This window comes from Photorhabdus heterorhabditis, assembly GCF_001280945.1.
Taxonomy (GTDB): Bacteria; Pseudomonadota; Gammaproteobacteria; order Enterobacterales; family Enterobacteriaceae; genus Photorhabdus; species Photorhabdus heterorhabditis.
This window is the reverse complement of sequence record NZ_LJCS01000003.1, coordinates 1-57,671: the sequence shown is the minus strand read 5'-3', so window position 1 is coordinate 57,671 and position 57,671 is coordinate 1. Positions and strand designations below refer to the sequence as shown.

Below are 57,671 nucleotides of genomic sequence, written 5' to 3'. Positions count from 1 at the left end.
GCACAAGCTGTTACGCAGATGGATCAGGTTACTCAGCAGAATGCCGCATTGGTTGAACAGTCTGCTGCGGCGGCAGCGGCACTTGAAGATCAAGCGGATATTCTGGTGAAAACCGTAGCGCAATTTGAATTACCAAATAATTCAGAAAATAAGCTTGAAAATGAACTTTCACCTACGCTGAGGTCTGCGGATAGCGAAGGGGCAGTCAGTCAGACTCGCTGAGGCCAGATGAAATCAAATTTAATTGCTTCAGCTACAAGCTTGCCGTCTCCACCGCTGAACCACATGATTCAGCGCTATACCATGTCAGATGTGCATTTTGAGCGCATCTGTCAGTTTATATATCAACGTGCTGGTATTGTGCTTGCTGCACATAAACGGGAGATGGTTTACAACCGTTTAATTCGGCGTTTACGTACTCTTGGTATCCGTGATTTTGGTCAATACCTGTTCATTCTTGAAAATGATATTGATAGTGATGAATGGCAGGAGTTTATCAATGCATTGACGACTAACCTGACGGCTTTTTTCAGAGAAGCTCATCATTTCCCTCTGTTATCTAAGCATGCGAGTAAGAAAAATGGATCGTACCGGGTGTGGAGTGCGGCAGCATCTACAGGGGAAGAGCCGTACTCAATTGCAATGACACTGAGTGATGTATTGGGGCATCGTTTTCATCGGGTAAAGATTATTGCCAGTGATATTGATACCAATGTACTGGAGAAAGCGCGTAAAGGTGTTTATCGTCTGGATGAATTGCGTCAGCTGACAGATCAACAGAGGAAACGCTACTTTTTTAAAGGTACTGGTGCTTATGAAGGTTATGCCCGTGTCCGGCCTCAGATTGCTGACATGGTAACATTCCAACACCTCAATTTGTTGGATGCTAGTTGGCCGCTCGAAGGTAAGTTTGATGCTATATTTTGTCGTAACGTAATGATTTATTTTGATAAAAAGACGCAGGAACGGATACTACGTCATTTTGTTACTTTATTAAAACCCGATGGATTGCTCTTTGCCGGGCATTCCGAGAATGTCACTCAAATCAGCCGGGAATTCTACTTGCAAGGACAGACCGTTTACGGTGTAGCCCAGGCAAGGAGAGGTCATGAATAAAATTAGTGTTCTTTGTGTCGATGATTCAGCGCTTATGCGGCAAATCATGCGAGAGATCATCAATAGTCATCCGGATATGGAAGTAGTGGCTTGTGCGCCAGATCCATTGGTGGCTCGAGATCTCATTAAAAAACATAACCCACAGGTATTAACGCTGGATGTTGAAATGCCACGCATGGATGGCATTGATTTTCTTGAAAAATTAATGCGCTTACGACCGATGCCTGTGGTTATGATTTCTTCTCTAACAGCTAAAGGTTCTGAAATCACATTAAGAGCATTGGAACTTGGCGCTGTTGATTTTGTAACCAAACCTCAATTGGGTATTCGTGAAGGGATGCTGGCTTACAGTGAACTTATTGCAGAAAAAGTGCGGACAGCAGCCCAGGCTAAATTATCTACGCAAATAACCACACCGGTAGATTTTGCTCCTTTGAGTTTTAAGCCTCTGTTATCCAGTGAAAAACTGATTGCAGTCGGGGCTTCTACTGGGGGAACGGAAGCAATAAAGAGTTTGTTGCAACCATTGCCTGTAACCAGCCCAGCACTGCTAATTACTCAACATATGCCACCTGGTTTTACCCGCTCTTTTGCTGAACGGCTGAATAAACTTAGCCAAATTACAGTAAAAGAAGCCGAAAACGGCGAGCGAATTTTGCCAGGCCATGCGTACATTGCTCCGGGTGATCGCCATATGGAACTATGCCGCAATGGTGCTGATTATCAGGTTTTGATAACTGATGCACCGGCGGTTAATCGTCATCGTCCGTCTGTGGATGTATTGTTCCGATCAGTCGCTAAATTTGCTGGAAGGAATGCTGTTGGTGTACTACTGACAGGAATGGGCAGTGATGGCGCAGCGGGATTGCTGGAAATGAAGCAAGCCGGAGCGTACACGTTAGCCCAGGATGAAGCAAGTTGTGTTGTATTTGGTATGCCCAGAGCGGCAATACAAATGGGGGCTGTGGATGAGGTTATGGATATACTCAAAATGAGCAAGAGAATGCTGGCAAAAATAAGCTCGGGGCAGGCTGTTCGTATTTAACGGCAGTTGGATAAATTTAATTTTTTAAGCAGCTCTGTGCTGACTAGTAAATAATTTCAAGGAGTTTTTATGGCGAATAAGGATCTTAGATTTCTGGTGGTTGATGATTTTTCAACCATGCGGCGCATTGTTCGTAACCTGCTGAAAGAGCTGGGTTTCAACAATGTAGAAGAAGCTCAGGATGGAGCAGAAGCTCTGACTAAGATTCGTTCATCCCAATTTGATTTCATTATCTCTGACTGGAATATGCCTAATATGGATGGTCTGGAGTTGTTAAAAATCATTCGTGAAGATGCACAATTATCCAAAATACCCGTTTTGATGGTGACAGCAGAAGCGAAGAAAGAAAACATTATTGCAGCTGCGCAGGCCGGGGCTAGTGGTTATGTTGTTAAACCTTTTACAGCTGCCACTCTGGAAGAGAAGCTTAATAAAATTTTCGAAAAATTGGGCCTCTAAGGAGACATAATGAGTGTAAATCCAGTCATGCCGAGGGATGAGACCATTACTGCCAGTGAGATTATCAGCCGTATCGGCCAACTTACGCGGATGTTGCGTGATAGTTTACGTGAGCTAGGGTTGGATCAAACTATCGCTCAGGCGGCTGAGGCGATACCTGATGCGAGAGAACGCCTGGACTATGTTGTTCAGATGACTGCGCAGGCAGCCGAAAGAGCGCTGAATTGTGTTGAGGCGGCGCAACCTCGTCAGAATGAGTTGGAATCATCGGCAATATCACTGACAAAACGCTGGGATGAATGGTTTGCAAATCCAGTTGAAATGCCTGTGGCGCGCTCATTGGTTGTGGATACCCGAAATTACCTCAATACAGTACCTGATCATACTGCTTTTACTAACGCTCAACTGATGGAGATCATGATGGCACAAGATTTTCAAGATCTTACTGGTCAGGTTATCAAGCGGATGATGGATGTTATTCAGGAAATAGAAAAACAGCTGGTGATGGTATTGATGGAAAACATGCCGGCTGATCAGATGGTGAAAACCAAGAAAGAGACCGATAGTTTGCTAAATGGCCCGCAAGTGAATCAAAATGGCGTGGGTGTTATTGCTAATCAGGCTCAGGTTGATGATCTACTGGATAGCTTAGGTTTCTGAATAAAAGTGGCGGGCTAAGCCTGCCACTCAGAATTAAAAATTTTTCGGAAATATGATTGGTGGTATTGAGCGACATTAATCTTATTCTCCCTGATGGGATAAAATAGAACGGTTGGGGTTATCTTTTGGCAATTGTTGCTAAAGGTGAAACAATTTATGGCCGCCGTTTCACTTCTGCCTGGCAGCCAGACTAGTAAAACAAGAGAGTAGCGATAATATGTATAAATGAATTGTTGATTTTGTAAATATCCATCAGTTTTTGCCATCCTCAGAAGGAAATGTGGATTCAATCTTTCATGCTACTCTGGTACTCAGCATAGATCAAAATCGGGTCTGATTGGACCCGGAATAAAACGGTCAGGCTATTGTGATCAAATGCTCAAATTCGGCAGAAAAATAAGTAACAGTGGGGTAGGTACCCATCACTGTGTGTTTGCGAGATCGATAGGAATAATTGGCATGGTGCGAAAGTGGTAGAGTTGTTTATCAATGTTAAACAAGGGAGCTGTCAAAGCCGTTGTTATTTAAAATAAGAAGTAGTAATTAAAATTAAAATAATTGCATGAATTAATCGTTTTTCCATAGTATGAAGAGGATTAATAGTATCGAGAGGGCTAAAAGGACAGATGTATTTGATGTTATTATTTATAGAAATAATTTGCACACAACATAGGGATAAATTCATTCAGATCAACCTTGCTGAAATTATATTTTCTATTATTATTTTTTTAGTTTACTACTATAAGTAATTGATAAAATATTCAAATGGTTAAGCAATATATTTTTATATGTAGATATGCTATTAACTGCACTATAATATCAACGATATTAGACTTGTAAATTTAGTAGAATCAGGTAGTTAAATATATCAGTGCTTTTGTGATCATTCACTCATTACGATTAGTTTTTTTATGATAAAACATAAGAGATAATAAATTAATTTTTTGTAAAGTATCAGTGTTGGTGCTATATGGATTCATGAATTTAATGGGATGTATTTGGCAATAAGTGGGGTTATTATTGAGGTTTATCACAAAATATAAAGATTTGTAATAAGTATAAAATCATTGAATTTAAGCTTGATTGATGTAATGCTATTTTAGGTCTATTTCTCAGTTAAATGTAAAAATACCTAATGAAGAATCTGTTGCGGAAGTATAACTTTAAAATCGCTTAACAGAGTGAGAAATTATTCCAGCGTCTTATCATTGCAGGATTCAAAAGTATAGGCAAAAACCTGTTTTTTAATCGTATCGTAATCATGGAAATGCCGATGTTTATTGGTTTTGTCCTTAGCAAATGGCTATTGTTCATCGGTTGGAGCTTTTTAAATGGTATCACATTGTGATCAGGACAATGCTCAAAATTCGGGGAATATCGTGACAGTCAGAGCTATTCATGGTCATGGAGAGAATTTTGCCTACCATTCCAGATATGTAAATGTTATTAAAAATCGTGACCGTATACTTCTATCTTTTGTAATCTGTGTGAAGGTATTACCCCGCTTTCACTTCTTTATCGGGATCTATAGTCTCTCAGGTAATCATGAATGGGACTATCCCGTATTCGCTTTTTTATCAGGCAATAAGCGCAATAACGACAATTACCACGTTAACTATTTGTGAGGAAAAAGAGAGTGATAGACGTACAGATCAATGAAGTACCTCTTAAGGAACACAGCCCTTCAATGGATAATTGTTTAGATGAGCAAAAGTTACTTTATGACATGCTGCTGTCACGGGAATTTGATAATCGTAGTGCGTTAGTTACCCGACAGGGCAGAGCTTGGTTTCATGTGTCGGCTGCTGGACATGAAGGACTGGCAGTGTTGCCACAGCTTATGGAAAAGAATGATGTGCTGGTTCCTTACTATCGTGATCGGGCATTAGTATTAGCGCGTGGTATGTCTATTGTTGAAATGACAAGGGAACTGATGGGAAAGGCCACTTCTCACTCAGCTGGCCGGACCATGTCGAATCATTTTTGCTCCAAAGAGCATAATATTTTCTCGGTAGTCAGTTTGACGGGAACCCAATGTATTCCTGCGGCTGGCGCTGCCTGGGCAAGCGCGTTGGATAATAAAAATGGACTTGTCGTGTGTGGTGTCGGTGATGCGGCAACCCGGCAGGGAGAATTTTATGAAGCGGTTAGCTTTGCGGTTGAAAGGCGTTTGCCCGTCGTCTTTGTGGTTTCTGATAATAAATTGGGTATTAGTACCTCAACGGAGAAGATGGCTCCGTATCGATTGGGAATATTTGACGAGTGTTTGATTCGCCGTGTTGATGCCCGCAGGCCGGAAACCGTATTTCCTGTTGCACAGGAGGTATTCAATAAGGCGCGATTTGAGCGAACACCTTGCATCTTGGTTTGTCGAGTGGACCGGTTAGATTCTCACTCCAACTCAGATTCTCACAAACTGTACCGTACCCAAGATGAGCTGGAAGCATTACAGGACCCTATTGAAAATTATGTTGCCTATTTAAAGGAAAAAGGGGCGATTACTGAACAGGTCCTGACTGAACAAAAAGAGCGCATTAAAGCTGATGTCGTGGAGATATTTGAGCGTGTTTATCACGAGGCAGAGCCTGATCCTGCAAGTGTCAGTACCTATTTGTGTAATCGTGAAAGCGCTCCTGTTGTACATATTGAAATGGAAGCCGAAGAGACACAGTTTAAAGCGGTGAATCAGGTCTTGGACGAGGCGTTGAGCCAGCATCCAAATGTGCTGTTATTTGGTGAGGATATTGAAGATCCTAAAGGGGGGGTTTTTGGTTTCACCCGCGGCTTATCCACCCGTTATCCTGATCGCGTTTTTAATGCTCCCCTTTCTGAAGCCACGATTATTGGCTCGTCTGTTGGATTGTCCGCCTGTGGTTGGCGTCCGATTGTTGAACTGCAATTTATCGACTTTGTTGGGCTAGGACTCAATCAGTTACAGTCACAACTTGGCACTTTAAGTTGGAGAACCGTGGGAAAATGGCGCTGTCCGGTAGTGATATATGCTCCTTATGGTGCTTATCTCCCTGGAGGTGGTATATGGCACAGCCAAAGCTCGGACGGTATCTTAGCGCATATTCCCGGTATTAATGTGCTTGTTCCAACAACACCCGCTGATACAGTCGCGTTATTCCGTACCGCATTAAGTCTGGATATGCCGAGTCTGATCTTGATCCCTAAACACCTGATGAGAGAGCGTCATGAGCGCCGGTTGGTGACTCCAGTGTCGCTTGGGCAGGCAAATATTGTCAGGGCTGGTAAGCATATTACACTGGTTGCTTGGGGAAATACTGTTCAGCTTGCGACGATGGCTGCTCTTCAGGCGGAAAAAAACAATATTGACATTGAAGTGATTGAGTTACGTAGTCTGGTACCTTGGGATAAACAACGGATTGCCGCATCTTTGCGCAAAACCGGGCGGCTTATCGTTGTGCAGGAGGATACCCGGACGGCCAGTGTTGGAGCATCCATTATTGCTGATATTTTGGATGAGAATGACAATTTCTTCTCTTTGCTGGCACCTCCGCGCTTGGTGACGCGTGAAGATATTCATATTCCTTTTAATCCTTGTTTAGAAAAAGCTGTCTTACCCAGCACGGATGACATTTTGGCTTCCGTTTATGCGGTAATGGGCTAAGGAGAATTTATGGCACAGTTGTTTATTCCTCCGATGGGAGAAGGAACCACGGAAGTTGTCGTCATCCAGTTACTTAAGCAGGTGGGAGATTATGTCAAGCGTGATGAACCTGTTTATGAAATGGAGACGGATAAGGCTGCTTTTACCATTGAATCTGATGTTGAGGGGATACTGGAAAAATGGTTAGCGGCGGAAAATGATATTATCCCCGTTGGATCGGCTATTGCAGTCATTAGAGTCGCCGGCGAATTGGCGGAGCCTTCCCCTGTCAGTGAAGAGTTAGCGCCTCAGCTGGAGAACGTGGAGACAGTGGTGGTGGCTCCTGAAGCTGAGGTATCAGCTCCTCCAGCGCGTATTCCGCCTAAAACCCGTCAATACGCACAAGAACATCACATTGAGCCACAAATTCTTAGCCAACTGGCGGAAAAACATGGGACATTATTACCCGTCCATATTGATGATTATCTTCAACAGCACCGTGAAGCCAAACCGTCAGAAAAGGGCAAGGTAGAAAATGGCAATGTGGGTTTTCTGTCAAGAGATCAGCAGCGCCTTAATCGTGCAATACGGTTAAATAGTGCGACTGTACAGCCTTGTTGGGCAGCTAAACCATTACCGATGGAGCTTGTTGATAGTGCCGTTCGTCATTTGACGGAAACCTCTGGACAACAAGAGTGGATAACGCCATTTCAGGTAATCACTTATGCAGTTGCTCAGGCACTGAAAAAATTCCCGATGTTGCGCTCAAGACCGCTTGATCAAGAACGTTATCACACTTATGCGGATATCAACCTGGGTATTGCTTTTCTGAACGAAAAAGGTGATTTGAGTTCGTTAAAAGTACCGGGAACGCAGACAATGGGCTTTTTCGAGTTTAGACAGCATCTAAATAGTGTCCTTGATCCAGATGCTGAAAAACTGCCCGTTGATATTGATGTTCCTATGATGATTTCATATACCGGCAACGATGGTGCTACCTTTGCTGTACCTGTTATTGTGCCGCCATCTCAGTCAACATTGTTCATCGGTGCGCCTCATAACAAAGAAATGAGCTTGGTTCTGGCATTTAATCACTATTTGCTTAATGGGGTAGAGGCGTCTGCATTTATTACAGAGGTTATTACTCAGGTTCGTGCTCTGACTGGATCACAATCGGTAGCCCATCAAATGGCAGGTAAATCCGTCAAATCGGTCTCTGGTCAGTTACGCACACTTTTGGCTGATTTTCTAAATTGGGATGAAGATTTTACTGAATCAATGATGCAACGTACCTGGGCTGATTTGGGTATTGATTCGCTTAAAGCGGTAAAACTTGCGGAACTGATGTCACGGGATTTTCGTCGAAAATTATCTCCAACCCTGTTCTGGCGCTATAGTTCGCCGCATCGATTAATTGAGTATCTTGACATTTCCAGCACTGAAATGACGGAGAAGAAAAAGCATTCCTTAGATGACTTTACTAATGCAGTGCGTGACCTTGATGGTGAAGCTGCATTAAGGTTGCAGAACCTCATAGAAGGAGGGAAGCAGCATGGATAATCTGTATCACATATATCATTCACTCAGTCCAGATGAACAACAGATGGCTAAATCTGTCTTGTTGGAACATCTGAACGCCATTGCTCCATCAATAAGTGATGCGGGTGATACGAAGCAGATGCCTATTGCTATTGTAGGCATGGCTTTCCGGCTCCCTGGAGCAGAAGATTCTCCTGAACAAATGTGGGAGATCTTAAAATCTGGTCGCAGTGTGATAAAAGAGATTCCCGAGGAACGGCTTGCATCTGGGAAACCTTACGCTGTTCCGGTGCCCCAAAAAGCATTGAAAGCAGGGTTACTTGATAGTATTGATGGCTTTGATGCGCCATTCTTTGGTATTTTTCCGCGGGTAGCGGCTATGATGGACCCGCAACAGAGAATGCTATTGGAGCTGACCTGGCAGGCAATTGAAGATAGCGGGGCTAATCCGCTTGACTACTCAGGATCAAAAACGGGTGTTTTTATTGGTTCGTGCAGTAATGACTATCGTGAACTCGCTGCGGCTGATATGACGATGGCAAATGCTTATGTCACGACGGGAACACTGAATTGCCTTCTGGCAAACAGATTGTCATTTTATTACAACTTCGTTGGCCCGAGTTTACAAATTGATACCGCGTGTTCAAGCGGGTTAACTGCATTGACTCAAGCTGTAAATTCATTGCGTTCTGGAGAATGTCAACAGGCGGTAGTTGGCAGTATTAATCTATTGAGCAACACATTTAACATGGCTGCTTATTATCGAGCGGGAATGTTATCTAAAGATGGATGTTGTCGGGTTTTTGATGCAGATGCTAATGGTTTTGTCCGTGGTGAAGGGGCTGTGTGCCTATTTCTGAAAACGCACAAACAGGCATTAGAGGATCGGGACCCGATTTATGGCTATGTTCGGGCATCGTCGATAAATCATGGTGGGCGAGCCAACTCACTGACTTCACCTAACCCTGAGCAGCAAATCGCATTAGTCAATGATTGTTTGCAACAGGCTGGAGTCTCTGCGGAGCAAATTAGTTACATGGAAGCCCATGGAACGGGGACTTCGCTGGGTGATCCTATAGAATTTAACGCGCTTAACGAAGTCTTTAACCATGATAAATCAGGAAAAACCCGGCAGCCTTGTTATATTGGTTCAGTAAAAGCCAATATAGGACATTTAGAGGGAGCGGCGGGATTAGCTGGCATCGTTAAAGTCTTATTGATGTTGCAGCATAAATCTATTGTACCTAGTGCAGCGTTTCAGCATTTGAATCCTGAAATTGATAACACGGATACGCGCTTACAATTGGCTACGGAAGTACATTCCTGGCAGGTGGGGGTAGGGCAAAAACGTTTTGCTGGGTTAAGTTCCTTTGGATTGGGTGGAAGTAATGCTCATGTTATTTTGGAGGAAGCTCCGACTAAAACACAGCAATCGGTTAAAGCCAGTTCGGAGAAATATTACTATCCTATTGCTGCTAATAGCCCGGCATCATTACAAAAAATGGTTGTCATGCTGGGAGATTTTATTGAAAACGAGGCAAATATCGATTTACAAGCGGTGAGCTGGACATTGCAATTTGGTAGGGCAGCTTTACCTCATCGGGCATTGTTTGTTGCGACATCAAGACAAGATCTCCTGAGCCAGTTACGTGATTTTGTTTCATCTGTTTCAGCCAATGAAGAACAATGGCTCCATATGGCGGAAGACGATTCTCGATTTTTATGGTTACAGGGTCGGGATATAGATTGGCGTACCTGCTGGCCTTCTGGGCAGAAACCGTTACGCATTAGATTGCCTAAATATGCTTTTGAACATCGGCGTTACTGGTTACCTAACCATGAGTCTGTGATTGCAAAACCGTAATCGGTGCCGGTTTTTTCCACACAAATTCCCTGTTGTACAACAGGGAATTTTCGGTTTGGTGATAAATATTTTTTAAATCCAGTACCTGGTAGTTCCTGGAGAAATCCTCTCAGTTGGTTACTGATACACCAAGCTTTATGGGAGAATTAATAAGAAAGTCTTATTTATGTCAACGTGATTAAAAGACGAACGTGTATCCTTCCAACGCCTTTGCAGTCATGGGTAAGCCTTGCTTAAGCAGCATCTCTAGGGGGGTGAATGTTTCATCAGTCAGTTCTAATTCTTGTGCCTGATAGGCTAATGCCTGCATTGCTTTAAGGCTTTCCTGATCACGTTTTTGCTTATAGGCCATCAGATCAGCAAATAGAATCTGACGGTGACGACCTGTCTTGTGGAAAGGTAACAACCTGATGATTTGCCAAATCGTTTTGTTGATTAATAAATTGGGTCTCAAGAGAAACGATCTCTTTTATTGACTACTAATGCACTTCTGAGGTGGGAAATAAAATCTTATTCTCTCTTTTAAATGCCAAATACACTCCTTCTTTAGTCATATCATATGATATACCTTTTATCTTTCAAGCTGCTGCTTTGTTGGCTGTGTTCACTTACCCCAGCCACATCGTTATCTATGCTTCTGGGGATGCGTTCACTTACCGCTGCTCTGCAACTTGAAATCTATTGGGTATATATTTTTGAAATGGTTATTTTTAGTGAGAATTAATGTCAACTTAATTAACGCCATTATTGTCATGGCTTAATAATGTAATTAGCCTAAATTTTGCCAGATATTATTTTAAACTGAAGTTATCTTCCACAAAGATATTTAAAATAAGTATTTTACAGTGATTGTTATCACAAAGTGAGTTTTTGTAAAATACTACTATAGAATTACATATTTCTATTTGATATATTGTTAAGAACCAGTTAATTTCTTTATCAAGATAATTTTTTGAAGATTAAAGTTTTACTGGGAAATATTATTTTATTTGATAGAGGGATAGTTACTTTAAAATAAAATTTTATTTGTAGAGATAAAAGGAAGGTAATATGGAATTTATTAAAAATAGATTTTGTCACTGGAATGGTGAGCATCTCGTTGTAGATACAATGGCTAGAAGTCATAAAATGGTTAACAGTATGGGAACGGGCGAGGGATTAGTTTCGTTTGATGGCTTTGGTGCTGATCTAATTCGTTTCAGCAAAGATGAAGGGATGCAGAATCATACTCACGTAGGGCATCATATCTTATTTGTACTCGCAGGAACGGGTTATGTTATTTATGCTGGTGAAAAGCATGAAATAGAACCTGGAGTTTGTTATTTTGTGAATGGAGAAATAGATCACGCGATTAAGGCAACCAGCGATTTGGTCATGGTTGTTGTTGGTAATAATCATTGTGCGGTTGATTCACAAAATAGGACGACGCTGGTGCCATATAGAGAGGGAACCCCAGAGGAATTAAAGGTTTAACTTGGGATAAATTAAATATGTGCTAGTGCTTGATGGGTTATGAGAATGCTATGATATTCATGAAGATAATTATATACCCTATGGATTTCAAGATGGATCGCGACGGCAAGGGAGTGAATCCCCGGGAGCATAGATAACTATGTCATAGATAATTCTGTGACCGGGGTGAGCGAGTGCAGCCAACAAAGAGGCAACTTGAAAGATAACGGGTATAAATCAGGATAAGTTATTGGGGTGATAAAAGGATGATATGAGATTTTTTCGATTAATATAATATGAGCATCTCATGAAGGGGATCAGGTACTAGCCTATGAAACATTAGATTTACTGGAAATAAAATGGAGAAATATATTAGAGATAATAATCATATCTAAAGTGATATCAGGATTTCTTGGGTATCCTATTGGCTTCGTTTTATAAGGAATTAAGCCGTTATCAAAAATTTCTTGATAAGATTTACCTAAACTATTAACTAACGTTTCAATGTTAATCGGCATTATTTATATAACCTATTTTTTCAATTAAGAAAATTCATTTTCAGTTTAGGTTTGTAAACTGTGGATTAATGAATTGGCTCTCAAAAAAATCCTCTCTTTATATTAGTTACCAACGTACTTCTGAGGTGGGTAAAAATGCGGTTGACTTAACTCGTTCTAACTTGTTCTATTTGAGTGGGAGTGTTTCGGCCCCCATATGTGGCACTGATTTTTTGGTGTATCTCTGCTGGAATAATAGTAGCAGCAACCTCCTTCATCTCTGATCCAGCGAAAACGCACTCGAGTCGGGGCTTTATCAAATCGCTCAGCAATCTCGCTAAGATGATACCAATTTAAATAATCCTCTTCGCCTTCATTAACCGAGTTAATAAATCTGGCCCGACAAGGGCAGGTACTCACACTATCCAGTGTGCGTCCCATGTTAAACATATCTGAGACATCAGCGACAATCATATGAGTACCGGGGTGTTTACACAGGTCACCCTACCACCGATGAGCAGATAATATCCTATTGCCATCTCTTCACCTCTGATTAATATTTGGTTAAGAAACAGTAAATTTCCATAGAAAATGTTGCAGGGAACTTCATTTGTCTTTGCTGAATTGCCTCAGATATCGAACTTGATCCTACAAATACCCCGTCAAATTTCTCATTGTTCCAGCCATCGAATTTTTTCTCTTTTGTCATGCTAGCAGCCATTTGATTCCATATTTTCTGACCGACCGCGTTTTGAAAGTTAACAAGGAAAGCCGTGGCTGAAGATAGCGATCTTGAGAAGACAGAAGAACCCACGCCCCATAAACGGGAAAAAGCCCGGAAAGAGGGGCAGATTGCGCGTTCCAGAGAGCTGAGTTCTATATTGATGCTGACCAGTGGCCTGAGTTTGCTCTGGTTAAGCGGTCAGTCAATTGCGCATGAATTGTCGTTGATGGTGTTTGAAGGTTTTAATTTCGACCACAGCATGGTCAGCAATGATAAACAGATGGTTCAGCAGATTGGCAGATTGCTTCGGCAAGCTGTTTGGGCTTTATTGCCGGTTTTTGCCGGATTAGTGTTAGTGGCATTAAGTGCCCCGGCGCTATTGGGTGGGTTAGTGTTCAGTACCAAATCCATCAAATTTGATCCGAAAAAATTGAATCCGATTTCAGGTCTGAAACGTATTTTCTCAATGAATGCGTTAGCTGAATTATTCAAGGCGCTGCTTAAAGCTGGGTTTGTCGGTATTGGTGCTGCTTTATTTCTTTGGATGAACTGGCCTTCCATGTTGCGGTTAATCGCGCAACCACCGTTATTGGCGCTGGATGATGCTATGCAAATGCTGGTGTTTGCCGGTTATGTGGTCGTCTTCATGTTAATACCGATGGTGGCTTTCGATGTTGTTTACCAGATATACAGCCATTTGAAAAAGCTGAGAATGACTCGTCAGGAAATAAAGGATGAATTTAAAGAGCAAGAAGGGGACCCACACGTTAAGGCGCGTATCCGTCAACAACAACGGGCGGCTGCTCGTCAACGTATGATGGCGGATGTTCCGAAAGCGGATGTTATCGTCACTAACCCAACTCACTACGCTGTCGCGCTGCAATATGACGAAAAACAGATGAGTGCGCCAAAAGTATTGGCGAAGGGCGCAGGAATAATTGCATTACGTATTAAAGAAATGGGTACAGAAAACCGCATTCCACTCCTTGAAGCGCCGCCACTTGCCAGGGCGCTTTATCGTCATAGTGAAGTAGGGGGACATATTCCCGCAACACTTTACGCGGCAGTGGCGGAAGTTCTTGCCTGGGTCTACCAATTGAAACGTTGGAAACGGGAAGGCGGCTTGAAGCCGAAGAAACCTGAAAATCTGCCAGTGCCGCCAGCACTGGATTTTGCTGGAGAAAATAATCGTCATGGCTAATCTGGCCTCTATATTTCGTTTACCGGGCAATATGAAAGGCTCGCAATGGCAAATTCTTGCCGGGCCGGTATTGATCCTCATGATCTTGTCAATGATGGTATTGCCGTTGCCACCATTCATGCTTGATTTGTTGTTTACTTTTAACATAGCCCTGTCAATCATGGTGTTGCTGGTGGCTATGTTTACCCGGCGTACTCTGGATTTTGCCGCGTTTCCGACAATATTGTTGTTTTCAACTTTACTGCGTTTGTCTCTTAATGTGGCTTCAACGCGTATCATTTTATTGGAAGGGCATACCGGCTCTGCGGCTGCGGGGCGCGTTGTAGAGGCATTCGGTCACTTTCTGGTTGGCGGTAATTTCGCTATCGGTATCGTGGTATTTGTCATCTTGGTATTGATTAACTTCATGGTGATTACCAAAGGTGCGGGGCGTATTGCTGAGGTTGGCGCGCGTTTTGTGTTGGATGGTATGCCAGGTAAACAGATGGCGATTGATGCTGATCTGAATGCCGGATTGATCGGTGAGGAAGAAGCGAAGAAACGCCGTGCTGAGGTAACACAGGAATCTGATTTTTATGGCTCTATGGATGGTGCCAGTAAATTTGTGCGCGGTGATGCGATTGCCGGCTTAATGATTCTGGTTATCAACGTCGTTGGTGGCTTAATTGTTGGTGTGGCCCAACACGGCATGAGTATGGCTGATGCGGGAGAAGCTTATACCTTGTTAACCATTGGTGATGGCTTAGTTGCACAGTTACCCGCCTTAATTATTTCGACCGCTGCTGGTGTGATTGTTACCCGTGTGGCAACCGATCAGGATGTTGGTCAGCAGATGATAACTCAGCTGTTCAATAACCCGCGGGTGATGATGTTGAGTGCCGGTGTTCTCGGATTGCTGGGTATGGTTCCGGGGATGCCAAATTTTGTTTTCCTGTTATTTACTGCGGCGTTGGCAGGTATTGGTTGGTATTTATATCGCCGTGCGGACAGCCCGACGATAAATATAGAAAAACCAAAAGCAGAAGAGCAACAACAGACATCTGAAGCTTCATGGTCCGATGTTCAGCTTGAAGATCCTTTGGGTATGGAAGTGGGCTATCGTCTGATTCCGATGGTTGATTTTCGCCAGAATGGGGAATTACTGGGGAGAATCAGCGGAATTCGTAAGAAATTCGCTCAGGAGATGGGATATTTACCCCCCGTAGTTCATATCCGGGATAACCTTGAACTGGCGCCAGCGGGCTATCGCATTTTAATGAAAGGGGTAGAAATTGGTCGAGGCGAAGCGCATCCGGGGCGTTGGCTGGCAATAAACCCCGGTGGTGCAGTAGGTGAATTGCAAGGCGATATCACTAAAGATCCGGCTTTTGGGCTGTCTGCGGTTTGGATTGATGACAGTCTCAGAGAACAGGCTCAGGTTCAGGGTTACACCGTGGTGGCTGCCAGTACGGTTGTTGCTACCCATATGAATCATCTATTGACTCAATATGCCAATGAATTGTTTGGTCGTCAGGAAGCCCAGCAGTTGTTTGAGCGAGTCAGTCAGGAGATGCCAAAACTCACTGAGGACTTTATTCCCGATATTGTCAGTCTGACAACCTTACATAAAGTTTTACAAAATCTCTTGTCTGAGCAAGTGCCGATCCGCGATATGCGGACAATTATTGAAACTCTGGCTGAACATGCCCCGGGACAAACTGATCCTTATGAGTTGACTTCTGTAGTCAGAATCGCGCTTGGTCGGGCGATAGCTCAACAGTGGTTCCCAGGAGCGCAGGAAATTCAGGTCATTGGATTAGACGTGGGCCTTGAGCGCTTGTTAATTCAGGCGTTACAAAATGGTGGCGGTCTGGAGCCTGGATTGGCGGATAAGTTGCAACAGCAGGCGACTGAAGCCTTGCAACGTCAGGAAATGCTAGGTGCGCCTCCGGTACTGTTGGTTAATCATGCATTACGTCCACTGTTATCGCGTTTCTTGCGAAGGACTTTACCTCAATTAGTGGTTTTATCTAATCTTGAAATCAGTGATAACCGTCAAATTCGTATGACAGCGACGATTGGTGGTAACGGATAGTTGTCGCAATAGAATAGTGGGCCATTTTCCTAAAAATGGCCTGATATTAATTATCTGACAGCATAATCCTTATTTCCAACGATAAAAGTATTTCGGGATATTCCTCAATAACGGCAAGTTTTACTGATGTTATTATCCTATTCAGCATGAACCAATATTTTGAACTTTCCTCTAATTTCCTATTCTTCTTTCTTGTTTATATTAACTTCAATTAACATCGGCTAAATATACATAAAACTGTCAGTCGGGGTTTGGAAAGTCACAAATTATACAAAAATAGTTAATCTTATAAGTAATAAGAACACTCCATTGTTATTTTTATGAACTAAACTGTTATTTATGCGAATTGAAAGAAATCGTCTTTTTAATGGTTAAATATGTTTCTTATGAAAGAGTGTTATTTAATTCGAGGAGTGTATATGAGTACCAAAAATGATTTTAAAGCCTTTTCTATTAATAATAATGCAAACGTAGTGAGTCAGGAGAAATATGAAGAGGAACAAAGTTTAAAAATGGGGTTTCCCCCAGATAATGTTACCACTCATGTATTAAATAAAGTATTACGTCAGTCGTCAACGATAGCATCTGTTGTGGCTAATTTTATGTCCATACAGAGTGGGAATGATGTAAAAGATAATGGGGATATGGAAATTCTTAATAAGGTTTTTACAGATTCATTGAAGAATCATACGAAGGAACAATTTCCTTCTCAATTATCGTTTAATGGTTATCAGAAGTTTCCTGGTGGATTGATACTTCAATGGGGCAGACATCCATTTAAAGTATTAACTGAAAATACGGTAGTTCTACCGACTTCTTTTCACCATAGTTGTCTGGCTATTATTATGATCGATACTGGAAGTGCTTGTTTACCGATGGCTGCAACACCTAACGGAACATTGAATAGTTTTAAGGCTTGGGTGAGTGGGCGGGCTAATGATTATCTTGGAAAGGAATGGGTTTTTACTCCTGATTATCCGCCAAATGCTATAAATGGACAATATCTTGCAATAGGTTTTTGAATAGTATTCTTAAAGTAAATCATCGAGAGTTGAAATCAACCACAGCTGACAATGTTATTATTTACTTATAATATCAGACAGGTTAATTATATGATTAAAAAATTTCTAATGTATGACTAGGATTCTCTTTAGCGGGTATTTATGTTTAATTGCTTGTATTAATGGGGGAGTTGTGGAGTGTCCTCTGCCAGGTGAAGATCACACTATTTCACTTGGCATTATTGGTAATACATATTCACATGGTTTTTATTTCCTATAGCTTTATGATTTTACTTATTCCTGTCAAAAAATAAAATTACCCTTAATTCCAGTCTTGAGCAGGAATTAATTGAAATTAAAGGGTTGCAGTAAGTTATCGGGAGCTTAATGGGTGCTTTTTCTGTTTGTACATGGATGGTATATGTTTTTGCGGAAAGATTGCATTTAGTTGATTGTTTTTATTTAATGTTTGTGCATTCACATAATAAGTGAGAATGATTTTACCTATACGATAAGTGAACTTTATTTATTTGAAAATAATTCATTGGGTGTTTTATTCTGAAATATCTTATGTGGGACGATTATTAAATTTATTTATAACGCGCCCTGTTATATCTGAAAGTTCTATGCTCCCTGGGAAATATTGGAAAATTAATGGGGATTTAAGATTATTATTTAATTATATATTTGTATTGAAATAGTGAATAGTAAAAACAGCTATATTTCCATCAGTTAATGATTTTATAAATAACTTTACATAATATCGCTACACTTTTTTCACTGTTGACTTATCTCCCTAGGAGGGCGAAGTAGAGGATATAAATTGATTCACTTTTTCCAATCGTTGCTACGTATATTGCTAACGTATGATTTCAGATAATAGTCTCAGGTGAATAACAAGTAAAAGAACGTACAGCACACAACGTTTTAACCATCAGAGCAACGCAATTGCCATGATATCGCCTCAGCATCGTCAGACAGAGGGAAAGGTTTTTACCTGTTCGTGTAATAACGAAAATCTGCTTTTTGCAAGTGATTTTTTCCAGAAATGAGACATTATTTTGTGACGCACATCACAAAATAAAACAAAAAAATAAAATTAATTTGAAATCATTACTATTGATTATTAAATGATTAATATTAATCTATTTTTTATACGATTTGTCACATCATAATAACCTGCGTCTATTTTTTGCACTAAAATATAACGCCTTGTTTTTGCTGCTATCTTAGCCTAATCCCTGTTTTTAATTGCCTAAGTGATAATCAACCACAAACATTGATCGCTAAGTGAAATTTAGGGTTAATACCGCTTCAAATTTGTGGAATTAAGCAACAATGAAAAGCAGTATTTTAGTATTAACGGTTTTTTGTAGCGCAGTTTCAGGCAGTCAAGCCGCCGACATCGCAGATCAACAACTTATTCATCAACAGGCCCGCCAGCAAGCCCTTGAGGCGCAATTAGCCCCGCCGCCTGCGGAGGTTCACCTGTCGGTACCGGAAACGGGAGCGTCATCCGTCTTTCCGGTGGAAACCCCGTGTTTTCCTATTACCCACGTCAGACTGGCAGGCACCGAAAATTTCCCGCACTGGTTACCGTTCCGGCGTGTCGCTCAACAGGGCGAAAACCATTGCCTGGGCGATAAAGGCATTAGCCGGTTAATAACCCAATTGCAGGATCAGCTCATTAATCACGGCTATGTCACCAGCCGGGTTCTGGTTTCTCCCTAGGATCTGCATACCCAAACGCTAAAACTGGTGATGGTACCGGGAAAAATCCGGCATATCCGCTATACCCCTGACAGCGGGAAATATATCCAGCGGATAACTCCCTTTCCCGCGCGTGAAGGAAAATTACTGGATTTACGGGATATTGAGCAGGGACTGGAAAATTTGCAACGTTTCCCGACCGTGCAGGCGGATATGAACATTGTTCCGGCAGAACAGCCGGGGGAAAGCGATATTATGCTGGACTGGCGTCAGTCCCGGCACTGGCGGATCGCCACGTATCTGGATGATACCGGCTCGAAAAGCACCGGGCGTTATCAGGGCGGACTCACCTTTTTTCTGGATAACCCCTTGGCGCTCAGCGACCTGTTCTATTTCTCCGGTGGGCGCGATATTCATTCATCTGCCGGGAAAGGCAGCCAAAACGACACGCTCTATTACTCTTTGCCCTTCGGCTACTGGATGGCGAGTGTGACAGCCAGTCATTACGATTATACCCAGACGATAGCCGGGCTGAATCAAGCGATCCAATACCGGGGCAAAAGCCAAAACCTGGCGGTCCAGCTTAGCCGGGTGCTGCATCGTAACGCTGATCAGAAAACCCTGCTTAACGGTGAAATTTATCGTCGGGCGTCGCGCAATTTTATTGATAACACTGAAATTGATGTTCAGCGCCGGGAAACCGCGGGCTGGAAGCTGGGGCTGTCCCATCATCACTTTATCGGCAGCGCGACGCTGGATACCCGGGTGACTTACCAACAGGGCATGCGCTGGTTTGGCGCACAACCGGCACCGGAAGAGTACCGCAATGAAGGAACCGCTTTGCCTAAAATCACCCAGTTCTCAGCGACGCTTGCCGGGCCGTTCACGCTGTTTTCTCAGCCTTTTTCTTATCAGACCCAATATTTGCGTCAGATAAGCGCCAGCTCATTGACGCCCCAGGATCGATTTTCAATCGGTGGCCGCTGGACGGTGCGCGGCTTTGATGGCGAGTTGACCTTATCCGCTGATCGGGGTTGGTACAGCCGCAACGAACTGGACTGGCAAACCCCGCTGAAAGGGCAGTCGCTGTATCTGGCAATGGATTACGGCGAAGTGGGCGGCCGGGGCAGCGACGCGCTGCTCGGAAAACACCTGGCAGGGAGCGCCCTGGGCTGGCGCGGCAGCCTGAAAGGGGTGAGCTACGACCTGTTTGTCGGCGTCCCGTTGTCCAAACCCGCCGGCTTCCAAACCTCCCCCGTCACAGCCGGATTTAACCTGTATTGGCAGTATTAATTCAAATAGCAAAACTGCCAGTGGGTAGTGTTGTGTGGAGTAAACGTTATGAATAAGCAGTTATATCGTATTATCTTTAACCAATCTCGCCAAATGTGGATGGTGGTGGCCGAGATAGCGCGGGCCAGACGGGGAAGAACCGGACACCGCCGAAGGCGGCCATCAGCTCAGCGGCTTTGCCGGCTCACCGCGTTACACTTCAGTGTGTTGCTGGCCTTGGGCGGGATTTCGCTCACCGCACAGGCGGCGATTGTGGCGGATGGACAGGCGCCGGGGCGCCAGCAACCGACCATCGTTCGCAGCGCCAACGGCACGCCGCAGGTCAATATCCAGACCCCGGGAGCCGACGGCGTTTCCCACAATACCTATCGCCAGTTTGATGTGGATAAACAGGGAGTTATCCTCAATAACAGCCATCAGGCCACCCAGACGCAACTCGGCGGCATGGTGGCCGGTAATCCGTGGTTAGCCAAAGGGGACGCCAGCGTTATTCTTAACGAAGTCAACAGTCGTGACCCCAGTCGTCTCAATGGCTGGATTGAAGTCGCCGGGCATAAAGCTGAGGTGATTATTGCCAACCCGGCGGGCATCACCTGTAACGGTTGTGGGTTCATTAACTCACATCGCACCACGCTCACTACCGGACAAGCCCTGATGGAGCGAGGCCGGCTGAAAGGGTTTGATGTTAATCAGGGGGAAGTGCGGATTGACGGGCACGGCATGGACAGCACACAGCAAAGTTACACCGATATTATCGCCCGCTCCGTCGCCATCAACGCCAAATTACATGCGCAAGACCTGAAAGTGACCACCGGGCGCAATATTGTGGATGCGGCGCATCAGCAAATGGAGAAAAAATCGATTGACGATGAAAAGCACCCGGCGTTTGCGTTGGATGTGGCGGCGCTGGGCGGCATGTATGCCCATAAAATCAGGCTGATAGGCACCGAAACGGGGGTGGGCGTGCATAATGCCGGTAATATCGGCGCGTCTGCCGGGGAGGTCCATATCACCGCCGATGGCTGGATAGAGAACCGCGGCACCCTCAGTAGCCGGGATACGTTACAATTAACTTCGTCTGCCGATATCACTAACACCGGCAAATTGCTGTCACAATCGGCGGTGAATTTACATACCAGGGGAGCACTGCGCAATCAGGGCCGGGTGGAAGCCCGCGGCGATATCACCGCCAACGCGGGCACAATACACAGCAGCCATGACAGCATATGGGCTGCGGGGCTGGATGATAACGGCAACACTACCCGACCCGGCTCATTGACCCTGACCGCGCAGCACATTCAGGCCAATGGCAAAAATCTGGCCACTGATACGCTGGCTGTCCACAGCCAACAGATTGACCTGAGCGACAGCCAGACCGCAGCCGGTCAGATTCAACTCACCGCCGGTCAATCGGGCATCAGTACCGCTCACGCTACCGTCAGCGCCGACCGTTTGACGGCGAAAACACCGGGCCAGTTTAACAACGACGGCGGCCAGTTAGTGGCGCGGGAAATCCACCTCACGACGCTGGATTTATCCAATCAGCAGGGAAAAATTAACCAGACCGGCAGCGGTGAACTGACGCTCCATACCCGCACCCTGAATAACCATAAGGGGACCGTGTTCAATCAGGGGACATTGACCCTCACCACTGACCGGCTTAATAACCGTCAGGGCACGATTGCCAGTCAGGGCGAGGATCTGCATCTCACCGCGCATCAGGCCGATAACAACCGGGGGACGGTGCAACTGGCCGGTCAGGGGCGATTATCGCTCAACACCCAACGGTGGCTGGGAGATAAGGGCAAACTACTGACCAATGGTGCCCTGACGATACAGGCCGGTGAACTGCAACTCAACCAGGCTGAAACTCAGGCCGGGCAGATAACCCTCAACGCCGACACCCTGAACCATCAAGGCGGCGTGATGCAACAACGGGGCAAAGATACCCTGTCCCTCACCACCCGGAGGCTGGATAACCAGCACGGCACCCTTGCGGGCAACGGCAACCTGAACCTGAAAGCAACGACCGTCGATAATCGTCACGGAAACATCGTGGCCGCCGAAAAAGGCTCGCTGACACTGGCAGTCAAAGACACGCTGGACAATCAGTCGGGCCGGGTGTTAAGCGGCGGGCAGTTAACCCTGCGCACCGGCGACATCGATAACACCGGCGGGATAATCGCGGCGGACGGCAATACCACGCTGACCAGCACCGCGCTTAATAATACTCAGGGCCAGATAGCCGGCAATGGCGGGCTGGACATTCACAGCCGACAACTCACTAACCGCAACGGGACTTTACAATCCGCAGATGCCCTGACTCTGGATACTGACGGACAGTTGCTGGATAACCAGCAGGGCCATATTCTCGGTGAGGGCAAGACGACCATCACCAGCGGCCCGCTGGACAATCGCCACGGTCATCTTCAAGGCGGACAGGTGGTTATCGACACTCGACAGGCGCAGACCGATAACCGGGACGGCAAGTTGTTATCCACCGACACGTTAACCCTGAACACTCATCAGCTCGATAATCGTCACGGGCAGGTGCAGGCGGTGGGCGACACCGCGTTGAATGTTAAGACCGAAACCGATAACACTGGCGGCCTTATCCGTGGCGGTCAGCAGTTGACCCTGAACACCGCTCACCTGATTAACCGGGAAACAAAGCAGACGGATAACGGGTTGGAAGCACAAAACCTGACGGTCAACGCCCAACAGGTGGACAATACCCAGGGCGCTTTACGGGCAGCCAACCATCTGCAAGCGAACATCCGCCAGACCTTGAATAATATCCAGGGGCTGGTCTCTGCGGGCAAACAGCTCACTCTCAAAAGCGAGGCTCAGCAACCGCATCTGGTGATTAACAACCGGCAAGGTACCTTGATTGCCGGGGAACAGGCCACGATTAACGCACACTCTCTGAGCGGTGACGGCCAACTGTTATCACAGGGCGATATGGCGGTCACCTTAACTGAGGATTTTCACCATACCGGCAACACCGCGGCTAATGGCAATCTGACGCTGAAAACGACCGGCAATCTTATCAATGACCGCCAGATAAAAGCCGGTCAGGCGCTGCATCTTGACGCACACCATCTCACCAATAACGCCTCCGGTGAAATCAGCGCTAAACAAACGCAAATCCAGGCTCACGATACGCTGAACAATACCGGGCTGATTGACGGCGGCTTAACCCATCTCACGGCCAACACTTTGAACAACACCGGCACCGGGCGCATTTACGGTGACCAGCTGGCCCTCCAGGCGGGGACCCTGAATAACACCGCTCAGGACGGCAAAGCCGCCGTGATTGCGGCGCGTGACCGGCTGGATATCGGCACCGGAACACTGAACAACAGTGACCATGCCCAGATTTACAGCGTGGGCGACATGCACATCGGCGGCCAGTTGGATAACACCCTGACGGCCACCGGTCAAGCCCGTGAGCTCAATAACCACGCGGCGACGATTGAAGCCGGGCGCCACTTGAAGATTAATGCCGACCAGATTAACAACACCAACGCCGTGTTGGTCACTCAGGTCGTCGAAACGGAAAAGTCTCAGCATCACGATGCAGTACTAAGCGGCCAGACCACTCGCTATGACTGGTCACAGGTGGACACTTCCCACCACAATAAATACAAAGTGCACGATGCCATCATGCCGGATGGCAGCCGCAGTAATGACTTTTACGAATATCAGTACACCCGGACCGTCAAGGAAACTCAGGTTAAACAGAGTGACCCCGGTAAAATTCTGGCCGGGGGCAATATCACGCTCAACAGTGCGCAGGTCACTAATCACGACAGCCAGATTGTCGCTGGCGGCACGCTCGGTGGTGAAATTGGCGAACTGCACAATATCGCTACTCAGGGAGAACGGATTACCACCGATACGGGCAGTCAGACCCACTGGTATGCTAAAAAAACCAAAAAGAAAAAGTTCGGGTTCGGTGGCACCAAAACCTCGCAGGGGAAAAGCCGCAGCAATTATGACCCGGCCCCCGTAATAGAAACCATCGACCTGAAAACCCTGGCCTGGCAGGCGCATACCCGTCCACAGGGCACCGATATCACGATTACAGACCGACAGACCGGTCAGATACATTCTGCCCCCACGACGGTCACACCGGTGAACGGTATCAAAAATCAGCCACTGGTATTGCCCCCGGAGACCGTCAAAGGGCAAACAGTCGATCCGGTGATACGCGTGGTGACGCCCGATACGCGTTTGCCGAATAACAGCCTGTATACCGTGCAACCGGGCAGTGACAGCCACTATCTGGTGGAGACCGACCCGAAATTTACCCAGTACAAACAGTGGCTGGGCTCGGACTATATGCGGCAACAATTAACGCATGACCCGGCGCTGGTCCACAAACGGTTAGGAGATGGGTTTTATGAACAACGTTTGGTGCGGGAGCAGATTACCCAGCTGACCGGCCAGCGCTATCTGCCGGGCTACAATAACGATGAAGCCCAGTTTAAAGCGCTGATGGATGCCGGGGTGGCTTTCGGCAGGGAACAGCAGCTCACCCCCGGCGTCGCCCTGAGTCCGGCGCAGATGGCGTTGCTGACCTCGGACATTATCTGGCTGACCAACCAGACGGTCACGCTGCCGGACGGCACTACCGAGGTGGTGACGGTGCCGCAGGTGTACGCCCGGGTGAAATCCGGTGACCTGCGCGGTGACGGCGCCCTCCTCGCCGGCAATACCGTGGCGCTTAACAGTCAGGGCGATATCACCAACCGCGGCACGGTCAGCGGGCGTGATGTCACTCAACTGACGGCCAACAACCTGACCAACCACGGCTTTATTCGCGGCGGCAAAGTGGATTTAACGGCCCAACAAACGCTCACCAATCGCGGCGGCCAGATTCAGGGGGATGACCGGGTGACGCTGAAAGGCCGCGATATCACCAGCGCCTCGACCGTACGCGGGGATGAAGCTAACCGCTGGCTGGACCGTCCGGCGGGCATCTATGTGCAGAACGATAACGGTACCTTATCGCTGAGCGCTATCAACAATGTGCAATTAACCGCCAGTGACGTCAAGAATGCCGGTAAAGACGGCCACACCGAGATAACCGCAGGCCATGACCTGACGCTGGACACCTTAAGTACGCGCCGCACAGAGCAGGGGAATTGGGGGAAAGATAACACTCGCCATCTGACCCAACAACAGGATATTGGCAGCCAGATAACCGGCACCGGTGAGGTGACCCTGCAAGCCGGGCATGACGTGAACGCCACTGCCGCCCATGTCAACGCCGGTCAACACCTGACGGCGCAGGCCGGAAATACCCTGACGCTGACCACCGGTACAGCCTCATCCGACTTAGTGGAGCACAGCAAGCAAACCAGCAAAGGCTGGCTGTCGAAATCGTCAGTGGAAACCCACGATGAAGTGCATGACCGGCAGGTACTCAGTACCACATTCAGTGGCGATAAAGTGAATCTCCAGGCCGGAAAAAACCTCAATATCCGCGGCAGTAATGTTGCGGGCACGCAAGATGTCAGCCTGAACGCCGGTCATCAGCTCACTGTTACCACCGCTGCGGAAGCGCACGATGAAACCCATTTGCGGCAGGAGAAAAAATCCGGCCTGATGGGGACCGGCGGCATTGGTTTTACCGTTGGTAAAGCCAGCCAGAAAGTTACCACCGACAGTGACCGCCAGCTTAGCAAAGGCAGCACAGTTGGCAGCAGTCAGGGCAACGTCACCCTCAATGCCGGTGAACAGCTCCGGGTTCACGGCAGTGAGGTGATTGCCGGTAAAGACCTGACGCTGACCGGTCAACAGGTCGATATCACCAGTGCGGAAAACCGCAATCACACCACGACAAAAACCGAACAGAAACAGAGCGGCTTAACCGTGGCGCTAAGTGGTACCGCCGGGGGTGCCGTCAACAGCGCGGTGCAAACCGCCAGAGCCGCCCGCAATGAAAGTGACCCTCGAGTGAAAGCCCTGCAAAACACTAAAGCTGCCCTCAGTGGAGTGCAAGCGGTGCAGGCAGGCCGACTGGCGGAGGCTCAGGGCAGTGACGAAAAAGGCAATAATAATCTGGCCGGGATTAGCCTGTCCTACGGTCGCCAGTCTTCCCGTTCAGAACAGCAGCACCGCCAGACCACTCAACAGGGCAGCCATCTCGCTGCCGGGGATAACCTCAATATAACCGCCAAAGGGGATGGCAAAGGCGCATCAGGCCAGAATGGCGATATTCGTATTCAGGGCAGCCAGCTACAGGCGGGTAAAGACCTGCAACTCAATGCCAGCCGGGATATTCAGCTCTCCTCCAGCCAGAACACCGAACAGACTGCCGGCAAAAACAGCAGCCACGGCAGCTCTCTGGGCGTGGGCCTGACTGCGGGACCGGGAGGCACCGGTCTGAACGTCTCGGCCAATGTCAGTCGGGGCAACGGCCGTGAAAACGGCAACGGCGTCAGTCACACTAACACCACGTTACAGGCGGGACAGACCGTCGGGCTGAACAGTGGCCGGGACACCACGCTAAAAGGGGCACAAGTCAGCGGCGAGCAGATTACCGCCGACGTGAAACGTCATTTGACATTAAGCAGCGAGCAGAACAGCCAGCGTTATGACAGCAAACAACAGAATGCCAGCGCGGGCGTCAGTGCCACCTCAGTCCCCCTCACCAACGGCACAGCGAGCCTCAATGCCAGCCGCAATAAACTGCACAGCAACTATGACAGCGTGCAGGAGCAGACCGGGCTGTTTGCCGGCAAAGGCGGCTATCAGGTTAACGTCGGTGACCATACCCAACTGGACGGCGCGGTGATAGCGAGTCAAGCCGACAAAGCCAAAAACACCCTGAACACCGGGACGCTGGGCTTCAAGGACATTCAAAATCAAGCGGACTTTACTGTCGAGCAGCAGAGTGCGGGCGTCAGCCTTGGTAAACCGACCGCCGGTCAGGTCCTGAATAATCTGGCGGTCAATGCGCTGAGCGGTTCCAATAACCAGGGCCATGACAGCAGTACCACGCACGCTGCGGTCAGTGACGGCAATCTGATTATCCGGGACAAGGCGCACCAGACGCAGGATATCGCGAACTTAAGTCGCGATACCGATAACGCCGCCAATGTCCTGAGTCCGATATTTGATAAGGAAAAAGAACAGCAACGGCTGAAACAGGCGCAACTGATGGGCGAGCTCAGCGCCCAGATGACCGAAATAGTCGGGACAGAAGGGAAAATTATCGCCACCAACGCGGCGAAAGCGAAACTGGACCATCTCAGTGAACAGGATATTGAAGCTGCCAAAGCCACCCTGGCGAAAACGGGTCACGCCGACCCGAGCATGGAAGACATTAAAAGCCAAATCTACACCGCCGCCTATCATCAGGCGCTGAATGACTCGGGTTTTGGGACTGGCGGCACCTATCAGAAAGCGTTACAGGCGGCGACCGCCGCCATTCAGGGACTGGCGGGGAACAATCTGGGTCAGGCGCTGGCTGGGGGGGCTTCACCGTATCTGGCCGGGGTGATTAAGGAGATGACCACCGACCCGCAAACCCATCAGGTGGATATCGCCACCAACACGCTGGCCCACGCGATTTTAGGCGCGGTGGCGGCGGAAGTGAGCGGTAACAATGCCCTGTCAGGGGCCGCGGGGGCGGCGTCGGGGGAGCTGGCCGCGCAGGTCCTGATAAAACAGCTTTACGGCGACGAGGCCAACGTCAGTGAATTAACGGAGGCGCAGAAACAGACCATCAGCACCCTCTCCACCCTGGCCGCGGGATTAGCCGGCGGCATTGCCGGTGACTCCACCGCCAGCGCCGTTACCGGGGCGCAAGCCGGGAAGAACGCAGCGGATAATAATGCCCTAGCTGTACCAATGCCACTCCCACCGATAGCGGGTTCAAACACAGGTGAAGCCGTGGATAAAGCAAATCAGACAATAGCTTCAGCTTTGGACAAAAAACTGAAGGAAATGGGAGAATCTATAGATAAAGCCACCCAATGTTCTTTTGGCCGGGTATGTTCGTCAGATTATGTCGATAATGAAAGCCAACCAAATGTGGAGAAGAATCTGACAAATGAAGAGAAGAAGGAGTATGGTGGTACAGGAAATCAACAGCCACCTGAAGATAATCAGAATAAGAATGGACAGAATGAACATAAACCATCAAATATCAAAATGGCTGATGACAAGTATTTAAAACAGAATGGAATTGATGCCCATGAGCTTAAATCTGATGTTGTTGGTAAGAAAAATATATCGAAATATGATATTTATGTGAATAAAGAAACTGGTGAACTATGGGTTTTCAGAAAAGGGGGTACTGGAGAAGGTGTCCCAACTGGTGAATTCATTAAATGAAGGTTATAACGAATGAGTAAATCAACTGTAGGTGTGTATTTTTTGATTTCTGGAGATAAGTTAAATCCTAGGGATGTAACTGAAAAATTAGCTATTCAACCAACAAAATGTTGGGTGAAAGGTGATCCTATACTAGGGAAAAAACGTCTTAGAATAGATAGTTGTTGGCTTTTGAGTACAGGAGATGAAGAGTCTCTTGATATTGGTGAACAGCTAGGAAAAATATTCGCATTACTACAGGACAAAAAAAAAGTTTTAGTAAAATTAGCTAATGAATATGAGCTTGATTATCAGTTTAATATAGTAATTAAAATAGAAGAAGGAATTAAACCAGCAATGAGTTTGGATAAAATGATGATTAAAGAGCTTGACGAATTAAATGCGGGGCTAGACATTGATCTGTATATATATAGTTAAAATTAAATGGGTTGTTGTGGACAATAATGCCCTAGCGAGTGTACTGGCGGCGGCAGAAGCGAATAAAAAAGGCACAGTTGAGAAATGGCAACAGGACAAGCAAACCGAAATCCAGAAAGCCTGTAGTGGTAACACGCCACTTTCTTGCCAGACTATGGTTGCCGCAGAAGGGAGTGTATTAGCTTTACCATGGTTATCGGGAGCTTCTGCAACAACGGGCCTGATTGGTGCCGTAGCCAATACCGGTATCCAATATCTTGCTAATGGCAATGTCGACCCCAATGATGCTATTTTTGCGTACTGGACGGGCGCATTCACGGCTAATACTGGTTTGTGGGGCACAATAGCCTGGAATGCAGGTATGGGGGCAGCTTCAAGTTATGTCAAAGGGGATGATCCGCTAAAAGGGGGAATTATTAGTGGGATTGGCGCATCAGTAGGTTATGGTGTGGGCAAGTATGCTACCTCTGGTACAAATGCTATAGGTAAATGGATAACTGGTGGCTGGGACCCGAAATTTAATCCCAACTTACTTAAGTACTCAGAAGTAAAAGGCCAGTTAGGGATCTCGAAAGAGATGTCACCAAGTAAGATCCCTGGTGTTGTTGGCAATGTAGGTTCATCTGTAGCAACTGAAATTACTAATGATCAGATTAGTAAAGGGGTAAAAAAATTGGATGAGGATAAGAAGAAATGAGACTGAGTAAACTAAGTTTTTTTCTCCTTTTTCTACACTTATTCAGTTCAATTATTGTTGGTATGATCCTAACAGGATTAATTTTAAAACTAATTATTGCCTTAATCTTCTTTTTCTTATCTGGAGATTTTGATTTTACTCAAGAAGATTTCTTACTTTGTTTAAAAGTAGGAGCTATGGGAGGGACTATTGGTGGTATAGGATGTTGTTTTATATATTATCGCGAATATAACTCACGTAAATAGTGGAGCTAATCCTACCCCCTTGAATCGAGATTGTAATTTTTGTTGTGGAGAATAATGCCCTTAGCATGGGAAGTCTGTTTGGTTCCGAAGGCGCTAAACATTTTGAAAGCGCGGGGTCGCTGGCTCAAAAGATGGCCCAATCTCGGGCAACACCCGAAGAAATCAACGCAGCCTTAACTCACTACCTAAAAGGGCAAGTCCCTGATGGTCAGGACCCGGCAAAAGGTCTAATTATTGCGTGGGGTAACTTCTTTGGCGTTCCATTGGATGTCGTGTTGTCAAATGAGAAGATGACTCCACAGAAGGCGGCGGAAATTGTTGCCGGTGGCATACCTACCAGTGAAGCGAAGCTGATACAGTTTGCAGCAGCTAAAATGTATTTGTCTTTGAATAAATATCAAGAGGTGTCATCTGGCTTAGAAAAAACATCAAGAAACTTTAATAAAGATAGTGCTATAACAGATAGTGAATCGGGAGGATACTCATCCTATGATAAATTCAGAAAATCTAATACTGAATGGAATTGGCCACCTAAATTAGGATTTGCTGAACCCCCGAAAGAAGATGTTTTAGCTGTAGGTACTAGACTGGATAGATATGGCAGTGCAAATGGGGCGTTTTTGTCTCCCAAAGGAGTTCCTTATGAAAATCGAGCACTGGCTCCTGGTTCTAAAGCAGGAAAATACCATGAATATGAAGTAATTAAACCACTTCCAATACTGCAAGGCAAAATTGCTCCAGCGTTTGATCAGCCCAGAGGAGGAGTTCAGATACTGCCGAATTTCCCTGAGAGAGTAAATGTTGATTGGCTTATAAAAAATGGATATGTAAAGGAAGTAAAGAATGCTAACTATAAATGAAATACAGGAAAAAGTGAGTCTTTAGGTGCTAAGATTAATGCACCTAAATCAATGTTGATAGTTTATTCAGAGCCTGTTGGTGATGGTTCTGGATATATAGTTATTGATAATAATCAATATCATATTATTTACTCTGAAAGAGAATATGAAATATTTAGGCAAACAACTGAAGATTTAAATGAGCTGCTATATTGGATAATGGAAAGTGTAGCTAGCCAAATGGCATCTGAATATGAATTAAAGAATAGGAATGATGAAAGTAAAGATTTTCGTAGAGCTTATTTTAAAAAAGAGCTAGAAATATTAGGTGTATTAGATAAAAAGTGGGTATTAAGAGCCAAGAAAAAAATTGAGGAAATATTAGAAAGATCGCCGTACATAGACAATAGTGGCGGATAATAATTTAAAATTCATAAATGATGATATTATGTCTGTATAGCTGATGTTAAAAAATTTTCGGAATAGCTTGAAAATAGATAAAATCATGCCGGGAAATAATAAGTGACAGGCTAAATAGTCGAATGTTGGATAAAAGAATGATAAAGGAAAGATAAAAAATAATACACCAAATGGGATGACGGAAAAAGAAAATTCAGTAATATCTGATGCCCCACACAATTCAAAAGGATGAGAGTTAAATATGTATAAAAATATGTTAAAACCCGTAACATCAAGAAAAATAACAAACGGACCTCAACTAAAAGGAAATGAGAGCACATATGACACGTCAATATTAAAAGGCAGCCCTGTGGGAAGATATGATATTGGGAATTCCGCACCACTACCCGCTCAAGCAGAAGTTTTTCAAAAAGTTGTTGACGAAAAAATATCAAGCTTCAAAACAAAGGGAAATCCAATATCAATTGTTGTCTGGCACAATAGCCGGACAGGGCTTACCCATATCATGGATGGTCAGCATCGATTTATTGCTGCATGTATACTTGGAGTACCCGTTAATTTGACATGGAAAAAGTTCGGCATACCGCCTAATCAGATAGACTGGAGTGGTACAAAATTCTCAGATGGAATACCAGCCAAAACCAGAATATTTGGAAAGTAATCGATTAAGTTAATTTATACCCAATGGATTTCAAGATGCATCGCGACGGCAAGGGAGCGAATCCCCGGGAACATAGAGAACTATGTGACCGGGGTGAGTGAGTGTAGCCAACAAAGAGGCAACTTGAAAGATAACAGGTATAATCTGTATTAGGCGCGATTTGCGCTGACACGGAGTCTTGAAAAATTGAGAGTTGCCGATTTTGGTATAGATTTTCAATCTTAAACAAAACGCGAGGTAACTCTCATTAAAAAAATCAGTTTTAATTGTTGTTTTTAGTCTGATTTAATATTGTGAAAAATTAAAGAGATAATTTATATGGATGTTAATAAATTTTTAAATATATTAACTCTCCCCCTTCTTTATTTTATAGTCTCTTCCCAATTATGAATTATTTAATGTGGATCATTATGATTCTGGTGTTATTTAAGTGTGTCCGTTATTTTCTTGATTATTAAAGTAAAATGTTCTCATTGTGTCGCAATGAAATAATTTTGTATAAATATGTAACATTTATACGTATCATTGATTATTATGTTTGTTCTAATAAGATTTTTAGTTGATTAATCTAAATATAATTAAATTAATGGTTATTGCGATACTGGTGGAATATTATCTAAATGATGTTTTTTTATGTGAGATTTTTAAAAAAAAGTAATTTAAATCTTATTAAATGGCTGGCAAAAATTCACTTTTCTATAATGCTTAAATATAACTGATTGTGTCGTGCGAAAAACGAATAGTGTAGTCAAGTTAAATTAAATATTAAATAAGTGTTATTGGGAGCGTGTCTTTCGAGGGCAGCATTAACTATACCCAATAGATTTCAAGATGGATCGCGACGGCAAGGGAGCGAATCCCCGGGAGCATAGAGAACACTGTGACCGGGGTGAGTGAGTGCAGCCAACAAAGAGGCAACTTGAAAGATAACAGGTATATACCAAGGTCTGACTTTATTAATGGGGGAATATTATGTCCACTGAACTGCCGCTATATCAAGAAGATATTGTCGTGATACATGTTGCCACACCCAGTGATTTGGCGAAATTTGCCGATCAATCACTCTTCTGGAATGAAAAAACCTATGAACAGATGAAAACTGCGGAAGTGTTGTTTACACCCGCAGGAGAAACTCCACCTGGTCTGGGCGTTAAACATGTCGCTACACCCGATAATTTGGCGAAGTTTGTCGATGAAGAAGGTTACTGGAATGAGAAAACCTACAAACAGATGGAAGCTGTGAGGGTGTTGTTTATACCAGCAGAAAAAATACGTGGTGTGGGGATTAAACATGTTGCCACGCCCGACGATTTGGCGAAGTTTGCCGATAAAGAACTTTTCTGGCGTAAGAAAGACTACGAACAGCTAAAAGCCGCAGAGGTGTTGTTTGTACCCAGAGAAGGAATGCCCGTTTAGGGTGCTAAACATATCGCCACGCTAGACGATTCGGCAAAATTTACCGATAAAGAGGCCAATTAGAATGAAGAGAAACATTAAGAGGGGGATAAAGCCAAAATATTGTTTATCTCGAAAATAAAAGAATAGAACGGCGTGTAACAACGTTAATTTATTTGTCATTCTGCATTGGAGGTATTAATGGCTCACAACAAGACATCTACTATATCCAGCGAGAATAATTTGTTGGATAAAGAGGAAGTTAAATCCTGGTTTAAATTATATTCCATGCCGAAAAGTGAAAATTATACTCAATTGGTGCAAATAGCGGCGGAAGGTCGGCGTTTAGCTGGGCTGGACCCAGGTCAGATCGATAATAGTCCAGGGGCAGGATTTAACCGGGATCTGGATGAGGTGAATTTACTCTTAGTGAATCCCGGTGATGGGGTGCGTATCGGAGAAGACCGTGAAATTGCTGTCAATATTGATAAGAACAGTGGCTTACAGTTTATTAATGGCGAATTGGGGTTACGCCCCGACTTTAAATTGTCGCTGGAATTATTTGAGAGTTTTACGGAGGAACAACAAAGAGAACTTTATCGTTGGCTGATTCATGCTGGGGAGATGGCAGCGAGTAACGTGCAGTTGCCCGCGTTTGATTTGCCGGCTAACGGTAACAATAAAAACCTTGGCGCTGTTGTCAGTGTCAGCGGTGATGGGAAAACTATCGCGCTTAGTGGGGCAGAAGGAAAGGAACCTGTATATCTATTTTCTTATACCGATAACGGTTGGCGGCAGCAATTTGCTGATTACGTCAGTGGTTATGGCGGCAGAGCACTAAGCCTGAATCGAAACGGTAATGTTCTCGCGGTGGGCATTGATAACCGGAGCAGTGATGGTGGGCATGGTTCAGTGTTCGTTTATCACAGATCGGCAAATGGTGTGTGGGAGAAATCGGCCAAACTTTGGCTGAGTGAGGCGAACGTTCAGCAGCATTTCGGTTGTTCTGTGAGCTTGAGCGCAGATGGCACCCTATTAGCAGTAGGTGCTTATGGCTGGGGATCGGGTTCACTGGCTAATTGTGGTGCAGTGTATCTTTATCAGTATGACGGAAAGAAATGGTCACAGCTTGGTGAGCGTCTGACCTTAGCTTCTCCGGCACAGGGCGATATGTTTGGCGTCAAACTGAGCTTGAGTGCAGATGGTTCAACCTTAGCAGTGGCGGCAACGGGGCGTAACGGTAATAACGGTGAAGTGACGCTATTTCATCGTTACGGGACATACTGGCAGCCGCGACCGCCACTCCATTCGCTTACTTCTCCTTCACTCGACAGCAGTGACAGCTTTGGGACTAGTCTCAGCTTGAACGATAGCGGCGATATTTTGGCGGTGGGGTGTCCGGGAGAGAAGGGCAATGTTGGTTCGATCTATGTGTACCAGCGTTACCGTAATGCATGGCAATCCATGGGGATAGTGAGAGAAGCGGTGACTGCCGGGGAAAGGTTTGGCAGCGAACTGTCTTTAAGTGGCGACGGTCAGATACTGGTGGTGTCAACACCTGTTGGTAAAGATAACACAGGTGTGCAAACCGGTGCAGGATGGTGGTTTAGCTATCAGGATGAACAATGGATTATGCAGGGCAGATTACTGGCAGTGGATGGGGAATTAAACCATAAATTTGGTGCCGGCATTTGTCTTAGCGGTGACGGCAATACGTTAGCGATTGGCGCCAGTGGCTGGAAGAGTGGAGAAGGGAAAGTTTACCTTTACGACTAGCTAAATGAGGAAAAAACGATGGAAAAAGAGATAACAGATGAAACGGTTAGCCAGCTTAGTGCTCACTTCGCCCCTGGCAAGATCCCGACTGAGGCGGCATTTTATTCACTGATTGATTGGGCCATGTTGTGGCGACAGCTTTTTGGTTGGCGGGATAGTGATCAAACTTATCATCCGGGAGTTGGGTTGCAGGTTATCGACAACCGTTTGGCGGTTAAGATTGGTGATGGCATCTCGTTGGAACCGAAAGGGCTTGCGTTAAAGCTACAGCTCGATGGGGGATTGATGTTAGATAAATCCGGGGTGCTGTCGGTGGATGGGACTGTAGCGGTTTCGGCCCAAGCTTTTAAATTGCTTCCTGAGGAGACGCAGAAACAAATTGCCAAGTTGTTATTGAATGCGGGCACTAAGTATTCTCAATAACCGGGTGGCGGGTTTAAATTTCCCTGAACAGAAACTGGGGGCAATGACTGTCTAATTACGGCTTTTGAGGAAATATGATGACTGATAAAGAAATTAGTACCGTTGACTCATTGAAAGCGAGTTTTAAGTCCGGTGTTCCGCCCGCACCTGAAGCCTTTTTCCATTTGATTGATGAGGCATATAAGGCATATGAAATCATTGATGGCGGTAAGGGTGATGGCCCAGCCGCAGGGCTGAAACGAGATGATAAAGGAAAACTGGCTCTCAACACTCACCTTTCTGGTGGGTTAAACCTTGAACAGGGGGCTTTGGCCCTATCACTGAAGCCAGAAGGTGGATTCTCTTTTGATGGAGGAAGGCGCCTGAAATTGGATGCTGATCGGCAGGTTAAGTTTGCGGATTTTTTCAGTTTATCGCGCTGGGAGCGGATGGAGATCACGCAGTTGTTGGGTTTTAAACGTACCATGATGGCGCGTATGGTTTCTCCTTCCCCTAAAGCGAATGAACATTTTGGCACTTCTATTAGCCTGAACGCGGCGGGAAACTGCTTAGCGGTTGGGATGGATAATAAAGTCTGTGTGTATACGGGCCGGAAGGGTGAGTGGAATATAAACGCTCCCGCTGTGTTTGAGGATGATCAAGATAAATCTCGTAGTTCCTGGGACGTCAGTTTGAATGCGGTAGGAGATTGCCTGGCGGTGGGATACTTGGTGGAAGACTTTTTTAAGGATAAAAAAGTGAAGGCTTGTGTGTATACGCGCACGAATGGCGTCTGGGATACCAAAAATCCCATTGTGTTTCCGCTGGAAGATCAACGTGGATACTCTGGTGGTCACAATGTCAGCCTGAGCGCCACAGGAGATTGTCTGGCGGTGGCGGGCGACTCTTGGTCCTACATATATACACGCACGAATGGAATTTGGGATACAGAAACCCCCTTTAAGTTGATGAGCTCGTTTATTAAGGTTTGTCTGAGTGCCTCGGGAAATTGTCTGGCGGGATATAGTGTTGATTATTCTCATAATCCAATAAACGTGGTTTATGTGTATACACGCACGGATGGGGTTTGGGATAAAGAAAACCCCATTAAGTTCATGGCCGCTAAAGATCGTTCATCCAATTTTAATCGGATTTTTAGCCTAAATGCAGAGGGAGATCTTCTGGCGGTGGGGGTAGATTATGATATCCCTACTAAGGGGAAGGTTTATCTGTATACGCGCACGAATGGGATCTGGGATACAGAATATCCCATTAAGTTTTCAGCTCCTGCAAGTGACGTAACGTATTTTGGCAGCGCTATCAAACTGAATGATGTGGGAAATCGTCTGGTCGTAGGGGCGGCTTCCCGGGTGTATGTGTATACCTGTCTAAATAATAAGTGGAATATGGAAACACCTGTCGAGATTTTGGCCCCCTCAGGCAATTCAGACAATTTAAAGGGTTTTGGTAAATCTGTCAGTTTGAATAGGTGGGAGACGAGTTTAGCGGTTGGTGCAATTTCAGCCGAGGTTGGTTCTGTGTCTGAAGCTGGTGCAGTCTATGTCTTTGAGAATGTCAAATAGAAGACAGAGGACAGAAAACAGAAAACAGATGACGGTGACCGTTTAATACGGCTTTTGAGGAAATATGATGACTGATAAAGAAATTAGTACCGTTGACTCATTGAAAGCGAGTTTTGAGTCCGGTGTTCCGCCCGCACCTGAAGCCTTTTTCCATTTGATTGATGAGGCATATAAGGCATATGAAATCATTGATGGCGGTAAGGGTGATGGCCCAGCCGCAGGGCTGAAACGAGATGATAAAGGAAAACTGGCTCTCAACACTCACCTTTCTGGCGGGTTAAACCTTGAACAGGGGGCTTTGGCCCTATCACTGAAGCCAGAAGGTGGATTCTCTTTTGATGGAGGAAGGCGTCTGAAATTAGATGCTGATCGGCAGGTTAAGTTTGCGGATTTTTTCAGTTTATCGCGGTGGGAGCGGATAGAGATCACGCAGTTGTTGGGTGTTAAACGTGCCATGATGGCGCGTATGGTTTCTCCTTCCCCTAAAGCGAATGAACGCTTTGGCACTTCTATTAGCCTGAACGCGGCGGGAGACTACTTAGCGGTTGGGATGGATAATAAAGTCTGTGTATATACGGGCCGGAAGGGTGAGTGGAATATAAGTGCTCCTACGGTGTTTGAGAATGATCAAGATAAATCTCGTAGTTCCTGGGATGTCAGTTTGAATGCGGTAGGAGATTGCCTGGCGGTGGGATACTTGGTGGAATACTACATGGATGTTAAAAAAGTGAAGGCTTATGTATATACGCGCACGAATGGCGTCTGGGATACCAAAAATCCCATTGTGTTTCCGCTGGAAGATCAACGTGGATACTCTATTAGTGCGAATGTCTGCTTGAGCGCCGCAGGAGACAGTCTGGTGGTGGGCGGTGCCTCTATGTCCTATATATATACACGTACGAACGGGATTTGGGATACAGAAAACTCCATTCAGTTACCTTATTTTACCACGGTTTGTCTGAGTGCTTCGGGGAACTGTCTGGCGGGGTATATTTCCAAAGCGGTTTCTGTGTATACACGTACGAATGGGATCTGGGATACAGGAAACTATGTTAGCTTCATTGCCTCTAAAGATAACTCATCCAGTTTTAATCGGATTTTTAGCCTAAATGCAGCGGGAGATCGTCTGGCGGTGGGGGTGGATTATGATGTCCCTACTGAGGGGAAGGTTTATCTGTATACGCGCACGAATGGGATTTGGGATACGGAAAATCCTATTAAGTTTTCGGCTCCTGCAAGTGACGTAACGTATTTTGGCAGCGCTATCAAACTGAATGATGTGGGAAACCGTCTGGTCGTAGGGGCGGCTTCCCGGGTGTATGTGTACACCTGCCTAAATAATAAGTGGAATATGGAAACACCTATCGAGATTTTGGACCCCTCAGGCAATTCAGACAATTTAAATGGTTTTGGTAAGGCTATCAGTTTGAATAGGTGGGAGACGTGTTTGGCGGTTGGTGCCGTTTCAGCCAAGGTTGGTTCTGTGTCTGAAGCTGGTGCAGTCTATGTCTTTGAGAATGTCAAATGATGACCGTATAGAAGACAGAGAACAGATGACAGAAGACAGATGATGGCGACTGTCTAATACGGCTTTTGAGGAAATATGATGACTGATAAAGAAATTAGTACCGTTGACTCATTGAAAGCGAGTTTTAAATCTGGTGTGCGGCTCATGCCGGAAGCCTTTTCCCATTTGATTGATGAAGCCTATAAAGCATATGAAATCATTGATGGCGCTCAAGGTGATGGCCCAACTGCGGGGCTGAAACGAGATGACAAAGGAAAACTGACCCTCAACACCCAGCATTCTGGTGGGTTAAACCCTAATCAGGGGGCTTTAGCGCTATCATTGAAACCAGAAGGGGGACTCTCGTTTGATGGGGGAGGATATCTGAAATTGGATGCCGCTCGGCAGATTCAGTTTGCGGATTTTTTCAGTTTATCGCGGGGAGCGCGGATGGAGATCACGCAGTTGCTGGGTTTGAAACGTACTCTGATAACGCGCATTGTTTCTCCTTCCCTCAAAGAGGGTGAATACTTTGGCACTTCTGTTAGCCTGAATGCGGCGGGAGACTGCTTAGCGGTTGGGATGAACAATAAAGTCTGTGTGTATACGCGTCGAAAGAGTGGTGAGTGGAATACAAGCAAGCCTATTGTACTTGAGGCTTATGCGACAGAATATTATCTCTCTTCATGGGATGTCAGTCTGGATGCGGAGGGAGATTGCTTGGCGTTGGGAAACAGGTCGCCCTCTGTGGTTCGTGTATATACGCGCACGAATGGCGTCTGGGATACAAAAAATCCAATTGTGTTTCCGCGGGTTGCCCAATACTTTGGTATGAATGTCAGCTTGAGCGCCGCAGGAGACTATCTGGTGGCTGGGGGAACATACTACTCTCAGTTCCTTATATTTATGCGCAGGAATGGGATCTGGGATACAGAAAACCCCATTCAGCTTCCGATTCCTACGGGTTCTTATGATTTTGGCGGGATGGCCCGCCTGAGTGCCTCGGGAAATTGTCTGGCGGTGTATGGTTATTCAAGCACGATTTATGTGTATACACGTACGGATGGGATCTGGGATGGAGAAAACCCCATTAGGTTTAGGGCCCCTGAAGGTGAATTACGTGGTTTTACTAGGGTTTTTAGCCTGAATGCAGAGGGAGATCGTCTGGCTGTGGGGGGAGAAACGGATTATTATAAACCTACTGATGGGAAGGTTTATCTGTATACGTGCACGAATGGGATCTGGGATAGAGAAAATCCCATTAAGTTTTCGGCTCCTTCAAGTGACGTAACGTATTTTGGCCGCGCTATCGAACTGAATGATGCGGGAGATCGTTTGGCAGTGGGGGCGGTTTCCCGGGTGTATGTGTATACCTGTTTGAATAATAAGTGGAATATAGAAACACCTATCGAGATTTTGGACCCTTCAGGCAATTCAGACAATTTAGATAGTTTTGGCGGGGCTGTCGGCCTGAATAAGGCGGGGACGAGTTTGGCGGTTGGTGTAATTTCAATGAGGGTTGGCTCTGCGTCTGAAGCCAGTGCAGTTTATATCTTTGAGAATGTCAAATGATGTCCATACAGAAGACAGTGACTGTCTAATACGGCTTTTGAGGAAAATATGATGACTGATAAAGAAATCAATATCGTTGACTCAATGAAAGCGAATTTTAAATCTGGTGTGCGGCTTATGCCGGAAGCCTTTTCCCATTTGATTGATGAAGCCTATAAAGCATATGAAATCATTGATGGCGTTCAGGGTAATGGCCCAACCGCAGGACTGAAACGAGATGACAAAGGAAAACTGACCTTCAACACCCAGCATTCTGGCGGGTTAAATTCTAATCAGGGGGCTTTAGCGCTATCACTGAAACCAGAAGGGGGACTCTCGTTTGATGGGGGAGGATATCTGAAATTGGATGCCGCTCGGCAGATTCAGTTTGCGGATTTTTTCAGTTTATCGCGGGGCGCACGGATGGAGATCACGCAGGTGTTGGGTTTGAAACGTACTATGATAACGCGCATTGTTTCTCCTTTCCCCATAGAGGATGAGCACTTTGGTCACTCGGTTAGCCTGAACGCGGCGGGAGACTGTTTAGCGGTTGGGTCGACTCATAAAGTCTGTGTGTATACGCGCCGGAAGAGTGGTGAGTGGAATATAAGCAAGCCGATAGTGTTTGAGGATACTGAACCTGGATATGAATATGATAGAGCTTCATGGCGTGTCGGTCTGGATGCGGCGGGAGATACCCTGGCGTTGGGAGAGATATGGCGCGAAGTGGTTCATGTATATACACGCACGAAGGGCGTTTGGGATACAAAGCATCTCACTGTGTTTCCGCGGATTGCTGAAAGTTTTGGTGCGAATGTCAGCTTGAACGCGGCGGGAGACTGTCTGGTGGCTGGGGGTTACACCTCTCCGTTCCGTCTGTTTATGCGCAGGAATGGGATTTGGGATATAAAAAACCCCATTCTGTTTCCGGCCCCTTCGGATGCTTATGAGTTTGGCGTGGTTGCCCACCTGAGTGCTTCGGGAAACCGTCTGGCGGTGTGTGATCGCATTTCCGTGATTTATGTGTATACACGCACAAATGGGATCTGGGATACAGAAAATCCCATTAAGTTCAGTCACCCTGAAGGTGGATCATCTAGTTTTAGCGGGGCTTTTAGCCTGAATGCAGGGGGAAATCACTTGGCGGCGGGTACGGATTTTTATAAATCCCTGGATGGGGAGGTTTATCTGTATACGCTAACGGATGGGATCTGGGATAGAGAAAATCCTATTAAGTTTTCGGCCCCTGCAAGTGGCGTATATTTTGGTGGTTCTCTCGAACTGAATGATGCGGGAGATCGTCTGGCAGTGGGAGCGGTTTCCCGGGTGTATGTGTATACCTGTCTGAATGGTAAGTGGAATATGGAAACACCGATGGAGATTTTGAACCCTTCAGGCAATTCAGACAATTTAAATGGTTTTGGTGGACCTGTTGGCCTGAATAAAGCGGGAACGAGTTTGGTTGTTGGGGCAACGTCAGAAAGTATCGATTCTAAATCCAAAGCCGGTGCGGTTTATATCTTTGAAAATATCAATTAATACCCATACAGAAAACAGATGACGGTGACTGTCTAATACGGCTGGCTTTTGAGGAAAATGTGATGACTGATAAAGAAATTAATACCGTTGACTCATTGAAAGCGAGTTTTAAGTCTGGCGTTCGCCTCATGCCTGAAGCTTTTTTCCATTTGATTGATGAAGCATATAAGGCATATGAAATCATTGATGGCGTTCAGGGTGATGGCCCGACAGCAGGGTTGAAACGAGATGACAAAGGAAAACTGACCCTCAACACCCAGCATTCTGGCGGGTTAAATTCTAATCAAGGCGCCTTGGCGCTATCACTGAAACCAGAAGGGGGACTCTCTTTTGATGGGGGAGGGTATCTGAAATTGGATGCCGATCGGCAAGTTCAGTTTGCGGATTTTTTCAGTTTATCGCGGTGGGAGCGGATGGAGATCACGCAGGTGTTGGGTTTGAAACGTACTATGGTAACGCGAATTGTTTCTCCCTTCCCCAAAGAGAATGAGAATTTTGGTAGCTCTGTTAGCCTGAACGCGGCGGGAGACTGCCTAGCGGTTGGGATGATTAATAGAGTCTATGTATATACGCGCCGGAAGAGTGGTGAGTGGAATATAAGCAAGCCGATTGTGCTTGAAGCTTATGAAGATGAATATCATAGATCTTCATGGGATGTCTCTCTGGATGCGTCTGGCGATACCCTGGCGTTGGGAAACATGTTGCCGTATCCCACTTATAACCGAGGGCGGGTTTGTGTGTATATGCGCAGGAAGGGCGTCTGGGATACAAAACATCCCGTTGTGTTTCCGACTGGAAGTGAATACTTTGGTGTGAATGTCAGCTTGAGCGCCGCAGGAGACTGTCTGGTGGGTGGGGCCAGACACTACTCTCCGTTCCGTATATTTATGCGTCGGAATGGGATCTGGGATATAGAAAACCCCATTAGGCTTCCGCTCCCTCCGAATTTTTATGAGTTTGGCTGGATTGCCCATCTGAGTGCTGCGGGAAACTGTCTGGCGACGCATGATTTCGATCCAAAAAGCACGATTTATGTGTATACACGTATAAACGGGGTCTGGGATACAGAAAACCCCATTAAGTTCAGTCACCCTGAAGGTGAATCATCTGGTTTCAGCAGAGTTTTTAGTCTGAATGCAGAGGGAGATCGTCTGGTGGTGGGTACAGAGTTTTATAAATCCACAGATGGGGAGGTTTATCTGTATACGCGCACGAATGGGAGCTGGGATAGAGAAAATCCCATTAAGTTTTCGGCCCCGGCAAGTGGCGTATATTTTGGTAGCTCTCTCGAACTGAATGATGCGGGAGATCGTCTGGCAGTGGGAGCGTCTTACAGGGTGTATGTATATACCTGTCTGAATAATCAGTGGAATATGGAAACACCGATGGAGATTTTGAACCCTTCAAACAATTTAAATGGTTTTGGTGGACCTGTTGGCCTGAATAAGGCGGGGACGAGTTTGGCTGTTGGTGCAACGATAGAGAGTGTCGATTCTCAGTCCAAAGCCGGTGCGGTTTATGTTTTTGAGAATGTTAAAATAATATCATAGTCACTAAGCTGAACATCATCCTCGGCACTTCGCCCACAAACGTGGGCTATTACAGCGTAGCAGCGCCTTATTTTTCGCGATCCATCTTGAAATCTATAGGGTATACCCTTGAGCCTGATACGTAAGCCGCTGAAATTTCCGTCAGACTCAGCGAATTCAATATTGTTTGAAAAGATAGTCGATAATTTCCTGTTCAAATTCTAAGGCATCACGTCGTTCTGCAAGGTAGCTTTTTAGTACAGCCAGTGAGCGTAGATTTTCGCGCAGTTGGATTTCGTTTTCTATATTTTGTCGCAATTTTTTGCAATGCTCGAGAAGGTTATTCTCTATTGCTTTCGATGTATTGCCTCCCAGAGTGCGCCAAATCATGCCCGGTAACGAATCAGATTTTTTTAGCTGATTAAGCTCATTGGCTAATATGTCTATACGTGCTTTGAGCAATTTATTGATGTCGGATATATCCCGACTGTTAAAACTGAAAGTTGGATCAATGTACTTGTGGTACATGTTTATTATCGTCCAGACATCATTATCTTTCTTGGCTTGTGATAACTGTACCATCAATTGGTTTTTTTTCTTTTTCTCATCTAAATCCTGTTCACGATCTGGATGCAGTACCTTGGCTATTTTTCTATACATTTGGCTCAATTCCTGCGATTTAAACAAAGAATCCAGTTTTTTCTGGTCTTCTGCATCATATTCATCGTAGAAACGTTCTGATTCCCGTTGAAAATGCTGTTCTATGGTGGCACGCATTTTTTCAGGGCTTTTCATCATCTCAAGTAATTCTTCATCAGATATTTCTTCATTAAAATCAAAATATTCATCCAGCGTCTGCCGGATATCAGCCATCTGTTCTGGTGTTGGAACTTCCTCTTCTTTCAACGCATTAAGATCGGAAAAGTGATCGGTCAACTTATTGAGATCAAGGTTTTCGTTAAAGGGGTAAATACATAACTCAGCAAGCTCTTCTTCTATCCAGAAAAATAATTCTCTGCGTTGGTTTTTTCCCAGCGATTTTTTATCGGCAAATGAAAGCAACCGGGCCGCTTTATCATATCTGGACTGCATATATTGATGCTCTATCGGTAAGACTTCCTGTTGAAAACGCATAAACAATTCGTCTTGTTGCTGTTGTAACTTGGCGATCTTCAACTGGTATTTTTCGATGGACGTCCAGTAAGCTTTGAATTGTTGCTGAGGCGTTTTTGGTATCTGTTGTCCGCTCGATTTTCTTTTTTTTAGTTTCTTGTGCATCAATATGTTATTCCCAAGATAGAGCAATGAAATGAAGGATGTTCTCGCTGTTAATTTTGATAATTACCCGTTGTTGCTTATTCCTATATTGCAGTATATTTTTGCAACATGCAAAACGTTATCGTTGCGCAATTGTTATGTTGGCTTACAAACGGTGATTTTTGCTAATCCGTTCTTCCCTGATTACAACAACTATTTCACCGTATATTTCGTTTGAATTATTCATGCTTGAGGACTCCGTGAGTAGCTACGAAGTTTGGGTTGAACAGGAAGGTGATGCTTACAAATACTATCAAAGCAATAAAAAACGGCACTACCGCAATAGGCGGTAATGCACTGAATCAAACCTGAACTTTGTGGCCGGAAAGCATGCTGTGACGGGCAGCTTGGCCGTCTGAACCGTAAAGAGAGGGGCTATGATGACTTTTTAGGAAAGCAATGGCTTTACTATTTAAATCAAGATGCTGGGTTAACAATGAACTGTTATGCATGTTTAAATCACGAACCCGGATAATTGCTTTGCCAATCTGCTGCCATAATGTGGCAAGTATAGGTTGCTTATCATAAGGTGCAATGACGTTTAGCGTTTTGCCTAAATTAAGACGCTGTTGTTCTGAATGGCTAAGCGCGGACAACAGGAAATTTTTTCGTTCTGTTACCCGGTGCAAATCTCGTGCTTCAATAAAACCCTCGCACAGAATACGTTGCTCTTCCGTCATTATTTGGGTCAGCGAGGTTAAATGAATCACTTGCTGTTCGAGTAATTGTTGCAGTTCTTCCATAACAAGTTTAACTATTTCTTATAATGCTGAAAATTCTCGGCGGCTTCTTTGAGCAGAGCATCTGCGATTTTACCGCTGTTCATTTTTAAGGTTCCTTGAGCAAGAGCTTCTTTCAACTTTTGCACCTTTTGGATATTAATATCCTGGCTGCTTGGTTGAACCAGTTTTGTTTGTGCTTCGCTCAGTTTTACTTGTGCATCACTGCTTTGTAAAGTAACGCCGGAGGTTTTGCGGGTGCCTTGGGCGCTTTCATTAGTCGGTCGCTGTTGAACAGCGGCGATAGCTAATAAGGGTTGAGTGCGTTCGATACTCATAATTATTATCCTTTATGGCCAGGCATAGGTTTACCTATGGATCGGAGCAGGTTACATGCCATTGGCATACCTGCAAATCGTGCTCTGCTGGTTATATCGGCACAGTAAAAGAAAACTTTAGTAACTTATAACATGATTTTTACACTGCCGTTTTCTAATGCCTGGCCGGTTATAACGTGCCCTGAATTCATTCGAACTCTGACTTTATCAGAAGTAGCGGCATTATTAATAGCTTTCCCTTCGTTCCGTATCTGAAAGCCATCTCCTTGTACGATGACCACTACGTTTTGACCTGACCGCACTGCCCACGGGCGGCGTAACATGTTGCGCGTGAGAACCTGCCCAACCGGGATGTTGCGCACAGCAACGCTGTTTTTTATTTCATTTTTGTTAAAAATCAGATCATGGGGTAGTTTTTCCAGTAATCCGCTTCTGACCTGAATATCTTTCTCAGATAAAACATCATTACGTGAGAGGGCGCGACGGGTAACCAGATAGTTTCCTGTGACACTGACAGCGACTTGAATAAATTTGCGTTGTTGATGACAGACGACCGGTAAAGAGATATTTCCCCAGTTTTGACCACCAATCGGTGGCTGAATTTCTGGCAATTCACATTGAGGCCATTGCGGTTCCGGCGTTCTGATTTCAACAGAAACGTTATGGTGATTACCCCGGTGTATCTGTTGGAAATAATGCGTTATAGCCTGAGGTAAAGGATTGCCCCATGCCATCGGCATAATAAAGAAAAATGCGAACAGCCCGATAATCTTTATAGCTTGCATCTTCTCGCTCTCATTATTTCTGTCGATAAAGTCAATAAATCTGCTATCGCTTAATGGCGCACAGTGTATCTGTATTGAACGTCAGTTAATGGGATAAATAGCAATTCAATTAGCGTCTATTCATCCGATAGGCTTTTCCTTCTGCGTTTATTCTGTTTACTGCGAATTTCGCGATCGCGAAAGGCGCTATACCCAAAGATTTCAAGATGGATCGCGACGGCAAGGGAGCGAATCCCGGGAGCATAGAGAACTATGTGACTGGGGTGAGTGAGTGCAGCCAACAAAGCAGCAACTTGAAGGATGAAGGGGATATTAAGATTCACAACACAGGTAAGTCACATCAGAGGGAGGAATATGCTCGATAAATTAGATGCAGCCTTTCATTTTCAGCAGGAAGCCTTGTCATTGCGAGCACGGCGGCAGGAAATATTGTCCGCTAATATCGCCAATGCGGATACGCCTGGCTATCAGGCACGGGATATTGATTTCGCCGCACAACTGAAAAAAACCATTGCGCACGGTCGGGTCACCGGGAACGGGATCGGGCTGACGCTGACATCCGATCGGCATATTCCCATTCAGCCTCAGAAGAGAATGGAGATGGATTTGCTGTATCGCGTGCCTTATCAACCAGCAATGGATGGCAACACGGTAGATATGGATATGGAACGCAGTAATTTTATGGATAACAGCCTGAAATATCAGGCCGAGCTGACGGCGACCAGCTCTCAGGTTAAAAGCATGATGTCAGTTTTACAGCAAGGATAAAGGCCATGTCTTTACTCAGTGTTTTTGATATTGCCGGTTCGGCATTATCCGCTCAATCCCAAAGGTTAAATGTCAGTGCCAGTAATATGGCGAATGCCGATAGTGTTTCGGGGCCTGATGGTCAGCCATATCGGGCTAAACAGGTTGTTTTTCGTGTTGCTGCACCGGCGGGACAAGAAACGGGTGGTGTCAGAGTCAGTGAAATTGTTGATGATCCAACCCCTTTCCGCCTTGAGTATCAGCCGGGGCACCCGTTGGCCGATGAAAAGGGTTATGTACGAATGCCAAACGTTGATGTAGTCGGAGAAATGATTAACACCATTTCGGCTTCCCGTAGTTATCAAGCTAACGTTGAAGTGCTTAATACGACTAAATCGATAATGCTGAAAACATTAACGTTAGGTCAGTAACAGGAGCAACTCATGGCAATTACCAGTTCAATAAACGGATTTCAGGATAACACTACGGTCAGGGAGTTAGCCCAGAGCAGCAAGACAAACAAGAAGAACAGTCAAGAGCTGAATAGCAATTTTATGCAATTGCTGCTCGCGCAAGTAAAAAACCAAGACCCCACTAACCCGATGCAGAACAATGAGCTAACGTCCCATTTAGCGCAGATCAACATGCTAGAGGGGATCGAAAAGCTGAATACCACAGTCGGGTCTATTGTTGGTCAGATGAATAATAGTCAGTCTTTACAGGCATCGGCTCTGATTGGACGGGACATTATGATCCCAGGGAATACCATTCTGGTTGGTCCAAACGAACAAAATGGCGGCATCAGTACGACATCATTTGGTATTGAGCTGGAAAGACCGGCAGATAGTGTGAAAGTCACCATTACTGATAAGCAAGGCGTAGTTGTACGCCAAATTGATATCGGTCCGTTAGGAGCGGGTGTTCATAGTTTCCCTTGGGACGGTATAAAAGAAGATGGTGCTAAAGCTGAGGCTGGCGCTTATACAATCACCATTGAAGCTAGCGATAAAGGTGAGCTGCGAGTATCTCAGCCACTCAGGTCCGCGACTGTTAAGGGTATTACGCGTGACGCGGACGGCGCCAGGTTGGATTTAGGATGGAAGAACGGTGCCGTCACTATGGATCAGATACGTCAGATTCTTTAACAAACAAGCATTTTAACGGAGAGTAATATGGCTTTTTCACAGGCAGTTAGTGGCTTGAATGCAGCAGCAGGTAATTTGGATGTTATCGGTAATAATATCGCTAACGCCGCGACATATGGCTTTAAATCAAGTACAGCTGCTTTCTCTGACATTTTTGCCGGTTCTCAGGTCGGTCTGGGGGTACAAATGTCGGGTATTAACCAGAACTTTCAAGATGGTACGCCGACGACGACTACCCGAGTACTTGATATGGCGATCACTAAGGACGGTTTTTTCCGGGTGCAAGGCAGTGATGGCACAATCCGCTATTCCCGTAACGGTGAGTTTAAATTAGATGAGAACCGCAACATTATTAATATGCAAGGCATGAAGTTGACCGGTTATCCGGCAGTGAGTATCAATGGGGGATCACCAGAAATTCAGAAAGGTGCTAACCCAGAACCGATCACAATATCTAAGGGAATGCTGGCGGCTAAAGCGACAACTAAGGTTACGATGACAACGAACCTTAATTCGATGCATAACAAAAAGACAGATACTTTCTCACCAGAAAATAATGATTCTTATAACTATGCTAACACTATTACCACCTTTGATAGCCTAGGTAACCAGCATAATGTCAGGGTTTTCTTCGTAAAAACAAACGATAACGAATGGCAGGTTCATGCTCAGGATAGTGCGGTTGAGGGCGCTAAAGCAGCTTCGTTGGGAACGTTGAAATTTGATAGCAATGGCACGCTCATTGGAGACAATAATCAGTTTACATTTAATGTTCCCTCTCTGAATGGTTCTAATGCCGCTGATATCACTATCGATTTTAATGGCAGTAAACAGCAGAGCATTGATGCTGATAGCATATCGGTACTCAAACCAGACGGTTATGCCGCAGGTGAATTCATTGGCTACAGTATTGAGAAAGATGGCCGTGTTATCGGCAACTATTCCAATAAGCAATCCCAGGTATTAGGCCAGATTGTTCTAACCAACTTTGCTAACCCGGAAGGACTGGCAGCACAGGGTGACAACGTATGGGTAGAAACTGGCGCTTCAGGTAGTCCGATTGTCGGTATTGCGGGATCAGGCGGTTTTGGCGAATTGCTCAGTAAGACGCTGGAATCATCTAACGTTGATATGAGCAAAGAGTTGGTCAATATGATCGTGGCTCAACGTAACTATCAATCCAATGCGCAGACCATCAAAACGCAGGATCAGATCCTGCAAACGCTGGTCAGCATGCGCTGATAGTTTCAGGATAGCATTATGGATCATGTCATTTATACCGCAATGGGTGGCGCCCGTCAGACCCTGGAACATCAAGCGGTGACGGCAAATAATCTGGCAAATGTATCAACGCCGGGTTTTAAAGCACAACTGACTGCTTTGCGGGCAGTGCCTGTTGAAGGGGCTGCCTTTAACACCCGTACTTTGGTTGCGGCTTCAACGCCGGGTTCTGACAATCGTCAGGGGCCGATGAACTATACCGCGCGTCCGCTGGATGTGGCGATTGGGCAGGGAGGATATCTGACGGTTCAGCTTGAAGATGGTTCCGAGGCTTATACCCGTAACGGTAGCATTCAAATTTCAGCGGATGGTCAGTTAACTGTTCAGGGTAACTTGCTGATGAGTGAAAACGGCCCGATCGATGTTCCGCCACAAGCTGAATTAACCTTGGCGGCTGATGGCTCGATCTCTGCTTTGGTTGCTGGTGATCCGCCAACTTTGCTGGGGCAACTTGGCAAATTGAAAATGGTGAAGCCAGAGAACAATCAACTTGTCCGTGGTGATGATGGCCTCTTCCATATGACTGAACAGGCACAAGCGTTACAGGGTGATGTCTTACCTGCCAGTGATGAGGTGAAATTAATGCCTGGTGCGCTTGAAGGAAGTAACGTCAATCCGATGGAAAGTATGGTGAGTATGATTGCCAACGCCCGTCGTTTTGAAATGCAGATGAAAGTCATCCATAGCTCAGATGAAAATGCACAACGTGCTAATCAGCTGTTATCAATAAGTTGATTTAGACACAGAGGATAAAACCGATGATCCGATCATTATGGATTGCTAAAACTGGGTTAGATGCCCAGCAAACCAACATGGATGTGATTGCCAATAACTTGGCAAACGTCAGCACCAATGGTTTTAAACGCCAGCGTGCCGTCTTTGAAGATCTGCTTTACCAGACCATTCGTCAACCAGGAGCTATGTCGTCGGAACAAACCCGTTTACCTTCTGGTTTACAGATAGGTACTGGGGTGCGTCCGGTAGCAACAGAACGTATACATAGTCAGGGAAACTTATCTGAAACTAATAACAGTCGTAATGTTGCTATTAGAGGGAAGGGTTTCTTTCAGGTTCAGTTACCTGATGGTACCAGTGCTTACACCCGTGACGGTTCATTTCAGGAAGATCAAAATGGACAGTTGACCACCGCTAACGGTTTTTTGATATTTCCTACCATTACCATTCCTGATAACGCGACGGATATCACCATTAGCCGTGATGGTGTTGTCAGTGCGAAAATACAGGGGCAATCGACACCTCAGCAAGTGGGTCAATTTACCCTGACAACCTTTATCAATGACAGTGGGTTAGAAAGTATTGGTGAAAACCTTTATGTAGAAACTAGCAGCTCTGGCGTACCGATTGAAAATACACCAGGAATAAATGGCGCTGGGTTGCTACAGCATAAATATGTAGAAACATCTAACGTCAATATCGCTGAAGAATTGGTCAATATGATTCAGACTCAGCGTGCTTATGAAGTTAACAGTAAGGCGGTGTCGACGTCTGATCAGATGCTACAAAAACTGACTCAGTTATAACCTAATCGTCAATCAGAACCGCGGGGGAACATTCAGTTTCCCCGTTATTCAGGGATAAATTAAGAGTATCGAAGATGGATACAATGGCTGTTGCCGAGACCAGCGCCGTTTGTCAGTTCCGCCCTTTACGGAAAAATTTGGCGAATAAATGGCGTTGTAGTATAGCACTGGCAGTATTGTCACTAACGGGCTGTGCGTATATACCACAAAAACCCCTAGTTGAGGGAGCAACCACCGCAGTACCTTCTGCGACAACCACGCCAGTCCCTAATGGCGCTATTTTTCAAGTAGTACAGCCTATTTATTATGGTTATCAGCCGCTATTTGAAGATCGCCGACCACGAAATATTGGCGATACTTTGACGATTACATTGCAGGAAAATGTCAGCGCCAGCAAAAGTTCTTCTGCTAATGCCAGCCGTAATGGAAAAAACACATTTTCCGCAGCACTGACTCCTCGTTTTCTTAGCGGGCTAATTGGTGGGGATAAAACCGATTTAGAGATGGAAGGTGAGAATACTTTTGGCGGGAAAGGCGGCGCTAATGCTAATAATACGTTCAGGGGGACGATCACTGTGACGGTCGATCAGTTATTGGCGAACGGTAACTTACATGTGGTCGGTGAGAAGCAGATTGCTATCAATCAGGGAACTGAGTTTATCCGTTTCTCCGGTGTCGTTAACCCACGGACAATTAATGCTAATAACACCGTCAGTTCCAATCAGGTTGCTGATGCCCGCATTGAATATGTGGGGAATGGCTATATCAATGAAGCGCAGAACATGGGTTGGTTACAGCGTTTCTTCCTGAATATTGCACCGTTTTAAAAGGGGATGGTTATGATAAAACAATGTGCTGCCAGCCTTCTTCTTGTATTGCTGACTCTGGTGACAACGACGGCATCAGCAGAACGTATCCGTGATCTCACCACGGTTCAGGGGGTGCGGGAAAATGCGTTGATTGGTTATGGATTGGTGGTTGGGCTAGATGGAACCGGTGACCAGACGACTCAAACGCCATTTACCACTCAGAGTTTAAGCAACATGTTATCCCAATTGGGGATTACCGTCCCTCCGGGAACCAATATGCAGTTGAAAAACGTGGCTGCCGTTATGGTTACCGCGAAGCTACCACCGTTTGGCCGTGCCGGACAGAATATTGATGTGGTGGTCTCTTCTCTGGGAAATGCTAAAAGTTTACGTGGTGGTACTTTGCTGATGACGCCACTGAAAGGTATTGATAATCAGATATATGCTTTGGCTCAGGGCAATATTCTGGTCGGTGGCGCAGGCGCCAGTGCCGGTGGTAATAGTGTGAAAGTTAATCAGCTTGCGGGGGGCCGAATTAGCAATGGGGCAGTGATTGAACGTGAATTACCCACGCAGTTTGGTGAAAATGGCACCCTTAATCTTCAATTAAATAACGAAGATTTTTCACTGGCACAGCAAATCAGTGATGCGATTAACCGTATGCGCGGAACCGGGACAGCAACGCCGCTGGATGCTCGTACAGTGCAATTGCGCATGCCGAGAGATAAAAGTGAGCAGGTTAAATTTCTTTCTCATGTACAGAACCTGACTGTCCGTGTCGATGTTGGTGATGCCAAAGTGATTATCAACTCCCGCACCGGCTCTGTGGTGATGAACCGCAATGTGATGCTAGATAGCTGCGCTATTGCTCAGGGGAATCTTTCTGTGACCGTTGAGAGTCAGACCGTTGTTAATCAGCCTAATACACCATTAGCGGGCGGAAGTACGGTGGTCACCCGTAACACCGGCGTCGCAGTTCGTGAACAAGGTGGCGCGTTGCAGCAGGTTAACGCCAGTGCGAGTTTGAATAGTGTCGTTCAGGCACTGAATGCACTGGGCGCAACACCGAATGATTTAATGTCAATCTTACAGGCAATGGAAAGTGCGGGTTGTCTGCGAGCGAAGCTGGAGATCATTTGATGAATGATTTTTCAACCTTGTCTGGTGCCGCTTATGATGTACAGTCGGTTAACACCTTGAGATCCAATCTGGCAAAAGATCCACAACAGGGGCTACGGCAAGTAGCCCAACAAATGGAAGGTCTTTTTGTTCAGATGATGCTGAAAAGTATGCGTTCAGCTCTGCCTAAAGATGGCATGTTGAACAGTGAACAGACACACCTCTATACTTCGATATACGATCAGCAAATCGCGCAGAATATGGCTCATAAGGGGCTAGGTTTTGCCGATATGATACTCAAACAGCTTTCTAACACTAAAACCGCCCCCAGCGAAATAGCGGGTAAGATACCCATGACTGCGGATAACGAAGTTTTGCAAACCTTGCCAAGGCAGGCGCTTGAGCAATTTATCCGCCGGACGGTACCGAAACCTGAGACGGTCACTAAGCCGTTATCGCTCAACAGTACCAACTTTGTTTCTACCCTTTCTGTTCCTGCTAGGATAGCCAGTCAGAGCAGTGGTATTCCCCATTTATTGATTATCGCTCAGGCTGCTCTGGAATCTGGTTGGGGGCAAAGAGAGATTCTGACTGCCGATGGCAAGCCAAGCCATAATCTATTTGGCATTAAGGCTAGTAAAGACTGGAAAGGGCCGGCGACCAATATTCTGACCACCGAATATATCAATGGCGAGCCGCAGAAAATGAAAGACAGCTTCCGGGTTTATGGTTCTTACGTGGAAGCGATTACGGATTACGTCAAGTTACTTACAGAAAGTCCGCGTTACGCTAAGGTTGCCAGCGCTGCTACACCGGAACAGGGGGCTTATTCTCTGCAACAGGCAGGTTATGCTACTGATCCCGGATATGCCAAAAAACTGGTATCTGTTATTCAGCAGTTAAAGGGTGTTGGAGAACAGGCGGTGAAAGCTTATACCCACGATTTGAGTGAACTGTTCTGATCCATATTTTGCTCAAGTTTTATTGAATTCAGCCGATAAATTACAGTAACTCAGACACTATTTTACCTGAAGGGTTGTTTGCCGCCACCAGCGGAGACATAACTATACCCAATAGATTTTAAGATGGATCGCGACGGCAAGGGAGCGAATCCCCGGGAGCCTATACCCAATAGATTTCAATTTGCAGTGCGGCGGCAAGTGAACGCATTCCCAGGAGCATAGATAACGATGTGACTGGGGTAAGTGAAAGCAGCCAACAAAGCAGCAACTTGAAAGATGAAGGGTATAGATAACTCTGTGACCGGGTGAGTGCAGCCAACAAAGAGGCAACTTGAAAGATAACAGGTATAAAACGCAAAAGGATCTTCTGATGTCCAACAGTCTTATTAATACCGCGATGAGTGGCCTTCAGGCTGCTCAGATTGCTTTGGGAACCGTGAGTAATAATATCGCAAATATGCGATCTCCTGGTTATAACCGGCAATCAACAGTGATCAATCAAAACGGTGGTGCAATGACGTCCGCTGGTTTTGTCGGAAATGGTGCTACTGTTACTAGTATTAACCGTCAATATAACGAATTCATTAATCATCAACTTGCTGAGGCTCAGGCGAAAAAAGGGGAGTTTACCACTTATTACGAGCAAATTTACCAAATTGATGATTTACTGAAAGATAGCGCGAATAACCTTTCATACACCATTGATGATTTCTTTACCAGTTTAACTAATGTCGTCAGTAATGCTGAAGATAATGCGGCCAGAACGACAACCATTGGGAAAGCTAAGGGGCTGGTAAACCAGTTGAAAAGTGCGGATACCTTCCTGCGTAAAACGGAAAATAACATTAATCGGGAAATGGCTAACTATGCTAGTAAAATCAATGACTATACTCAGCAAATCTCCAAACTCAATGGTGAAATTACCCGTATGAGAGGCGGTGGTAGTGCTGAACCGAATGCATTACTGGATCAGCGTGATAGATTGGTCAATGAACTGAATGAACTGGTTGGTGTGAGTGTTACTCAGCAGGATGGCGACTCTTATAATATTTCTTTTGCGGGTGGATTAACGCTGGTTCAGGGAACAACGGCCTACAGAGTAGAAGCGATTCCGTCTAATGCGGACAGTAGCCGCATCACACTAGGCTATGATCGTGGTTTTGGTGATGTCGTTGAAATTGATGAAAAATTCATTGATAAAGGTAAATTAAGCGGCACATTACGGGCGCGTAGTGAAGGGTTGGATAATGCCCGTAATAAATTAAACCAATTAGCATTGGTATTGGCAGATCAATTTAATCAGGTTCACCGTTCTGGTTTTGATTTAGAAGGTAAACCCGGTGAAAATTTCTTCACGCTTAACAACCCGGATATTATTGCTAATGGTAAAAATAAAGGTTCAGCTGATTTTAAAGTGGAATATACAGATACCTCAGCAGTAAAAGCCTGTGATTATCATATTAGCTACGATGGGGCTAATTGGAAAATCCAGCGTATTTCTGATACTGGTAAGTCGGATATTTCTGCCAAAGTAACGGGAAATACACTGGAATTTGATGGACTGAAAGTTGAAATTAATCCGACCAATGCCCAAGAGCATGACCAATACACATTGAAAGCGGTCAGTGGTGTTATTGATGGCATGGCCGTGAATATTAAAGATCCGTCGCAACTGGCGGCGGCGGGGACTAAAGATAGTGGGCTGAGTGATAACGTCAATGTCAAAAAACTCATTGAATTGCAGAGCAAAAAATTAGTAGAGGGTAAAGCATCATTTTCGGGTGCCTATGCTTCGATGGTCAGTACTATTGGTAGCCAGACCAGTACGGCGAATATTGATTTACAAAGTCAGAATAGTATTGTTCAACAGTATTATAACCAACAGCAAGAGGTTTCCGGTGTCAATATAGATGAAGAGTACATATCATTACAAAGTTTACAGCAATATTATTTGGCTAATGCTCAAGTTATTCAGACTGCCACAAAGCTGTTTGATGCTATTTTGGATCTTCGTCGCTAATAAACGTGCTACTTAATGTAAAAATAGCCTGAGAATATTCAGATGTCCCAAGTATTTATACCCAATGGATTTCAAGATGCATCGCGACGGCAAGGGAGCGAATCCCTGGGAGCATAGATAACTCTGTGACCGGGGTGAGTGCAGCCAACAAAGAGGCAACTTGAAAGATAACGGGTATAGTTAAATATTTAAAAGGAATAATATCGTGCGCGTAAGTACCAATGTATTGTATGACCAGAAAACGATTAGCATCACTTCTGCTCAGTCAAAATGGATGCAGCAGGGAGCACAACTATCTAGCGGTCGGAGAGTAATTAATCCATCTGATGATCCGATGGCTGCCTCTCAGGGGATTATGGTTGCTCAGGCTGAATCTCAGAACCAGCAGTATATGACCGCTCGCTCATTTGCCCAAAACTCGATTTCTATGCAATTAAGTGTGGTATCTAATGTTGTCCTTAAGGTTCAGGATGTTCATGAAAGTCTGGTAGCCACAGTAAACGGAGTATTAAGTGATGAAGATCGTAACTCACTGGCTATTCAGCTGGATGGATTGAAAAAACAGCTGGTGAATCTGGGTAACACGACTGATGGTAATGGGCGCTATATTTTTGCCGGTTATAAAACGGATGTAAAACCTTTTGATGAGAGTAAAAGTGGTCCAGTTAGCTATCGAGGCGGCTTTGAGGAAATGACTCAGAAAGTTGATAGCAATCGCTCTATGATCATAGGACATACCGGGAAGCAGGTATTTCTCTCGTCTGCCAGTAATTCGGTAAAAGAGCCGGATGGCAGCCCCAGTGAGTCCGATATATTTAAAACGATAGACATAGCGATTCAGTCATTGAGAACGCCACTTGAAGGGGCAGATCAAAAAACTCATGATGACGCAGTGGAATTGTTAAATAAGGCGAACCGTGGTGCTCGCAATGTGTTGAATAATGTCTCTTCTGTGGAATCGGTATTGGGTTTACAACTAAGAGAAATAGAGGAGTTAAATAGCTTGGGGGAAGAACGCTCTCTGGCTAATAAAAATCGTTTGAGTCAACTGCTTGACGTTGAATGGAATTCAGCGATCTCGAATTATTATCAACAACAAGCAGTACTTCAGGCATCGTATAAGACATTTGTCGATATGAAAGGCATGTCGTTGTTTGAGATGTTTCGTTAATTAAGTTTTCATTGTTAATTGAATCGCTGGTTTTCAGGCCAGCGATTTGTTTGATTGAATGTATTTAACTGATCACAATTAAATATTTCAGATGATTATCTATCATGTAAACAATCCTACTTTTTTCTTTTTCAGTTAATTCCCTTCTGTAGTTAAAAATATATTATTGAAACTTAAAGTGCCGGATGTGGACTTGGGTATAACTCAGTAACTTCAGCTTCTGCATATTGATAGCCACTAAGATTGATAACGACAACTTTGTAGAAATAAACAGGGTTAGGCAGTCTTTGTAAAGATTTAGTTTCACCGGGTTGGATCTCAATAAAAGTATATTGATTGTAATCTCCGAATGGAGATGACCAGTAATTTACGGCTCTAATGGGGGCTGGTCCATTGTTTTTTATAGTAAAATTAGGGTGATGAGTCGTCGGCATTACTATATTTCCAGCCGCATAAAGTTCAAAAGTTTGGGTAGGGTTTATATATATAATTCTCATTTTATTATTTCCTTATCATATTGTGCATATATACAGATAGTTTTATCTGATAAATTTAAATT

44 protein-coding genes and 3 pseudogenes (1 of these 47 running past the window's edge) are annotated in these 57,671 nt (G+C 45.3%); 39 read left to right on the top strand and 8 right to left on the bottom strand.

The window, feature by feature from the left end; all coding sequences use genetic code 11:
* The 8 genes from AM629_RS02030 to AM629_RS01995 all read left to right on the top strand — a co-directional run.
* On the top strand, window positions 1–222 hold the 3' end of the coding sequence (locus AM629_RS02030; RefSeq protein ID WP_054475690.1) for a methyl-accepting chemotaxis protein. It extends 1,419 nt beyond the left edge of the window; the window shows 222 of its 1,641 coding nt (coding positions 1,420–1,641); its start codon lies beyond the left edge, outside the window; the stop codon is at window positions 220–222.
* A gap of 6 nt (window positions 223–228) precedes the next feature.
* Entirely contained in the window at window positions 229–1,116 is an 888-nt protein-coding gene (cheR, locus tag AM629_RS02025) for a protein-glutamate O-methyltransferase CheR (protein ID WP_054475689.1), read from the top strand.
* On the top strand, window positions 1,109–2,161 hold the full coding sequence (locus AM629_RS02020; protein WP_054475687.1) for a protein-glutamate methylesterase/protein-glutamine glutaminase: 1,053 nt from the start codon (window positions 1,109–1,111) through the stop codon (window positions 2,159–2,161). Before cheR ends, AM629_RS02020 begins: the two co-directional genes overlap by 8 nt.
* 69 nt (window positions 2,162–2,230) lie before the next feature.
* Entirely contained in the window at window positions 2,231–2,620 is a 390-nt protein-coding gene (cheY, locus tag AM629_RS02015; protein WP_054475685.1) for a chemotaxis response regulator CheY, read from the top strand.
* 9 nt (window positions 2,621–2,629) lie between these two features.
* The gene (gene cheZ / locus AM629_RS02010) at window positions 2,630–3,280 is read left to right on the top strand and encodes a protein phosphatase CheZ (RefSeq protein ID WP_054475684.1); all 651 of its coding nucleotides are present in this window, start codon (window positions 2,630–2,632) and stop codon (window positions 3,278–3,280) included.
* Window positions 3,281–4,916: 1,636 nt separating this feature from the next.
* The gene (locus AM629_RS02005; protein WP_054475682.1) at window positions 4,917–6,914 is read left to right on the top strand and encodes a dehydrogenase E1 component subunit alpha/beta; all 1,998 of its coding nucleotides are present in this window, start codon (window positions 4,917–4,919) and stop codon (window positions 6,912–6,914) included.
* A 9-nt stretch (window positions 6,915–6,923) separates the two neighbouring features.
* Window positions 6,924–8,453 carry a biotin/lipoyl-containing protein gene (locus tag AM629_RS02000; protein WP_054475680.1) on the top strand — a complete coding sequence of 510 codons (1,530 nt, stop codon included), beginning with the start codon at window positions 6,924–6,926 and terminating at the stop codon, window positions 8,451–8,453.
* On the top strand, window positions 8,446–10,296 hold the full coding sequence (locus tag AM629_RS01995; protein ID WP_054475678.1) for a type I polyketide synthase: 1,851 nt from the start codon (window positions 8,446–8,448) through the stop codon (window positions 10,294–10,296). Before AM629_RS02000 ends, AM629_RS01995 begins: the two co-directional genes overlap by 8 nt.
* Before the next feature lie 277 nt (window positions 10,297–10,573).
* On the opposite strand, the pseudogene AM629_RS22955 reads toward AM629_RS01995, so the two are convergent.
* Window positions 10,574–10,699: pseudogene (locus AM629_RS22955) on the bottom strand (DNA-binding protein); the annotation flags it as partial.
* A gap of 647 nt (window positions 10,700–11,346) precedes the next feature.
* On the opposite strand from AM629_RS22955, the gene AM629_RS01985 reads away from it, so the two are divergent.
* The gene (locus AM629_RS01985) at window positions 11,347–11,769 is read left to right on the top strand and encodes a cupin domain-containing protein (RefSeq protein ID WP_054475674.1); all 423 of its coding nucleotides are present in this window, start codon (window positions 11,347–11,349) and stop codon (window positions 11,767–11,769) included.
* Window positions 11,770–12,104: 335 nt separating this feature from the next.
* Here the strand turns inward: AM629_RS01985 and AM629_RS24485 are convergent.
* Together AM629_RS24485 and AM629_RS23855 are read right to left on the bottom strand one after the other, a co-directional pair.
* A pseudogene (locus tag AM629_RS24485) lies at window positions 12,105–12,266 on the bottom strand (DUF6392 family protein); the annotation flags it as partial.
* 532 nt (window positions 12,267–12,798) lie between these two features.
* Window positions 12,799–12,954 (bottom strand): hypothetical protein, encoded by a 156-nt coding sequence (locus tag AM629_RS23855; RefSeq protein WP_161804203.1) that lies wholly within the window; start codon window positions 12,952–12,954, stop codon window positions 12,799–12,801.
* A 64-nt stretch (window positions 12,955–13,018) separates the two neighbouring features.
* On the opposite strand from AM629_RS23855, the gene flhB reads away from it, so the two are divergent.
* The 19 genes and pseudogenes from flhB to AM629_RS01885 all read left to right on the top strand — a co-directional run bounded on the left by flhB (window position 13,019) and on the right by AM629_RS01885 (window position 43,179).
* On the top strand, window positions 13,019–14,170 hold the full coding sequence (gene flhB / locus AM629_RS01975) for a flagellar biosynthesis protein FlhB (protein ID WP_054475670.1): 1,152 nt from the start codon (window positions 13,019–13,021) through the stop codon (window positions 14,168–14,170).
* Window positions 14,163–16,244 carry a flagellar biosynthesis protein FlhA gene (flhA, locus tag AM629_RS01970; RefSeq protein WP_054475669.1) on the top strand — a complete coding sequence of 694 codons (2,082 nt, stop codon included), beginning with the start codon at window positions 14,163–14,165 and terminating at the stop codon, window positions 16,242–16,244. Before flhB ends, flhA begins: the two co-directional genes overlap by 8 nt.
* 419 nt (window positions 16,245–16,663) lie before the next feature.
* Window positions 16,664–17,266 carry a gp53-like domain-containing protein gene (locus AM629_RS25170; RefSeq protein WP_420806652.1) on the top strand — a complete coding sequence of 201 codons (603 nt, stop codon included), beginning with the start codon at window positions 16,664–16,666 and terminating at the stop codon, window positions 17,264–17,266.
* A gap of 1,317 nt (window positions 17,267–18,583) precedes the next feature.
* Window positions 18,584–20,248, top strand: a pseudogene (locus AM629_RS01960) (ShlB/FhaC/HecB family hemolysin secretion/activation protein).
* 48 nt (window positions 20,249–20,296) lie between these two features.
* Window positions 20,297–28,597 (top strand): two-partner secretion domain-containing protein, encoded by an 8,301-nt coding sequence (locus AM629_RS01955; protein ID WP_083451851.1) that lies wholly within the window; start codon window positions 20,297–20,299, stop codon window positions 28,595–28,597.
* A gap of 12 nt (window positions 28,598–28,609) precedes the next feature.
* Window positions 28,610–29,014, top strand: a complete 405-nt coding sequence (locus tag AM629_RS01950; protein WP_054475667.1) for a DUF4279 domain-containing protein — start codon at window positions 28,610–28,612, stop codon at window positions 29,012–29,014.
* A gap of 16 nt (window positions 29,015–29,030) precedes the next feature.
* On the top strand, window positions 29,031–29,711 hold the full coding sequence (locus AM629_RS01945) for a hypothetical protein (protein ID WP_072161788.1): 681 nt from the start codon (window positions 29,031–29,033) through the stop codon (window positions 29,709–29,711).
* Window positions 29,708–29,956, top strand: a complete 249-nt coding sequence (locus tag AM629_RS01940) for a hypothetical protein (RefSeq protein WP_054475666.1) — start codon at window positions 29,708–29,710, stop codon at window positions 29,954–29,956. Before AM629_RS01945 ends, AM629_RS01940 begins: the two co-directional genes overlap by 4 nt.
* A gap of 65 nt (window positions 29,957–30,021) precedes the next feature.
* Complete coding sequence (locus tag AM629_RS01935; protein ID WP_054475663.1) at window positions 30,022–30,816, top strand: TNT domain-containing protein; 795 nt, start codon at window positions 30,022–30,024, stop codon at window positions 30,814–30,816.
* A gap of 51 nt (window positions 30,817–30,867) precedes the next feature.
* On the top strand, window positions 30,868–31,215 hold the full coding sequence (locus AM629_RS01930) for an Imm63 family immunity protein (RefSeq protein WP_054475661.1): 348 nt from the start codon (window positions 30,868–30,870) through the stop codon (window positions 31,213–31,215).
* Window positions 31,216–31,456: 241 nt separating this feature from the next.
* Window positions 31,457–31,876 (top strand): hypothetical protein, encoded by a 420-nt coding sequence (locus tag AM629_RS01925; RefSeq protein ID WP_054475659.1) that lies wholly within the window; start codon window positions 31,457–31,459, stop codon window positions 31,874–31,876.
* A 972-nt stretch (window positions 31,877–32,848) separates the two neighbouring features.
* Window positions 32,849–33,292: a hypothetical protein gene (locus AM629_RS01920; protein WP_054475656.1), complete on the top strand. Its 444-nt coding sequence runs from the start codon at window positions 32,849–32,851 to the stop codon at window positions 33,290–33,292.
* A 180-nt stretch (window positions 33,293–33,472) separates the two neighbouring features.
* On the top strand, window positions 33,473–35,047 hold the full coding sequence (locus AM629_RS01915) for an FG-GAP repeat protein (RefSeq protein ID WP_054475653.1): 1,575 nt from the start codon (window positions 33,473–33,475) through the stop codon (window positions 35,045–35,047).
* A gap of 18 nt (window positions 35,048–35,065) precedes the next feature.
* Complete coding sequence (locus tag AM629_RS01910; protein WP_054475650.1) at window positions 35,066–35,470, top strand: hypothetical protein; 405 nt, start codon at window positions 35,066–35,068, stop codon at window positions 35,468–35,470.
* 74 nt (window positions 35,471–35,544) lie between these two features.
* Window positions 35,545–37,032, top strand: a complete 1,488-nt coding sequence (locus AM629_RS01905; RefSeq protein ID WP_054475648.1) for a hypothetical protein — start codon at window positions 35,545–35,547, stop codon at window positions 37,030–37,032.
* A 64-nt stretch (window positions 37,033–37,096) separates the two neighbouring features.
* Window positions 37,097–38,560 (top strand): hypothetical protein, encoded by a 1,464-nt coding sequence (locus AM629_RS01900; RefSeq protein WP_054475646.1) that lies wholly within the window; start codon window positions 37,097–37,099, stop codon window positions 38,558–38,560.
* Between the two features lie 75 nt (window positions 38,561–38,635).
* Complete coding sequence (locus AM629_RS01895; RefSeq protein WP_054475645.1) at window positions 38,636–40,111, top strand: WD40 repeat domain-containing protein; 1,476 nt, start codon at window positions 38,636–38,638, stop codon at window positions 40,109–40,111.
* A gap of 48 nt (window positions 40,112–40,159) precedes the next feature.
* Window positions 40,160–41,629, top strand: coding sequence for a hypothetical protein (locus AM629_RS01890; RefSeq protein WP_054475642.1), 1,470 nt, complete (start codon window positions 40,160–40,162; stop codon window positions 41,627–41,629).
* A 59-nt stretch (window positions 41,630–41,688) separates the two neighbouring features.
* Window positions 41,689–43,179 (top strand): hypothetical protein, encoded by a 1,491-nt coding sequence (locus AM629_RS01885; protein WP_054475640.1) that lies wholly within the window; start codon window positions 41,689–41,691, stop codon window positions 43,177–43,179.
* 156 nt (window positions 43,180–43,335) lie between these two features.
* On the opposite strand, the gene AM629_RS01880 is transcribed toward AM629_RS01885, so the two are convergent.
* The 4 genes from AM629_RS01880 to flgA all read right to left on the bottom strand — a co-directional run bounded on the left by AM629_RS01880 (window position 43,336) and on the right by flgA (window position 46,317).
* Window positions 43,336–44,436, bottom strand: a complete 1,101-nt coding sequence (locus tag AM629_RS01880) for a hypothetical protein (RefSeq protein ID WP_054475638.1) — start codon at window positions 44,434–44,436, stop codon at window positions 43,336–43,338.
* A gap of 341 nt (window positions 44,437–44,777) precedes the next feature.
* Complete coding sequence (locus AM629_RS01875) at window positions 44,778–45,218, bottom strand: flagella synthesis protein FlgN (protein WP_054475636.1); 441 nt, start codon at window positions 45,216–45,218, stop codon at window positions 44,778–44,780.
* An 11-nt stretch (window positions 45,219–45,229) separates the two neighbouring features.
* Window positions 45,230–45,532, bottom strand: a complete 303-nt coding sequence (gene flgM / locus AM629_RS01870; protein ID WP_054475634.1) for a flagellar biosynthesis anti-sigma factor FlgM — start codon at window positions 45,530–45,532, stop codon at window positions 45,230–45,232.
* Between the two features lie 125 nt (window positions 45,533–45,657).
* Complete coding sequence (flgA, locus tag AM629_RS01865; protein WP_054475632.1) at window positions 45,658–46,317, bottom strand: flagellar basal body P-ring formation chaperone FlgA; 660 nt, start codon at window positions 46,315–46,317, stop codon at window positions 45,658–45,660.
* A 354-nt stretch (window positions 46,318–46,671) separates the two neighbouring features.
* On the opposite strand from flgA, the gene flgB reads away from it, so the two are divergent.
* The 11 genes from flgB (at window position 46,672) to flgL (ending at window position 57,112) form a co-directional block, all read left to right on the top strand.
* A complete protein-coding gene (flgB, locus tag AM629_RS01860; RefSeq protein WP_054475630.1) occupies window positions 46,672–47,085 on the top strand; it encodes a flagellar basal body rod protein FlgB in 414 nt (137 codons plus the stop codon).
* A 5-nt stretch (window positions 47,086–47,090) separates the two neighbouring features.
* Window positions 47,091–47,495, top strand: coding sequence for a flagellar basal body rod protein FlgC (gene flgC, locus AM629_RS01855; protein ID WP_036849009.1), 405 nt, complete (start codon window positions 47,091–47,093; stop codon window positions 47,493–47,495).
* A gap of 12 nt (window positions 47,496–47,507) precedes the next feature.
* The gene (gene flgD / locus AM629_RS01850) at window positions 47,508–48,209 is read left to right on the top strand and encodes a flagellar hook assembly protein FlgD (RefSeq protein WP_054475628.1); all 702 of its coding nucleotides are present in this window, start codon (window positions 47,508–47,510) and stop codon (window positions 48,207–48,209) included.
* A 27-nt stretch (window positions 48,210–48,236) separates the two neighbouring features.
* A complete protein-coding gene (flgE, locus tag AM629_RS01845; RefSeq protein ID WP_054475626.1) occupies window positions 48,237–49,451 on the top strand; it encodes a flagellar hook protein FlgE in 1,215 nt (404 codons plus the stop codon).
* 18 nt (window positions 49,452–49,469) lie between these two features.
* Window positions 49,470–50,225 (top strand): flagellar basal body rod protein FlgF, encoded by a 756-nt coding sequence (locus tag AM629_RS01840; RefSeq protein ID WP_054475624.1) that lies wholly within the window; start codon window positions 49,470–49,472, stop codon window positions 50,223–50,225.
* A gap of 23 nt (window positions 50,226–50,248) precedes the next feature.
* Window positions 50,249–51,031 carry a flagellar basal-body rod protein FlgG gene (flgG, locus tag AM629_RS01835; protein ID WP_054475621.1) on the top strand — a complete coding sequence of 261 codons (783 nt, stop codon included), beginning with the start codon at window positions 50,249–50,251 and terminating at the stop codon, window positions 51,029–51,031.
* A 74-nt stretch (window positions 51,032–51,105) separates the two neighbouring features.
* Window positions 51,106–51,858: a flagellar basal body L-ring protein FlgH gene (locus tag AM629_RS01830; RefSeq protein ID WP_054475620.1), complete on the top strand. Its 753-nt coding sequence runs from the start codon at window positions 51,106–51,108 to the stop codon at window positions 51,856–51,858.
* A gap of 12 nt (window positions 51,859–51,870) precedes the next feature.
* Entirely contained in the window at window positions 51,871–52,980 is a 1,110-nt protein-coding gene (locus AM629_RS01825; protein WP_054475618.1) for a flagellar basal body P-ring protein FlgI, read from the top strand.
* Window positions 52,980–53,921, top strand: coding sequence for a flagellar assembly peptidoglycan hydrolase FlgJ (gene flgJ, locus AM629_RS01820; protein ID WP_054475616.1), 942 nt, complete (start codon window positions 52,980–52,982; stop codon window positions 53,919–53,921). Before AM629_RS01825 ends, flgJ begins: the two co-directional genes overlap by 1 nt.
* Window positions 53,922–54,291: 370 nt before the next feature.
* Window positions 54,292–55,941 (top strand): flagellar hook-associated protein FlgK, encoded by a 1,650-nt coding sequence (gene flgK, locus AM629_RS01815; protein ID WP_054475615.1) that lies wholly within the window; start codon window positions 54,292–54,294, stop codon window positions 55,939–55,941.
* Between the two features lie 205 nt (window positions 55,942–56,146).
* The gene (gene flgL, locus AM629_RS01810) at window positions 56,147–57,112 is read left to right on the top strand and encodes a flagellar hook-associated protein FlgL (protein WP_054475613.1); all 966 of its coding nucleotides are present in this window, start codon (window positions 56,147–56,149) and stop codon (window positions 57,110–57,112) included.
* 173 nt (window positions 57,113–57,285) lie between these two features.
* On the opposite strand, the gene AM629_RS01805 is transcribed toward flgL, so the two are convergent.
* A complete protein-coding gene (locus AM629_RS01805) occupies window positions 57,286–57,609 on the bottom strand; it encodes a hypothetical protein (protein WP_054475611.1) in 324 nt (107 codons plus the stop codon).
* Between the last annotated feature and the right edge of the window lie 62 nt (window positions 57,610–57,671).

Bases quoted from the DNA above. Each gene is read 5' to 3' on its own strand.
- AM629_RS01900 (WP_054475646.1), top strand. From the start codon at position 37,097: ATGATGACTGATAAAGAAATTAGTACCGTTGACTCATTGAAAGCGAGT.
- AM629_RS01925 (WP_054475659.1), top strand. From the start codon at position 31,457: ATGTATAAAAATATGTTAAAACCCGTAACATCAAGAAAAATAACAAAC.
- flhA (WP_054475669.1), top strand. From the start codon at position 14,163: ATGGCTAATCTGGCCTCTATATTTCGTTTACCGGGCAATATGAAAGGC.
- AM629_RS01950 (WP_054475667.1), top strand. From the start codon at position 28,610: ATGAGTAAATCAACTGTAGGTGTGTATTTTTTGATTTCTGGAGATAAG.
- AM629_RS01930 (WP_054475661.1), top strand. From the start codon at position 30,868: ATGTTGATAGTTTATTCAGAGCCTGTTGGTGATGGTTCTGGATATATA.
- AM629_RS25170 (WP_420806652.1), top strand. From the start codon at position 16,664: ATGAGTACCAAAAATGATTTTAAAGCCTTTTCTATTAATAATAATGCA.
- flgD (WP_054475628.1), top strand. From the start codon at position 47,508: ATGGCAATTACCAGTTCAATAAACGGATTTCAGGATAACACTACGGTC.
- AM629_RS01805 (WP_054475611.1), bottom strand. From the start codon at position 57,609: ATGAGAATTATATATATAAACCCTACCCAAACTTTTGAACTTTATGCG.
- flgC (WP_036849009.1), top strand. From the start codon at position 47,091: ATGTCTTTACTCAGTGTTTTTGATATTGCCGGTTCGGCATTATCCGCT.
- flgK (WP_054475615.1), top strand. From the start codon at position 54,292: ATGTCCAACAGTCTTATTAATACCGCGATGAGTGGCCTTCAGGCTGCT.
- flgA (WP_054475632.1), bottom strand. From the start codon at position 46,317: ATGCAAGCTATAAAGATTATCGGGCTGTTCGCATTTTTCTTTATTATG.
- AM629_RS01895 (WP_054475645.1), top strand. From the start codon at position 38,636: ATGATGACTGATAAAGAAATTAGTACCGTTGACTCATTGAAAGCGAGT.
- flgE (WP_054475626.1), top strand. From the start codon at position 48,237: ATGGCTTTTTCACAGGCAGTTAGTGGCTTGAATGCAGCAGCAGGTAAT.
- flgJ (WP_054475616.1), top strand. From the start codon at position 52,980: ATGAATGATTTTTCAACCTTGTCTGGTGCCGCTTATGATGTACAGTCG.
- AM629_RS01840 (WP_054475624.1), top strand. From the start codon at position 49,470: ATGGATCATGTCATTTATACCGCAATGGGTGGCGCCCGTCAGACCCTG.
- AM629_RS01825 (WP_054475618.1), top strand. From the start codon at position 51,871: ATGATAAAACAATGTGCTGCCAGCCTTCTTCTTGTATTGCTGACTCTG.
- AM629_RS01880 (WP_054475638.1), bottom strand. From the start codon at position 44,436: ATGCACAAGAAACTAAAAAAAAGAAAATCGAGCGGACAACAGATACCA.
- cheY (WP_054475685.1), top strand. From the start codon at position 2,231: ATGGCGAATAAGGATCTTAGATTTCTGGTGGTTGATGATTTTTCAACC.
- AM629_RS01985 (WP_054475674.1), top strand. From the start codon at position 11,347: ATGGAATTTATTAAAAATAGATTTTGTCACTGGAATGGTGAGCATCTC.
- AM629_RS01995 (WP_054475678.1), top strand. From the start codon at position 8,446: ATGGATAATCTGTATCACATATATCATTCACTCAGTCCAGATGAACAA.
- AM629_RS01910 (WP_054475650.1), top strand. From the start codon at position 35,066: ATGGAAAAAGAGATAACAGATGAAACGGTTAGCCAGCTTAGTGCTCAC.
- flgM (WP_054475634.1), bottom strand. From the start codon at position 45,532: ATGAGTATCGAACGCACTCAACCCTTATTAGCTATCGCCGCTGTTCAA.
- AM629_RS01955 (WP_083451851.1), top strand. From the start codon at position 20,297: ATGAATAAGCAGTTATATCGTATTATCTTTAACCAATCTCGCCAAATG.
- cheZ (WP_054475684.1), top strand. From the start codon at position 2,630: ATGAGTGTAAATCCAGTCATGCCGAGGGATGAGACCATTACTGCCAGT.
- cheR (WP_054475689.1), top strand. From the start codon at position 229: ATGAAATCAAATTTAATTGCTTCAGCTACAAGCTTGCCGTCTCCACCG.
- AM629_RS01940 (WP_054475666.1), top strand. From the start codon at position 29,708: ATGAGACTGAGTAAACTAAGTTTTTTTCTCCTTTTTCTACACTTATTC.
- AM629_RS01915 (WP_054475653.1), top strand. From the start codon at position 33,473: ATGGCTCACAACAAGACATCTACTATATCCAGCGAGAATAATTTGTTG.
- AM629_RS01875 (WP_054475636.1), bottom strand. From the start codon at position 45,218: ATGGAAGAACTGCAACAATTACTCGAACAGCAAGTGATTCATTTAACC.
- AM629_RS23855 (WP_161804203.1), bottom strand. From the start codon at position 12,954: ATGACAAAAGAGAAAAAATTCGATGGCTGGAACAATGAGAAATTTGAC.
- AM629_RS01935 (WP_054475663.1), top strand. From the start codon at position 30,022: ATGGGAAGTCTGTTTGGTTCCGAAGGCGCTAAACATTTTGAAAGCGCG.
- AM629_RS01920 (WP_054475656.1), top strand. From the start codon at position 32,849: ATGTCCACTGAACTGCCGCTATATCAAGAAGATATTGTCGTGATACAT.
- AM629_RS01905 (WP_054475648.1), top strand. From the start codon at position 35,545: ATGATGACTGATAAAGAAATTAGTACCGTTGACTCATTGAAAGCGAGT.
- AM629_RS02000 (WP_054475680.1), top strand. From the start codon at position 6,924: ATGGCACAGTTGTTTATTCCTCCGATGGGAGAAGGAACCACGGAAGTT.
- AM629_RS02020 (WP_054475687.1), top strand. From the start codon at position 1,109: ATGAATAAAATTAGTGTTCTTTGTGTCGATGATTCAGCGCTTATGCGG.
- flgB (WP_054475630.1), top strand. From the start codon at position 46,672: ATGCTCGATAAATTAGATGCAGCCTTTCATTTTCAGCAGGAAGCCTTG.
- AM629_RS01830 (WP_054475620.1), top strand. From the start codon at position 51,106: ATGGATACAATGGCTGTTGCCGAGACCAGCGCCGTTTGTCAGTTCCGC.
- AM629_RS01890 (WP_054475642.1), top strand. From the start codon at position 40,160: ATGATGACTGATAAAGAAATCAATATCGTTGACTCAATGAAAGCGAAT.
- flgG (WP_054475621.1), top strand. From the start codon at position 50,249: ATGATCCGATCATTATGGATTGCTAAAACTGGGTTAGATGCCCAGCAA.